The following is a 57,671-nucleotide window of genomic DNA, read 5'->3' on the forward strand; positions in this document are numbered from 1 at the left end:
GGTGTCGAACAGGGCCACGGCGGCGGCCGGATCGCTGCCGAGATCGATTCGCGCGACGTCGCGTGTGGTGGCGGGCCGGTCGGACACCTCGCCGAAGCGGGCGTCGCGGGTGAGCGTGCGCAGCAGTGAGGTCTTGCCCGCGTTCGTGTGGCCGACGACGGCCAGCTGCAACGGATTGCCGGTGATCGGGTTCATGCCGACACCCTGCCAGGTTCGCCTGCCGGCAGGCCGAACACGCCCAGTCCGGCACCCGCGGCAATGGCCGTTTCCTGCCAGGCGCGCAGTCTTGCGGGTGTGGGCGTCGCGCCTACCAGCAGGATCGCGCCATCGGCGCCCGCAGCGGCCAGGGCATCGTTCAGAAAGCGCTCGGCGCCGCGGTCCGGGGTGGTGCGGACGCTGACCATGAGCAGCAGTCGATCGATCCGGATGTCGGGAAGCCGCGTCAGCAGGTTTCGTCGGCTGGTCAGGTCATCCACGCTGCCCAGCCAGTCCCAGGCGGCCTCCTGGGGCGGGGCCGGCGGTTCATCCAGTTCCAGACCCACGGCCTGCCAGGTACCTTCCGGTACCGCCGGTGCGGTCGGATTGCCCGCTTCCGGTACCGCAGGCGACGTTATCTCGGCGGCAGTTGCGCCGGGTGCGGCGGTTGCCGCCATCAACCGCGACCGTAGCCGCGCGAAGCCGGGCCGTTGTTCGTCGCGGGTCGCCCGGGCCAGGGAAAGCCGCGCCAGGCCCAGTGAAACCACGAGGGCGATCAGGCGGGGCAGGGCGCCGTAAATGGCGGTGGCAACCAGCAACCAGGCCGCCCAGTCCTGCCGTGCCGCCCGGGCAGTCTCGCCCTGCAACGGCAGGTCGTTGGCGCCCGCCACGCCGAATAGTGCCGGGCCCAGTGACAGTAGTTCGGCCCAGCGCTGGAGCGCGTTGTCATCCAGCAGGGTGGTTTCCCATACCAGATCGATTTCGCGCAGGCTCAGCAGAGTCGCCAGCGCCAGCAGGGCGCCCAGACTGAAGACCAGCCAGAGGCCGTGAATCCAGCCGGCGAAAAGCCACTTGCCCGGGCGCTCGGTCATCAGCAGCCGCGTGGTGATCAAACCGGCCGGGGGCGGGCCGGCCGGCGGGGTCCGGCGCCATCGGTGCCACCAGTCCCAGAGGCGGCCTCCCAGTCCGCCGCCGGAGCGCGCGGTCAGCGGCAGCAGCAACAGCCAGAGGCCCAGTGACGCGAGATTGAAGCCCACCAGCAATACCAGCACCAGGGGCAGATTCACCGGCGGCGCCGGGGCCAGCGCCGCCGACGCGGCGGACAGGCCGCCCAGTCCGGCGAGCGCGAAACCGATGATGGCCGCGAGGCCCAGTCGCCGGGCGGCCCGGGCAATCGCATCCGCGCGGCCATCGGCCCCGGCGAGTGATCGCGCACGCATCCGAACGCGGGCATGAAACGGCCCGCCGGCCCCCGCCGCCGTGCGGTCCGCCTCGATGACCGCGTCGGGATGGCCGGCAATCTCTTCCTGCCGGCAGATGACCAGCGCGACGAATGCGTCCCGAATCCGGCGGGTAGGTAGTGGCGCGTGCATGGCGCGACTATACAAAACCGACCCCTCTGATCGCGGCCGATTCCGTGGCAAGATACGTCGCTGACATTTCACTACCCGATTCGCCCGATGTCCGAAACCACCGTCATCGTCGGGGCGGGGCATGCCGCCGGCATGCTCACCACGACCCTGATCCAGAAGAAGTATGACGGGAAGATCGTCATCGTTGGGGAGGAGGCGCATCTGCCATACCAGCGCCCGCCGCTTTCCAAGGCCTACCTGTCGGGCGAAGTGGAACTGTCGTCGCTTTACCTGAAGCCGCAGGAGACCTATGACAAGGCCGGCGTTACGCTGTCACTGGATACCCGCGTCGAGGCAATCGACCGCGACAGCCGCGAACTGACGCTGGCCGATGGGTCCGGCCTGACATACGACAACCTGGTGCTGGCCACCGGCTCGCAGGTGCGCCGGATTCCGGTGCCCGGGGCCGATCTGGACGGCATCCACTACCTGCGCACGATTGCGGATGTGGACGCCCTTCGCCCCGCGCTGACCGCCGGGCAGCGGCTGGTGATCGTGGGCGGCGGCTACATCGGGCTGGAAGTGGCGGCGGTCGCCGCGAAACTGGGCGTGTCGGTCACCGTGCTGGAGACCGAGGGGCGCGTGATGGCCCGGGTCACGGGCGAAACCATTTCCCGCTATTTCGAGCGCAAGCACCGCGAGGCCGGGGTGGATCTGCGCACCGGCACCCGCGTGGTCGCGTTTGAAGCCGGCGATGACGGGCAGGTGAGCGGCGTGACCTGCGACGACGGCAGCACCGTGCCCGCCGATCTGGTGCTGGTCTCCATCGGCATCCAGCCGGAAACGACGCTGGCCGAAGCCGCGGGACTGCCCTGTGACGACGGGATTCTGGTGGACGAGTACACGCGAACCGACGACCCGCATATTCTGGCCATCGGCGACTGCACCCGGCATCGCAACCTGTACTTCGATCAGCCGGTACGCCTGGAATCCGTCGCCAACGCGGTGGATCAGGCACGCACGGCCGCAGCCACGCTGACCGGCGGCGACCAGCCCTACAACGCCGCGCCCTGGTTCTGGTCCAACCAGTACGATCTGCGCCTGCAGATGGTGGGCCTGTCAGAAGGGCATGATGCGACCGCCATCCGCGGCAACCCCGATGACGACGCCTTCGCCGTGTTCTACCTCAAGCAAGGCAAGCTCGTCGCCGTTGACGCCGTGAACATGCCGCCCGCCTTCATGGCCGGCAAGAAACTGGTGGGGGCACGGGCCGCCGTCGAACCGGCGACACTGATCGATCTGGATGTCGACCTGAAATCGATCATGTAACATAGTGCATATTCGTCACTATAATGCCGACAATGCCCAGGATTACTTTCATTGACTTCAGCGGCGCCTCACACGACGTGGAGGCAAAGACCGGCGGCACCCTCATGGAAGCGGCCATCGAGGCCATGGTGCCCGGTATCGAGGGGGATTGCGGCGGTAATTGCATCTGCGCCACTTGCCACGTCTACGTGGATCCGGCGTGGCTGGCGCGTCTGCCGGCCCCCGAGGGCGACGAAGAGGCCATGATCGAGTACACCTCCGAACCGGAGGACAACAGCCGTCTGACCTGTCAGCTGACGGTCACCGACGAGCTGGACGGCATGGTCGTCCGGATTCCGGAAACCCAGTACTAACCCGACGGCTGGCCCGCTTCGCCTGCCGACGGCTCGCTACCCGGCAGATTGGCCGGCCCGATGATATGGATATCGCGCTGCGGGAAGGGGATGACGATGCCCCGCTCGGCCAGGGCGGCGGCGATTGACGCCCGCATTTCGTGACCCAGCAGCATGATGTCGAGAATGCTGGTCACGAAGGCGCGGATCTCGAAATCCACGCTGCTGTCGCCGAAATTCACGCAGAAGACCGCCGGCGGTGGATCTGCCACCACCCGCTCATTGGCATTCGCCAGCTCCTGAAGCAGTCCCTGGACCAGATTGATGTCGGAGCCGTAGGCAACGCCCACGCGGATGATCACGCGCGTCACCGAATCCGACAGCGTCCAGTTGGTGACCTCCTGGGTGACGAAGGTCTTGTTGGGGATGATCTGTTCCTTGCGGTCCCAGTCGGTCAGCGTCGTGGCCCGGATACGGATGCGCGAGACGGTACCGGTGTGTTCGCCCACCGTGACCGTATCGCCAACCCGTACCGGCCGCTCGAACAGAAGGATCAGGCCGGAAACGAAGTTCGCCACGATCTCCTGGAGCCCGAAGCCCAGCCCCACGCCCAGCGCGGCGACCAGCCATTGCAGCTTGGACCACTGCGCGCCGATCGCGCCTAGCGACATCACGATGCCGATGATCACGATGCAGTAGGTTGAAATCGTGGTCACCGCGTAACTGGAGCCCGGGGCCAGATTCAGCCGGCTGAGGACTGCCACTTCCAGCATGCCGGGCAGATTGCGGGCCGCAAAGAAGGTGAGGGTGCCGAGCAATAGCGCCAGCAACAGATCCTGCAGGGTGATGGGGGTGGCGCTGCCGCCCTCGGTTACAGCCGGTACCGTCCACAGCGTCAGTTCGTCGAACACCGCAAGCGCCGGGATGAAGTTCGACCACAGCATCCAGAAACCCACCAGTGCCATGCCGGCCACGATCATGCGCAGCAGGGCGTGTGTCTGGTGATTGATCAGGTCCAGATCAAGATCGGGGGTATCCAGATTTTCCGGCATGCCCTCGCCGGAATTGTCCGCGGCCTCGCGCGCTTCGCTCAGGGACCGGTCCAGCTCCCGCTGGGCCAGCAGCCGTTCCAGCGCCAGCCGACGCTCGCGGATACCCAGGGCGCGGACCGCCAGGTAATAAAGCAGGTTCACCCCCACGATCCAGCAGACGGTAATGAACAGCGTCGACTGCAGCGCGACCGCCGTATGCTGATAGCCGATTAGGGCCAGCCCCATGTGCGCGATTGGCGCGGCCACTGTGGCCGCGTAGAAAAGATACAGCCAGCGCCGGGGATTCTCGTCCGTGGTGCCCTCGATGATGGTGCTGACGATGCGGTGGGCGAACCAGGCCAGGGCGATGCTGGCGATAGCGAACAACAGCCGGCCGAGGCTGGGTTGAAACAACTCGCCGATGTCGGCATGCGACATTCGCCCGAATGCCACCACTGGCAGGAGTACCAGCAGCAGCCACACCACGCTCTTGCGCAGCGCCAGCAGCACGTTCTCGCTCCAGCGGAAGTGGTGATGGCCGAGCCCGCCTTCGGTTGCGATGTGCCGCAGGAACCAGAACAGGAAGAACACCAGCGCGGCATCGAAGAGGCCCTGGGCCAGGGCGCGACCGAATGCGCTGCTGTCCCGGACCAGCACACCGGCGAGCAGGAGCGCCAGGGAGCCGGGCAGGGCGCGCAGAACCGTGTAGAGCAGGGCGGCCAGGGTCAGTCCGAAGTGGTCATGACGGACATGCCCGACGTTGTTCGCGGTGGCGAGCAGTCGCCTGCGCAGGACGTCACGGGCCGCCAGCAGGCCGGCAAGCGCCACCGTCAGCAGCCAGGCCAGCGGCTGTCCCGCCATGGACGGGCCGATATTCAGCATCAGGGTCTGCCAGTGCTGCCGTTGCGCCAGCCACTGAAAACCGGCCGCGGTGTCGCGCACCGTCTGCAGGCTCATCGGGTCGGTACTGGGCAGCCAGAACAGGCGTTCCGACAGCAGGTTGCTGTAGTTCCGGATCAATGCCTGCAGCTCGCGGACCTGCTCGAACAGCGCATTGAGTGCGTCGATATGTTCGGCCGTTGCGTCCCGCAACGCCTTGATCAGTACGCGGCGGTCCGCGGCAAGTGCTTCCGCCGACGCCGATGAGGGGGCATCGGTCGTCGCGGCATCAAGCTCTTCCACGGCAAACAATGCGATGCGCGCGTCTTCCAGCGAGTTCTTGATCCCGGCGATCACCTTGCCGTCCAGATGCTGGGCCTCCATCCGGTTCAGCCGCGTGCGCAGCAGCGCGGCATATTCGCCCGACACATCCAGGCCCGCCGTCTGCAGGCGGGTCTGCAGTTCCTCGAATTCCTGCTGGAGGTCGGTAACCCGAGTCTCAACCAGGTCGACCCGTTCCTCAGTGCTGGCAAGCGCGGCCTGGCGCTCGTCCAGCGATGTCCGGAGCGCGGACAATTCCTCACGCAGCCCCGGTTCGCCCTGGGAGGGAGACGAGATGTCGATCTGTTCCAGCAGACTCGACGGCTCATCACCGGCCGGAGCCTCGAGAACCTCGGAAGCCGACTGCGCCAACGCGCCACCGCTGGAAACCACACCCAGCGCCAGCAGCGCCGTCCTCAGATGGCGAGAGAGAAAACGAGTTTTATTATTTGAATCAGGGTGATCGAGCACGAATCTTAGGCGCCGGGTTAGCGTGGAATGGACGTCGATTCCGGATAATCGCACGCCACTGCCTTGGACGCGATATTGATTGCGTCATTCGCTGGGAAGACTCAACGAAGAGGGCAAGGGCCGAGCCCAAAGGCGGGCAAGACAATCGGTTTATCTATCATTTAACATAATATACATTATGCGTATTATAGGGTGGGTATGGGTCAGCATAGCGTCAGGCCTGCTGGACGAACAACTTAATCGTTTTAGGCGCAGTTCAAAGTCGCCCATCCGTCCGTTGGCGAGCTCGCTGACCCGCGGGCCCATCAGGTACAGCATCTAAGTGTCTTTAGATCAGCGTCTCGTCTAGCGCGTACACGTTATGCTCGAACCACCACCGTGGCTCGCCAACTATCTTCAAGAACAAGTATCGGCCGGCCGTGCTCGGCACGCAGGTTCATTATCGTCTCAATCGTACGACCAAAGCTTTGTGGTCACCCGGTGCGTGCTACCAACGGCGCCAAGCACTAGGTAATCCACCCTGCTACACACACTTTTGGCGATACTCGCGCCGCAGGCTGCGCTAGCGTCGCTGCATTTGCGCCGCCTGCCGTAGAAAAATTGGCCGGCTAGCTCGTGGATCTCGTGGGCGAGGTGTTCGACCATTTCGACGGGTAGATGCAGCGACGAAACGCCAGTCTCGAAAAATTACCACCGACCAGTTTGCTCAGCGCGTGCTGAAGTGTTACGCGCTCATCCTCGGCGATGCGGCCGTCCGCGAAGATGCTATCGAGGCGGTACTCGATGGGCTGATCAGAGAAAAAACACGCTGAGGCGCGGCGCAATCCACTATCAAATGAGGGAGCGAAGGCCGGTGACAGGGCCGCGCCGGTCGCCGTTGTCCTCAGCCACGGCGCGAGCGAACCCGGCCTGGGTCGGCCGAGATGCAACATGGCTCTGGCCATCGGTGGTCAGTTCCGCAATTTGAGAATACGCCGGGCGCCGTCGAGCACCACGAAGCCGATGATAGTGCCGATAATCAGGTCCGGATAACGCGAGCCGGTCCAGGCCACCAGGACCGCGGCCAGGATCAGACCGACATTAGCGATCACGTCGTTGGCGGAAAATATCCAGCTCGCCTTCATGTGGGAGCCGCCGTGACGGTGGCGGTAAATGAGAAACAGGCAGGTGACGTTTGCGGCCAGTGCGACCGAACCCACGGTAATCATCAACATGGAAACAGGATCACTGCCGAATATGAAGCGCCGGGCGACCTCGAAAAGCACGCCCAGTGCCATCAGCAATTGCAGCCAGCCGGCCAGTTGCGCGGCGCGGGTTTTCAGTTGCAGGCTGCGGCCCACCGCATACAGGGCCACACCGTAGACGGCCGCGTCGGCGAACATGTCCAGCGAATCGGCCAGCAGGCCGGTGGATTGCGCCAGCCAGCCGAGCGTGAATTCGGCGAAGAACATGAAGCCGTTGATGGCCAGCAGTATTTTCAGCGTGCCGGACTCTTGCGCATCCGCCTCGTCGCTTTGTTGCAGCGCTTGCAGATCATCGTCGTCCGCACCTCGAGTGCGCAGCAAGCATGCCCCCAGACCCAAGGATTCGAGCTTGGGCGTGATTTCGTCCACGTCCCGATCGTGTAACACCTGGACCTGACGCTCGCCCAGATCGAATACCAGGCCATGCACGCCGGTCACACCCTCCAGGATCATGCGGATCACGCCCTCTTCCGAGGGGCAATCCATCTTGGGTACGGAAAATTCGCTGATCCGAGCTTTAGGATTCGTCTTGCTCATGGGCGTTCGTCTGTGTTGTTCGTGCCGCAATCCGGGTGGGCGTCGCAGGCCCTCCGAATCGCGGCGTCCTCGGGCTGCAAGGTGCTGTGCGCGATGCCGAAACGTTCGCGCAGGATGGCCTGCAATCGCGGCAGCGTTTGTTCCCAGCGGCCCATGCGGTCCAGGTCCACGTGCGCGGCCAGGGCATAGTTATTTGAGGACAGGCTCCAGATATGCATGTCGTGCACGGCGCGAACCCCCTCGACTTCGGCGAGGGCGCCGCCGACCTCGCGCGCATCTACGTCCCTCGGCACACCCTCCATTAGCACCCGTGTGACTTCGCGCAGCAGCCGCCCGGCGGAGACCAGAATCAGCAGGCTGACGAACAGCGACAGCAGCGGGTCGGCGATCAGCGGGCCGCCCAGATAGATGATGGTGCCCGCGGCCAAGGCGGCCACCGAGCCGAGCAGATCGCCCATCACATGCAGCAGCGCGCCGCGCACGTTCATGGTCTGCTCGCCACGCATCAGCACCCAGGCCACGGTGATGTTCACCAGCAGACCAAGGCCGCCGATCAGCAATACCGCGCCGCCGATGACTTCGGGCGGATCGGCCATGCGGCGAATGGCCTCGTAGACGATGTAGGCGATGACCGCGAACATGAAGATGACGTTGAACAAGGCGCCGAGCACCTCGGCCCGCTGCAAGCCGAAGGAGTGCTTGCGCGAGGCCGGCTTGGCCGCCAGCCAAGCGGCGAAGGCGCCCACGCCCAGCGACAGCGAATCGGTGAGCATATGGCCGGCGTCGGACAGCAGCGCCAGGGAGCCGGACCACAGGCCGCCCACCACTTCGACAAGGGCGAAGCCGGTGGTGAATACCAATGCGAACAAGAGCGTCTTGCCGCTGCCGTGGCTATGATCGTGATCGGACATGATTAACTCCCAGGCACTGTGCCCGAACAAATGATCCCGGCGCCGAAATAGACCTCGCGGGCCTCGACCTCCACGAAGTACCGCGCGACGGCGTCGGCGGGCCGGCGATGCACGATATCCGGCGTTACTCCGGCCGGCCGGTTAAGCCAGGCGGCGAATCGCGCCAGCCACGTCGGCCAGCGTTCGGGCCATTGCAGCTCGAAATCGGCGATGCGCGCGCCGGCGGGCAGCTCCGATGCCGCCCGGGCCAGGATGTCGTCGTAGTCCGGCACGGTCGCCAGCGCGAGGGTGGCCAGCAGACCGTCCGTATCGGCCGGAAACCGGTACCCGGACATATCCGCTTCCACCAGCTCCACGTTTGCCCAGCCGGCCTTGCGTGCGCGGCGCTCGGCCTGTTCCAGCATCGCGGGTGTGAGATCGACGCCGATGATGCGACCGGATTCGCGCGCTGCCGCATGCAGATACGGAAAATTCAGGCCGGTCCCGCAGCCCAGATCGACCACGGTATCGCCCGGCCTAAGCAGCAGGACATCGACGGCCGCTTGCCGGTAGGCTTCGATATCCATGCCGATGGCCCGGTACAGCCACATCCCGGGGTCGTAAATGTTAGCCAGCTTGCTGTATTGCTCGCGGAATTCGGCATTGCTCCATGCCATGTCAGCCCTCCTCGGGTTCCTCGATATGCTCGGTCATATCCCGCAGAACGCAGCGCACGTGCTCGTCAGCGGCCTGGTAGAACACTTGGCGGCCGCGTTTTTCCTTGCGTACGAGCCGGGCGGCGCGCAACAGCCGCAAATGATGGCTGACCAGCGAGGACGAAACGCCTAGCTGCTGCGCCAGGTCATGCACGCTTACCGGCTTGTCCAGACAGGCGTAGACGAGGCGCAGCCGGTTGGCGTCGCCGAGCAAGTGAAATGTTTCCGCCAGTTGCGTGGCTTGGTCTGCGTCAAGCATTTTATTAAGCCTTTGAATATATGTTCATATATTAGTTAATTAACTCAATCCGCTTGTCAACCGGACGATGTATTCACGCCCATGCCTATCGAACGTATTTCTCCCGCCGAGTTGGCTGGCCGTCTGGCCGATGATGTGCCGCCGCTGATTCTGGATGTGCGCCGCCGGACGGCATTTGCAGAGACGCCGAACAACAACGCCGGTAGCGACTACCGGCCAGCGACGCCGATCATCGCCGCACCGCCACGTCGCCGCGCGTGCCGTCGGCAATGCGCACAGCCTCGCGCAGCTCGGAGACGAATACCTTGCCGTCGCCGGGGTGGCCCTCGCCGGTACGGGCGTGCTCGATGATGGTGTCGACTACTTGTTCGACCAGCTCATCGGGCACGTCGATTTCCAGCTTAGCCATCTCGGTCTTGATCAGGCGGCCGTTCTGGACCGCATGACCGAATTCCCGAACCTGCACGATGGCGATGCCGGGCAACTCCGGCACCGCCGCCAGCGCATCGATCACGTGGTCGAGCATGTGTTCGCGTACGTAAGCCTTGATTTCTCTCATGGTGTCCTCCTAGATTTCGAATTCGCGCCGTGGCTCGGCGAACCACTTATAAACCGCCGGCAATACCAGCAACGTGAGGAATGTCGAAGTAATCAGCCCGCCGACCACGACGGCGGCCAAGGGTCGCTGCACGTTGGCGCCGATACCGTTTGCAAGCAGCAGAGGAATGAGGCCCAGAATGGCCACCGAGGCGGTCATCAGTACCGGGCGCAGACGATGCTCGGCGCCGGTTGCCACGGCTTCGTCCATGTCCATGCCCTGTTCGCGGAGCTGGTTGATGTAGGACACCAGCACCACGCCGTTGAGCACGGCCACGCCGAACACGGCGATGAAGCCCACCGCGGCGGGTACGGACACGTACAGCCCGGTGATCCACAACGTGAAAATGCCGCCGGTGATGGCGAAGGGCACGTTGAGGAAGATCAGCGCCGCGTAGCGCAGACTGTTGAACGCCGTGAACAGCAGCAAGAAGATCAGCGCCAGGGTGACCGGCACCACCAGATACAGCCGGGCCATGGCCCGCTGCTGGTTCTCGAACTGGCCGCCGAACTCGACGAAATAGCCCGGCGGCATGTCGATTTCCTCTTTGATGCGCTGGCGCAGGTCGTTGACCACGCCGCCCATGTCCCGCCCGCGCACGTTCATCTGCACATAGATGCGGCGGCTGGCATTGGAGCGGGAGATTTTCTTGGGGCCGGTGTAGATCGACACGTCGGCCACCCTGGATAAGGGAATCGTGGCGCCCTGGGTGGTCTGTAACGGCAGTTGCCGGATCACGTCCAGGCGTTCGCGCTGGTCTTCCTGCAAGCGCAGGAAAATATCGAAGCGGCGGATGCCGTCGAATACCAGGCCGACGCTGTCGCCGCCGACACCAACCGCCAAGGTGTCCAGCACCTTGTCCACGGAAATGCCGTAGCGCGACAGGGCGTCGCGGTCCGGCTTGACCACGATCTGGCGCTTGCCGCCCTGCTGCTGTTTGCGCACGTCGGTGGCGCCGGGCACGTTCTTGGCCAGGGCTTCGACCTGGTCACCCACCTCGGAGAGCTTGTCCAGATCGTCGCCGAAGATGGACGCCACGAGCTGGGCCTGCACGCCGGACAGCAGCTCGTCGGTACGCAACTGGATGGGCTGGGAGAAGTTGCTGGCCAGGCCCGGAATCTGGTCGGAGACCCGTTTGGCCATGGCCGATTGCAGTTCCTCGTAATCGCGGCCGGATTGCCATTTGCCCAGCGGTTTCAGGGTGATGACCGTGGCGACCACGTTGACCGGTTCGGGGTCGCCGCCGACCTCGGCGCGGCCAACGCGCGAATAGGTACCGACCACCTCCGGGAATTCGTTGAATACCGACTGGACGCGCTTGCCGTATTGAATGGCCGATTCCAGGCTGGCGCCGGCCGGCAGTGTGGAGCGGACCATGATGGTGCCCTCGCGCAGGGTCGGCACGAATTCCGTACCCAGGCTGGGGAAGGTCAGCAGGCTGGCGCCGAACAGCACGACGGCGATACCGAGCACCAGGGCCGGGGCCTTCAGGGCGGCATCCCGGATCGGCCGGTAACCGGCCTTGATCCAGCCGATCAGGCGCGGCTCGCCGTGCACGCTGTCCTTCTTGAACACCAGCGACACCATTACCGGCACCAGGGTCAGCGCCAGGATCAGCGCGCCCAGCAGGGCGAAGCTGATGGTGTAAGCCATGGGCGAGAACAGCTTGCCTTCGACGCCTTGCAGCGTGAACAGCGGCAGGAACACGATAATGATGATGCCGATGGCGAACACGATCGGCTGCGCCACCTCGCGCGCGGCCTCACTGACAATGCGCAGCAGGGAGACATCCTCCTCCGCGCCGCGCTCCTCCATGTGTCGGAAGATGTTCTCGATCATCACCACCGAGCCGTCCACCATCATGCCGATGCCGATGGCCAGGCCACCCAGGCTCATCAGGTTGGCGGACAGGCCGACGTAGTTCATGGCGATGAAGGCCACCAGCACGGACAGCGGCAGGCTGGCGACCACGATCAGGGTCGAGCGCAAGTTACCCAGGAACAGGTACAGCAGAATCAGCACCAGCACCGAGCCTTCCAGCAAGGCCTTCTCGACCGTGCCGATGGCCTCTTCGACCAGACCGCCCTGGGAATAGAATGGTGAGACTTTCAAGCCGTCCGGCAGCGACTCGTTGATTTCGGCGATCTTGGCCTCGGTATCTTCCAACACCTTCTGGGTGTTGGTGTCGATCAGCTTGAACACATAGCCGCCGGCGGATTCTTCGCCGTTGGCTACCTGGGCCCCGCGGCGGATGGCCGCGCCTAAGCCGACCTCGGCGATGTCGCCGATATAGACCGGATTGCCGTTACGCTCGGCCACGATGATGTCGCGCAGGTCGTCCAGCCCCGCCTCGCCGGAATCGACCCAGCCATAGCCGCGGATGATGTACTCCTCGCCGCCGCGGTTGATGAACGACGCGCCCACGTTGCGATTGTTGGCAGCCAGCGCTGCACGCACGTCGGCCACGGTCAGGTCGCGCGCCAGCAGCGCGTTCTGGTCCAGCTTGACCTGGTATTGCTTCTCGTAGCCGCCGATGGACAGCACGCCGGTGACGCCCGGCACCGTGCGCAGCTGCGGTTTGACGATCCAGTCCTGGAAGGTGCGCTTTTCCATCAGCGAGTAGTCGTCGCCTTCCATCGTGTAGAACAGGATGCGTCCCAGGCCGGTGGTAATCGGCCCGAGCTGGGGTTCGCCCAGCCCCGGCGGGATGCCGCGCCGCGCCTGGGCCAGGCGTTCGTTGACCAGCCGCCTGGCGAAGTAGATATCGGTGCCGTCCTCGAAGTAGACGTCCACCCGGGACAGCCCGAAGATGGAAGTGGACTGCACCTTTTCCAGTTGCGGCAGGCCGTACATGCTGATCTCGATGGGATAGGAGATCAGCGTCTCCACATCCACCGGGGACAGGCCCTCGCTGGCGGTATAGACCTGTACCAGCGTGGGAGTGGCATCGGGGAAGGCATCCACCGGCAGTTGCTTGAGCGATAAATAGCCGCCCAGCGCGAGGCCGGTGACGGCTACCAGTACCAGCAGGCGGTTGTTGAGGGCGTAGCGGACGAGTGCGTCGATCATGGGCTTATCCGAGTGTTTTCAAGAAGAAAAATTAACCACAGAGGACACAGAGACACGCAGAGGAAGAAAAATCGGATTAGAAAAGCTTTGTGTCCTTTACGTAAGCTTGTCTTGCTCTTCTTGCCTCTGTGTTCTCTGTGCTCTCTGTGGTTAAACATTTTTAGTGGCTGTGCGCCGCGCTGCGACCCGACGCCGTAAGCGCGGACTTGAGGTCGAAGGCGCCGACGGTGACCACCTTGTTGCCGGGCGCCAGGCCGCTGCGGATCTCGACTTGGCCGCCGCCCTCGTCGCCGGTGGTCACCGTGACGGCCCGGAAGGCGCCGTCCTCGTCACCCGGCACGAACACTACCTCGTCGTCCTCGACGGTCTGGACCGCATCCACGGGTACCAACGCGAAGCGCTGCTCGGCGTCGGTTTGGACGCGGGCGGTGCCGAACATGCCGGCGCGCAGGGCGCCGTCGGCGTTGGGGAATACGGCCCGCACCCGCACCGTGCGCGACTGCTCGTCCAGCTCGCGCGAGACCCAGTCGGTTTTGCCGGTGAAGGTCTGATCCGGCAAGGCACGAACCTGGAGCTGCACCTGTTGGTCCACGCTCAAGCGCGGCAGGTCTCTCTCGAAGGCCTCGATCATCACCCACATCCGCTCGTTGTTGACGATGTGGATGGGTGTCTGCTGTGCGGACACGGTTTGTCCCGGCACCAGATCGCGGCGCTGGATGGTGCCCGCAACCGGAGCGGTGAGTTGATAACGCGACAGCGGCTGTTCGCCGCCCACGGCGACCGATTCAATGTCGTCGTCGTCCAGACCGTACAGCCGCAGCTCAGCGCGCGTGGCGTCGCGTTCGGCCTTGGCCTGCAGATAGGCCGCCCGCGATTCCAGCAGCTCGGCCTCGCTGGTGATTTCCTGCCTGGCCAGCTTCTGGTCGCGCTGGTATTCGGCCAACGCCGCGCTAAAGCGGGCCTGGGTGGTCAGGTAGCGTGCCTTGGCCCGGCCCAGCTCGACACTGTCCAGTACCGCCACGGTTTCGCCGGCCTCGACTGTCTCGCCCAAATCCCTGGTGACCTCGACCACCTTGGCCTCCAATCTTGGGCCGACCTTGGCCACCCGGTCGCCATCGAAACGCACCGTGGCCGGGGCCTGCACCACGGCTGTGGCGGAGCCGGCTTCGGCCGTGCCGATTTTCAAACTCAACTGCTTGCGCTGGGCTTCGGTAAGGTGGATTCGGCGCTTGTCGGCGGCGTGCTCGTCGTGTTCGCCGCCTTCTTCGTCATGCGAATCACCGGATGATTGTCCGGCGTGTTCGCCTTCATGCTCGCCCTTGTGCTTAAAGCCGCTGTGGTCCTCGCCTTCATCCTGGTGACCGGATGTCGACTGCTTGCCGGTTTCGGCGGCACTCGCCGAGTCACCACCGGATAGTTGATTACAGGCCGCAAGCGGTGCCAGCACCGCGAGCAGACAGAAAACCTTTAATCCATCAATATTAAGCATCTAAATCTCCGTAAGCTGTCTATTGGCTCGGGGCGGGACTGGCCGCGCTCGCGTTGCCCATCACCACCAGCCCGCCGGTGGCGCGCTCCAGATCGGTGCCGGCGGCGACCAGCGCGTCCAGTGCGTCGAGATAGTCGCGGCGGGTGTTGATCAGGGTGTCTTGGGCGGCGGTCAGCGCCGGGGCGCCGAGTTCACCGGCCTCGAAGGCACGCTGGGTCAGCTCGAAGTTCTGGCGGGCGGCGTCGACCACCTCGTCGGACAGGGCGGCCACCCGCTGGCGCGCGGCCTCGTAATCGGCCAGGGCGGAAAGCACCTGGCTGCGTACCGTCAATTGCAGGACATCGCGCTCCAGCAGCGCCGCATCCAATTCGGCTTGCGCCTGCTTGCGCTCGCCGCCGAAGCGGTGCAGCAGCGGCAGCTCGAAGGCCACACCGCCGCCGGTAATCTCGTTGCCTCCCTCTTCGCCATAGCGGCCGAATACCTTGAGGTTGGGCACGATCTGGCGGCGCGCGAGCTTGAGATCTTCCCGCGAGGCGCTGACCTCTTTGGCCGCGGCGGCCAGATCGCCCCGCCGCGCAATGGAGCGCCGCAGCAATTGCGCCTGACCAGGCAGCTTCAGCGCCGCCGGGTCGAGCCGGCCTTGCAAGGGAATAGCCGTGGCGGGATCGACGGCTAACAGTTCTGCCAGCCGGAGACGGGCCTGGTCGCGCCGCTTCTCGGCTTGCGCCAGCAGCGCCTGGGCGCGGCCCAGGCCGATGCGCGCGGTATTGGCCTCCAGGCGGTTGGCCTTGCCGGCCTCCAGCCGGCGTTTGGCATAGTCCTCCAGATCACGGTTGACCTGGAGCACGTCCTTGGCGGTGGCCACGGCCCGCTCGGCGACCAGGGCCTGCAGGAAGGTGGCGCGCACCCGGGCGCGGATGGCGCTGCCCAGGAAATCCAGTTGCGAGCGCGCCCCGGACAGACGGGATTGTGCCGCGTTCTCGCGCAGACCACTTTGGCCTGCGATCCAGAATTCCTGGGACAGGCGGACATCGATATCGGTGGTGGTCGAACCGTCCGGCGCCTCGCGCTCGGCGGTGCCCAGCTCCAGCTCGGGGTTGGACGGCACCGCCACGTCGGCGTGTTCGAGCACGCCTTCGCTGCGGCGCAGCTCGATGCGCGCGCCGCGCAGGGTGGGGTTGTACTGTTCGGCCCAGGACAGGGCCTGGTCTAAGGTCAAAGGCTGCGGCAGTTGCGCTCGTTCAGCCGCATGGCCCACGGCGGCCAGACAGAGTCCGGCTACGCCGATCAATAGGGAAAATCGCATTGCGAGTCCTCATCGCTTGGAAAGGCGCGCAGGCATCAGCCCGCGCGGGTAACGCGAAGGGACTCAGGCTATAGGCGGTATGAAGGGCGGGGAGGTTTGGGGCGGCGTCAGCGCTGGGGCCGTTGCCAGCGTATAAGTCGAGGTCGACTCAAAGGCCGCGGTAATGTGGGACGGCGTCAGCGCCACCAGATGTGCACCGGCGTGGCAGCAGTGATCACAGCGATCCACTAGATCGCCGCTGTCGCTATGCGCATGACTGTCGGCTACCTGCACGGTTTCATCGGCCGGAACCGGCATATCCACATGCCAGGCCCAGGCGAGGGCGCTCACGCCCAGCATGATTGCCACCAGCCAGTGGACGGCGTTCGCCTGTCGCGGGAATTGGCGTATGAACTGACGCATTGCGCGAATAGACTACGTAGATACCTTTGAATTCACAAATGATCCGATACCGCTTGACTCCGTACCCAGGTAAAGGCTTTAGGCTTGCCGCAATCGATTTGCCGTGGGTCAGGTCTGAATTCATCACAACCCTCACAAATGCTAGCTGGCAACTCCATCGGGATTTAACCTAAACTAAGCTTGTTAATGACACTGCTACGCGCCATTCTGATCGCCTTCCTGGCGATTTCCATACCGCTGCCGGCCACGGCGGCGGCTTTTGGCGCGCCCCCCTGCCTGGAAATGTCTGCCGATGAAATGGCCGAGGCGGAAGCGGCTACTAGCCACGAGCAGGTAAGCGACGCCGGACAGCAGAACGACTGCGGTTGCGAACAATGCGACGACTGCCACGCGCCCTGCGCCACGGGTGGCACGGCGACGTTTAACAATACACCCATGGCTTTTGCCTTACCGCCGCTGCAGGGTCCACGCGCAACCACGTTGACAACCAGAGCCCTGCCCGCGCACCCCGAAGACCTCATCCGACCCCCCTCCCCGATCCAAAGCTAGACGTTCGTTCGTCGGCGCGCCCGCGCGTCGATCTGTTCAACTGCTTTGGAGATGGGGCATGTCCCATTCGTATTTCGCGCAGCGTAATACTGCGAAACTAAAACGCCACCGCAATTTTTGCTCGGCCGCGGGCAAGCGCTTCGCGCTGCCAGCACTGCTGCTGTTGCTCGGTGCCACCGCAAACGGCGCTGCAGCCGCCACCAGTCTGAATGACGAGCGCCTGGACGCCGATCAGCTGGTCGACCGGGTGCTGTCCGCAAACGCCGGCCTGGCGGCCATGCGTTCGGCCGTGGACGCCGCCGAGGCGCGCATCGAACCGGCCGGGGCGCTGCCTGATCCGCGGCTGCGGGTAACCACCGCACCCCGCACGTTTGACGGCTTTACCACGCCGGCCGGCCGCGAACGCGGCATCAGCGGCATTGTCGAGCTGAGCCAGGAAGTGCCGTGGCCCGGCACTCTCGGCCTGCGCGCGGATGCGGCGCAGCGCGAAGCCGCTGCCGCCGACGACAGCGTCGAGGTTATGCGCCTGCGCCTGGAAGCCAGAACGCTGGAGCATTACGCCCAGTGGGCCTACGTGCACCGGGCACTGGAGATCAATGCCGCCAACCAGGACCTGGTGGACGAGCTGCGGCGTATCGCCGAGAACCGCTACGCCGCCGGCCTGGCCAGCCAGCAGGACGTGCTCCAGGCCGAGGTCGAACTGCAGCGCCTGAAAAAACAGGCCCTGGCATTCGCGCGGCTGCAGGACGCCGTATGCGCGCGCCTCAATGCGCTGCTGAATCGAGACGCCGACCGGCGCCTGCCGCCGCCCGCGGGTCTGCCGCGGCCGCGCGCCTTGCCCGCCTATGCCGCGCTGCGGGATGCAGCCCTGCGCCGCCACCCGGAACTGGCGCGCATGGACGAGTTGCTGGCTGCGAACCGGGCACGCGAAGGCCTGGCGGAAAAAGCCTTCTACCCGGATCTGAACCTGATCGTGCGCAACAACGATTATCGCCCCGCCAGCGAGACGCGCTCCGAATTCGGCCTGAGCATCAACCTGCCGCTGGATCGCAGCAAACGCCGCGCGGCCCTGGATGCCGCCAAGGCGGATTCGATGCGCCTGCATTACCAGCGGGAGGATACCCGCGCCCGCCTGCTGGCGGATTTGAGACAGGCCAGCACCAACGCCCGCAAGGCGGCCGAGACCATTGCCCTCTACGAGACCGAACTGATCCCGCGAACGCTGGAAAACCTGAGCGCCGCCCGCTCGGAATACGGCGCCGGCGGCGGCGCCTTCCTGGACGTGATCACCGCCGAACAACTCAAGCTCGAAGCCGAACTGGAACTGGAAAGCGCCCGCGCGGACCACTTCGCCGCGCTGGCCGAGTTGCAACGCTGGACCGGCGGCGAACTGCCGCAACCCGGCGCCGCCCCGGCGAGCGCGGACCCCATACAGGTGCACCATGAAAAACCTTAAATTCACGCTGCTGATCGCGCTGCCGGTGGTTTTGATCGCCGGCGCCGTTGGCTTTTTCGGCTTCCGTTATGTTGCCGGCGCCGGCATGGCGCCGATGAACATGGCTGACGCCACCACTTATGAGTCCGGTCCGTTCCGAGTCACAGTGGACATCAATCCGGAGGCGCCCCAAGTCGGGGATAACCAATTCATGGTGAAGGTCGCGGATGCCCAGGGTAATCCGATAACCGGGGCCTCCATCAAGGCCTACGGCGAGATGCCGGCCATGGGCGCGATGGCCTCCATGCGCGCGCCGGCCGACCTGGACGAGGTGGAACCGGGGCTGTACGCCGGACCGCTGAACCTGGAAATGCGCGGCGAATGGCCGTTGTCTCTTTACATCCAGAAGGACGGCGTCGGCGAGACCCGCCTGGGCTTCGACATGGCCACCGGTCGCCAGGGACTGTCCATTACCTCCGGCGGTACGCCGGTGGCCGGCTCCATGAGCCAAAAAGACGGCATGGGCGGCGATCAGATGGCCGCCAGCCAATCTCCGGAGAAAAACGACCGCGGCTTTTACACCGTGGGCCAATACCAGGTGAAGGTCGAGGTGCTGGGCAGCGGCGGAATGGTGCCTGGCGACGCCATGTCGGGCGACAAGATGGAGCCCGGCGCCAGGTCCAAGGACGGCGCCATCATGCGAGACGACGGCATGCGCGGCGAGGACACCATGATGGCCGACTCGGGTATGTCCGGCGACGATCGCATGATGCGGGACGACGCCATGTCCGGTGAAAAAAGCATGCGGCAACGCGAGTCCATGTCGCCGACTATGTCGGACCGCGATGACCAGATAGAAAAAGACCGCATGGCCATGGATGGCGACGATGGCATGTCGGGCGACACGCCCGAGGCCATGGAGGCCATGAAAAAGGGCACCGCCATGATGGCCGGGCGAAACCTGCTGCAGGTCACCGTGCTGGATGAAAACGACCGCCCCGTAAACGGTGCCACCGTGCGCGTCGCCGCCCAGCTTGAGAAGGGCGCGGGCATGCAGGATCAGGGCGCCATGATGGGTAACGAAGCCTCCTCCGGCGACCGCATGATGCAGGACGACGCCATGTCGTCGAATGTGCCGGACCGCGGCGACAAGATGGAAAAAGACCGCATGGCCATGGACGGCGGCGACCGCATGCGCGGCGATGACGCCATGATGGCTAACCAGGGCATGTCCGGTAGCGATTCGATGATGCGCGACGATGCGATGTCCAAAGGCATGTCCGGAAAGGGCATGCAAGGCCAACGCAACTCCGAGGTCGTGCAACTGGAAGCCGGCGGCGACGGCGTCTACCGCGGGGTGCTCGAACTCCCCACGGAGGGTGACTACGTCCTGGCGGTGGACGTGACCACCGAGGAACAAGGCCACGGCGACCTGGTGCTGGCCTTCACCACTGGCGAATACGGCCTGCGCGCGGCCACCGCCACGCCCGAGGGCATCGCCTATTACACCTGCTCCATGCATACCTCGGTGCGCAAGTCCGAGCCGGGCCAGTGCCCGATTTGCAGCATGGACCTGGTGCCAGTGACCAACGAACAGGTCCAGTCCGGCGTGGTCACGGTCGATGCCCGGCGTCGGCAGTTGATTGGCGTGCGAACCGGAAAGGCGCAGATGCGCGAGGTGAGCAAGACCATCCGTGCGGTCGGGCAAGTCGACTACGACGAGCGCCGCATAAGCAATATCAGCCTCAAGTTCGACGCTTGGATCGGCGAGCTCAAGGCCGACTACGTGGGCACCCGGGTGGAAAAAGGCCAGGTGCTGTTCACGGTTTACAGCCCGGAATTGTTGTCCGCGCAGCAGGAGTATCTGGAAGCCCGCCAGCGTCTGGCCAGCCGCGGGCCGGACGACAGCCTGGTACGTGCGGCCCGCAAGCGCCTGATGCTGTGGGACATATCCCCGGCCCAGGTGCGCGCCATCGAGCGCCGTGGCGAGGCCTACGAATACCTGCCCATCCACGCGCCCAAGAGCGGCACCGTGGTCGAGAAGATGATCAACGAGGGCAGTCACATGAAAACCGGCGACATGCTGCTGCGCATCGCCGACCTGTCCACCGTGTGGATCGATGCGGAAGTCTACGAGGCCGACCTGCCGCTGATCGACAAGGGCATGACCGCCGAGGTCAACCTGCCCTACGGCCCGGACAAGCAATACCGGGCGAAAGTGGATTACATCTACCCCTATCTGGAAGGCAAGACCCGCACTGCCCGCATCCGCCTGGTGCTGGACAACCCTAACGGCGCACTCAAGCCGGATATGTATGCGGAGGTGAAGTTACAGGCCGACCTGGGCCGCCGCCTGATGGTGCCGGAAGGCGCGGTGCTGGTGGCGGGCGAGTCGCGGGTGGTGTTCAAGGACCTGGGCGAAGACGGCAAGCTCAAACCCGTGCGCGTAAAGACCGGCCAGCGCGTGGACGGCTGGGTCGAAATCCGTCAGGGCCTTGACCCCGGCGACGACGTTATCACCTCCGGCAACTTCCTGATTGCCGCCGAGGCCAAGCTCAAGACGGGGATTGAACAATGGTAGATCACACGCATAACCATGCTTCAGAGACAAGCACCCCCGATGCCGGCGGGCATGGCCACGGCGACTACCGTCGCGGTCCGCTCGCCGGCCTGATCGCTTTTTCCGCCCGCAACTGGCTGCTGACCCTCATGGTGGTGGCGGCGGCCACCTTCTGGGGTTATCGCTCCCTGGTGGGCGCGCCGCTGGACGCGATTCCCGATCTGTCCGACGTGCAGGTGATCGTGTTCACCGACTGGCCCGGGCGCAGCCCGGACCTGGTCGAGGACCAGATCACCTATCCGCTGACCACCACCTTGCTGGCCGCACCCGGGGTGGAATTCGTGCGCGGCCAGTCCTTCATGGGCCTGTCCTTCGTCTACGTGATCTTCGAGGAAGGCACGGATATCTACTGGGCCCGTTCGCGGGTGCTGGAGTATCTGAACTCGGCCACCGCCGACTTGCCCGACGGGGTGAACCCTACCCTGGGTCCGGACGCCACCGGCGTGGGCTGGGTGTATCAGTACGCGCTGGTGGACAAGTCCGGCCAGCACAGCCTGGCCGACCTGCGCAGCATTCAGGATTTCAACCTGAAATACGCGCTGGAATCGGTGGACGGCGTGGCCGAGGTGGCCTCGGTGGGCGGCTACGAGAAGGAATACCAGATCAATATCGACCCCAACCGGCTGGCCTCCTACGACATCCCGCTGCAAAAGGTGATCGAGTCGGTACGCCGTTCCAACAACGACGTGGGCGGCCGGGTGCTGGAGGTCTCCGGCCACGAGCAGTTCATCCGCGGCCGCGGCTACGTGAAGTCCACCGCCGACCTGGAAAAAGTGGTATTGGGCACCAACGACAACGGCGTGCCCATCCGCGTCTCGGACGTGGCCAACGTCAGCCTGGGCCCGGCCCTGCAACGCGGCAGTTCCGAACTCAACGGCGAGGGCCTGACCGTGGGCGGCATCGTGGTCATGCGCTACGGCGAGAACGCGCTGAACGTGATCGAGCGCGTCAAGCAGCGCCTGGATGAGGCCAAGAAGAGCCTGCCGGACGGCGTGGAGGTAACCCCGGTTTACGACCGCTCGTCGCTGATCGAGCGCGCCATCGAGACGCTGCAGCACACGTTGGCCGAGGAAATGATTATCGTCTCGGTGGTCATCATCGTGTTCCTGCTGCACCTGCGCTCGGCGCTGGTGGCCATCGTGACGCTGCCCATCGCTATTCTGTTGGCCTTCATTCCCATGTACTACCAGGGGCTGACCGCCAATATCATGTCGCTGGGCGGCATCGCGGTGGCCATCGGCGCGATGGTGGACGCGGCGATCGTGATTATCGACAACATCCACAAGCGGCTGGCGGGCTGGCAAGACGCCGGTGACGACGGTCCGGATGCGCAGAAATCCCGAAGCGCAATCATCATCGAGGCCATGCAGGAAGTCGGCCCCTCGATCTTCTTCTCGCTGCTGATCATCGCGGTGTCCTTCCTGCCGGTGTTCGCGCTCACCGGCACCGAGGGCCGGCTGTTCAAGCCGTTGGCCTGGACCAAGACCTACTCCATGTTCTTTGCCGCCCTGCTGTCGGTGACGCTGATTCCGGCGCTGGCGGTTTTGGTCATCCGCGGCAAGATTCACGGCGAAAAAAGCTGGCTTAACCGCAAGCTGGCCACCGGCTACGCGCCGGTGGCGCGTTGGGCTGTACGGCTGCGCTGGCCGGTAATCGGCGGCGCGGCGCTGATGCTGATCAGTACCGTGCCGGTGTATCAGCAACTCGGCAGCGAGTTCATGCCACCGCTTAACGAGGGCAGTATTTTGTACATGCCCACCGCGCTGCCCGGCATGTCCATCGCCGAGGCCCAGCAGACGCTGCAGACCATGGACAAGCAGCTCATGCAGTTCCCGGAGGTCAAGCGGGTGTTCGGCAAGGCCGGACGCTCGACCAGTGCCACCGACCCCGCGCCGCTGTCGATGATGGAAATCAACGTCATGCTCGAACCCAAGAGCGAATGGCGCGAGGGCATGACCTGGGACAAGCTGATCGAGGAAATGGACCAGAAGATGCGCTTCCCCGGCATGCCCAACATCTGGTGGATGCCGATCCAGACGCGCACGCAAATGCTGGCCACCGGCATCCGCTCCTCATTAGGCATCAAGGTGTTCGGCCCGGATCTGGGCAAGATCGAATCCACCGCTACCGCTATCGAAGAGGCGCTGCTGGCCGACGAGCGTACCGCGCCGTTTACCCGCAGCGCCTTCGCCGAGCGCACCACCGGCGGCTATTTCCTGGACTTCGATATCGACCGCGAGGCCGCCGCCCGGCATGGCCTGAACGTGGGCGACGTGCAGGATGTCATCGTTGCCGCCATGGGCGGAAAAGTGGTCTCGGAGACGGTCGAGGGCCGCGAGCGCTACAACATCCTGGTGCGTTACAACCGCGATTATCGCAGCGACCTGGATGCGCTGGAGCGCACCTACGTCACCACCCAAACCGGAGCAGAGATCCCCATCAGCCAGGTGGCCGACGCGCAGTTCCGCACCGGCCCGCCCATGATCCGCAACGAGGACGGCCAGCTCGTCGGCTTCGTATTCGTGGACGTGGGCGACGGGCTCGGCATACCCGACTACGTGGAACGCGCCAAGCAGGTGGTGGCCGACAGTGTGGATGTGCCCGATGGCTACCGCATCGCCTGGGCCGGCCAGTTCAAGAGCTTCGAGCGGGCCAAGGCGCGGCTGCAGATTCTGGTACCGCTGACCCTCGGCCTGATCTTTTTCATGCTGTTCATGCACCGGGCTTCGTTCACGGAAACCCTGATCGTGATGCTGACCATCCCGTTCTCGCTGGTGGGCAGCATCTGGCTGCTGTGGTTTCTGGGCTACAAGCTGTCGGTGGCGGTGGCCGTGGGCATGATCGCGGTCGCCGGGCTGGCGGTGGAACTGGGCCTGTTGATGATGCTGTATCTCGACCTGGCCTGGCGCCAGCGCATGGCAGAAGGTCAACTCAACAGCCACGCCGACCTGCGCGAAGCCATCGCCGCTGGCGCCGGCCAGCGCATCCGCCCCATGCTGATGACCGGCCTGGCCCTGTTCATGGGCCTGATCCCGCTCATGCTCACCTCCGGCACCGGCGCCGACGTGATGAAGCGCGTCGCCGCGCCCATGCTCGGCGGCGTGGGCACGGCCCTGCTCATGGTGTTGATCGTGTTTCCGGCGATCTTTGCGTTTTGGCGGGGTCGTAGATTGCCTGCCAATACAATCAAGTGAACTCGACCCACGCAAACCCTAAAAGGTCATGGCTGGCGCTTGCATCCGTACCAGGGTTCGGACTTATACTCAAAAAATGCTAATGATAGACTGCCCATACTCACGCGCATGACCCGCCTGCTGCTGATCGCACTCTGCGTTCAACTGGCCGCGGCTAATACCGTGACCGCGGCACCGTTTTGCGTGCATGCTCAAAGCGCATCGGAGACCATGCAGTCGAACACGGCAGATGGCCCCCACCACCATCTCCAAGCGCAGGCAGGCCCAATGGAAGCAGACGACGATTGCCCCTGTCATTGCGACGTGGCCGGTCACTGCGCGGCCAGTGCCGCCGGCGTCCTGAATTCAACTGGTCCTTCGCCCGCTGATTACGAGCGTGAACACAGCGTTCCGCCCCAATCGCGCGCCGATCTATTGCACGCCCACAAAAACCCCCTATTCCGGCCGCCCTCTATCACCTGAAGTAACGCCCTGCGGAGCGGGGCACGGTCAGCCGTGCCCAGTCCTGTTCTCTTACTTCGGAGTGATACATGTCTACCCAAAAGACTCGCCCATCGGGCGGTGCGTATTCGTCGAATAGGCGGGTATTCCAGGCACTAATCCTACTGACCTTCGGCCTGTTCGCTCAGGCTTCTGGGGCACATGCCCCCAGCCATGCCGACAAGCCTCGCTATGGTGGTGAAGTGCGCCGTGCAGGCGATCTGTTCCTGGAATTGGTTGCTCAGCCAGACAGACTCTCGGTTTATGCCCGTGACCAACGGGGCCGCCCAGTTTTGCTGGCGGATATGCGGGCCGAGGCCCTTCTCTGGACGGACCAGGGCTCACGCGCTTTGACCTTGCGTCGCGCGAGCGAGCAACAACTGGTGGCGCCGGCGCAATTGCCGGATGCGGGCGATTTCCGCGTGATCATTTCCCTGACCCCGCCCGCGAGCGAGCGGCGACAAGTGTTGTTCGGACCATTCTCCCTGGCTGCCTCGAAATGAGTCCGGCAGTTACCGAGCTTTACGGAGAATCACCATGAAAACAGTCATCATCACCCTGGTTGTCCTAATCGTCGGTGCCGTAATCGCAGTGCCGACGGTGGTTTATTCCGGTCTGTTCAACGTAGCCGCCACCTGGGAAGACCCCCCTCCGATTGCCTGGCTGCTGCACAGTACCTACGCCAACTCGGTCGCAGTGCGTGCCGATGAAATACAAGTGCCGGAGAACTTGGGCGGCCGCGAGCGAGTGCTGCAAGGCGCCCGCAACTTTATGGCCATGTGCAGCGGCTGTCATACACCGCCCGGGAAGTCGAAGACTCCGGTAAGTACCGGCCTTAATCCGCCTCCACCAGATTTGGCGGAAATCATCCCCCACCGCAGTCCAGAAGAAGCGTTCTGGGTCATCAAGAACGGCGTGCGCATGACCGGCATGCCGGCCTTCGGGCCGACCCACAAGGACGAAGAGCTGTGGGCATTGGTGGCCTTTCTCGACGAAATGTCCGACGCCACGCCCGAGGCCTACAACACGCTGATAGCGCAGGCCAAGCGCAGCGCGCCGGCTGCTGATGGCCACGGCCATCGGCATGGTAATGAGCCTGAACCCGCCGGCCAGAGCGGACATGATGCCGGCGGACACGGCGAACCCGGCCATCATGATACCAAACCGGCTCAAGGGCAAAGCAGCGATATGCAAGGCATGGACATGGGGCAAGAGGACGCCGCGCCGCCGGCCGCCGAATCCGCAAGCCCGAGTCACGGCGCGCCCGGTCATCATGACAAACAGCCGGCACCCCAGCCTGAGTCGGCCGACGACGGCCACGATCATCAGCATTAATCGAAAACCTGCACACAGATCAACCGATTAAGTCACGAGGTAACCATGCGACACGAAAATTACAGCAAAGACCGCCGCCGCCTGTTACAGGCGATGGCCTCCGCCGGCCTGCTGGCCGGGTTCGACAGTCTACTGCCGACCTATGCACGCGCCAGTACGGCGCCCCACGGGCCGCATCTGGACACCACCGCCGCGCGCGTGCCGGGCGGTCCGGCCCGCGACGTGACCATGGACGTGCACATCCGGCGCGAGACCATCGACATCGCTGGCGGCCGCGCTTCCGCCATCACCGTCAATAACTCGGTGCCCGGCCCCATCGTGGAGCTCTGGGAAGGAAAAAACGCCCACCTGCGGGTGCATAACCACCTGGACGAATCCACCTCCATCCACTGGCACGGCATCCTGCTGCCCTTCCAGATGGACGGCGTGCCCGGCGTGGTATTTCCCGGCATCGATCCGGGCGACACCTTCGAGGTGGATTTCCCGGTGCGCCAGTACGGCACCTACTGGTACCACAGCCATACCGGGCTACAGGAGCAGCTGGGCCAGTACGGGCCGTTGGTCATCCATCCGCAGAGCCGCGAGGACCATATCGACGCCGACCGCGAATACGTCGTGGTCCTGAGCGACTGGACCTTCGAAGATCCGCACCGGCTGATGGCCAAGCTGAAGAAGATGAGCGACTACTACAACTTCAGCGAGCGCACGGCCGCCGACTTTGCCGAGGACGTCTCCAAGGCCGGCTGGGGCGCGACCCTGCAGGACCGCATGGCCTGGGGCAATATGCGCATGAGCCCGCGCGACATCGCCGATGTCACCGGCTACACCTATACCTATTTGATGAACGGCATGCATCCAGGCGCCAACTGGACGGCGTTGTTCAAGCCCGGCGAGCGCATCCGCCTGCGCGTGATCAACGCCTCGGCCATGAGCTATTTCAATGTTCGCATCCCGGGGCTGCCCATGAGTGTGGTGGCCTCCGACGGCCAGAACGTCGAGCCGGTGGAAACCGACGAGTTCCAGATCGGCGTGGCCGAGCGTTTCGACGTCGTGGTCGAGCCAAAAGCGGATCAGGCCTACACACTCATGGCCGAGTCTATGGACCGCAGCGGCTACGCGCGCGGCACACTAGCCCCGCGGCCGGGCATGGATGCGTCCGTGCCGCCCCTGCGCGCCCAGCCAACGCGCACCATGGTCGACATGGGCATGGATATGGACATGATGAACATGGGCGGCGGGAGCATGTCGCACTCGGGCCATGCCATGCCCGGCGGCGATAGTCCCAAATCCGGCATGGGCGCGGACAATAGCATCGCCATGATGGAGCCGGCCGGGCCGGTGATCGCTCGCCACGGGCCTGATGGCCACGGTCCCGGCAATATCACCACAGCGACCGTCCAGCGCTACCGCCTGGCCGAACGCGGGACCGGCCTCAAGGATGTGCCGCACCGGGTGCTGACCTACAGCCAATTACGCAACACCAAGCCAATGGCCGACAAACGCGAGCCGGCCAAGACCATCGAGCTGCACCTGACCGGCAACATGGATCGCTATATGTGGTCGTTTGACGGGGTGAAGTACAGCGATACCGACAGCCCGATCGACTTCCCCTACAACGAGCGCGTGCGGCTGATCATGATCAACGACACCATGATGGAGCACCCCATTCACCTGCACGGCATGTTCATGGAGTTGGAGAACAAGCAGGGCGAGCATCTCCCGTTCAAGGACACCATCAGCGTGCTGCCCGGCTCGCGCGTGTCGCTGCTGGTCACCGCCAACGAACCGGGCCGCTGGTTCTTCCATTGTCACTTTCTCTATCACATGGAAATGGGCATGGCCCGCGTCGTGCGAGTCGGCCCCCGCAGCAAAAAGGAGAACACCGATGTTTAACACCCGTCTGCCCCTTCTATCGGGCCTGGTGCTGTTCATTCTGGCCCTGCCCGGCTTGGCGCCGGCGGCCGACGAAAGGGAATTGCCAGGCCAGAATGCCGATCCCGATGCCATCTATCCGCCGGGTGAACGTAATCCCCAGAGCGGTGCGCCTGCTGAATGGCCCAAGATAACGAAGGACCAGAAATTGTTCGGCTTCGCCCTGATCGACCGCCTGGAGTACGGCGACCCCGAGGGCACCAACAACTATCTCTGGGACGCCCAGGGCTGGCTCGGCGGCGATACCAACAAGTTCTGGTGGAAAACCGAGGGCGAGGGACCCACCCACGGCGGCGGTCCGGAGGACACCGAGTTCCAGGCGCTGTATAACCGCATGATCAGCCCTTTCTTCGGCGCCCAGGCAGGCATTCGCTACGACACCAATCCCGGTACCGACCGCGCCTTCGGCGTGCTTGGCATACAGGGTCTGGCACCCTACTGGTTCGAGTCCGATACCGCGTTTTTCGTCAGCGAGGACGGTGACGTGAGTTTCCGCGGCGAGTTCGAGTACGAGTTGCCGCTCACCCAACGCCTAATCCTGCAACCACGCCTGGAACTCAACGCCAGCGCCAACGACGTGCCCGAGTACGGTCTGGGCCAAGGCCTGAACGACACCGAAATGGGCCTGCGCCTGCGCTACGAGATCAAGCGCGAGTTCGCGCCCTACATCGGCGTGCGCTATGAGAGCCTGTACGGCGAGACCGAGGACATCGCCGAACGCGCAGGCGAAGCGACCTCGTCCACTAACTTCGTGATCGGCGTCCGGGCATGGTATTGATGCGCGAAGCCGGCCGGCGAGTAGCGCTGCTGATGTTGGCCGCCGGTCTCGCCGCCTGCGACAGCTAGGGGCCGCCCGCCGGTCAAGCCGACTTGCCCACCGCCGTCGTCTACAAGAGCCCCACCTGTGGCTGTGCGAGAAATGGGTGGCGCATCTCAGGGCCAATGGGTTCGCCGTGCAAACGCGTGATACCGCGCAGATGAGCCTGGTAAAGGCTCGGCATAATCTCCCCCGCGACATGCGTTCCTGTCACACGGCGGAAATCGACGGCTATGTCGTGGAAGGCCACGTGCCGGCTGCCGACATCAAGCGGCTGCTGCATGAGCAACCGGATGCCGAAGGTCTAGCCGTGCCCGGCATGCCCCTGGGCTCCCCCGGTATGGAAGTGGATGATCGGCGCCAGGCCTATACGGTCTGGCTACTGGACCCTGAGGGCAACCGAGATTTCAATCGCTATCCCGCGCGCAATCTGGAGTAACCAGCGTGCCGTCGTCCCGATAGCAGCCTCTTGACTCTGTAGTCGGGTGCGGGAATAGGCTGCTTTAACTTACTACTGGAGCAGTCAGTCATGAGTCTATCCATCGGCCAACTTGCCAAATCCACCGATACCGGCGTGGAGACCATCCGCTTTTACGAGCGGCGCGGTCTAATGCCCGACCCGCCGCGTGCCCCCAGCGGTTACCGCCGCTACCCGACCGACGCGGTGGGCCGTCTGCAGTTCATTCGCCGCGCCAAGCGCCTGGGTTTCACCCTGGACGAGATCGGCACGCTGCTGCGCCTCCAGGACGGCGGCGACCGCAGCGAAGTCAAAGCCATCGCTCAGGCCAAGCTGGCCCAGATCGAGGCCCGCATCGACGACCTGCGACGCATGCGCAAGACCCTGGCCGAACTGGAAAAGCAGTGTTCCGGTCATGGTCCCGTGCCCGGCTGCCCCATCATCGAAGCCTTGAGCGACGGGAGCGAGGCATGAACGACATGACCACCACGGATCCAGTTTGCGGCATGACTGTGGACCCCGAGCAGGCGCTCAGCCACGAGCACGCCGGCGAGACCTATCATTTCTGCAGCGAGCATTGCCGGGACAAGTTCGCCGCGGACCCCGAGACGATCCTGAATCCGGAGGCGTCGGCACAGCCAACCGCCGAAGCCAAGGCGGACAAGTACGTCTGTCCGATGTGCCCCGGCGTCGAGAGTGATCAGCCGGACGACTGCCCGAAATGCGGTATGGCGCTGGAGCCCGCGTCGCCACCCAAGCGGCGCACCCAATATACCTGTCCCATGCACCCGGAGATCGTGCGCGACGAGCCCGGTGACTGCCCCAAGTGCGGTATGGCGCTGGAGCCCACGACCGTGTCCAGCGACGAGGACGACGGCGAACTCAAGATCATGAGCCGGCGCTTCTGGGTCAGTGTGCCGTTGTCGGCGGCCGTGCTGGTGCTGGCCATGGGCGAGATGGTGCCCGGATTGGGTATCCGCGAATTTTTCGGTGCAACGTTTGGTTGGCTTCAGTTCGCACTGGCCACCCCGGTCGTGCTGTGGTGCGGCGGTTTCGCCTTTCAGCGGGGCTGGAAATCCGTGCTCAACGTCAGCCCCAACATGTGGACGCTGATTGCACTGGGTGTGGGCGCGGCCTACGGATTTTCCATCTTCGCGCTGCTGCTGCCCGATTTATTGCCCGCCGCCTTCAAGAGCGAGGCCGGCCACGCGCCGATCTATTTCGAGGCCGCGGCGGTCATCATCACCCTGGTCCTGCTTGGCCAGGTCATGGAGGCGCGCGCCCGCGGGCAGACCTCGCAGGCGCTCAAGTCGTTGTTGGACCTGGCGCCGCCCACGGCCAACCGAATCAAGGACGACGGCGAGGAAGAAGAAGTCTCGCTGGACGCGCTAAAGGCCGGCGACAGACTGCGCGTACGACCCGGCGAGAAAGTGCCGGTGGACGGCGAGATTATCGAGGGCCGCTCGACCCTGGACGAATCCATGATTACCGGCGAACCGATCCCGCAGGAAAAGCAAGTGGGGGATACCGTCACCGGCGGCACCGTCAACCAGACCGGCGGTTTCGTCATGCGTGCCGGCCAAGTCGGCGAGGATACCGTGTTGGCCCGCATCGTCGACATGGTGGCGCAAGCCCAACGCTCGCGCGCGCCCATCCAGGGCCTGGCGGACAAGGTCGCCAGCGTGTTCGTGCCCGCCGTGGTGGCGGTCGCCATCCTCGCCTTCGCCGCCTGGGCCTGGGCCGGTCCCGCGCCGGCCTTGTCCTATGCCCTGGTGGCGGCGGTCTCGGTGCTGATCATCGCCTGTCCCTGTGCGCTCGGCCTGGCCACGCCCATGTCGGTGATGGTCGGCGTGGGCCGGGGCGCGGGCGACGGCGTGCTCATCCGCGATGCCGAGGCGCTGGAGCTGATGGAGCAGGTCGATACCCTGCTGGTGGACAAGACCGGCACCCTGACCGAGGGCAAGCCAAAGCTGGTCGCCGTGGAAACGGCCGAAGGCGTCGATGAACAGGAGTTATTGAAGTTCATCGCCTCGCTGGAAAATGCCAGCGAGCACCCGCTGGCGCGTTCGATTGTCGAGGGCGCCGCCGCGCGCGGCGTGCAGCCGGTCGACGCCGACGACTTCGACTCGATCACCGGCAAAGGCGTGCGCGGCACGATCGACGGCCGCGCGGTGCTGATCGGCAACAGCCGGCTGATGCAGGATAACGATATTGATCCGGGCCCTCTGGCCGATGCCGCGGACAAACGCCGAAGCGAGGGCGAGACGGTCATGCTCGCCGCCGTGGACGGCGAGATCGCCGGCCTGATCGCGGTGGCCGACCCCATCAAGGGCTCCACCCGCGAGGCCGTGCGCATTCTGCATGAAGCCGGACTGCGCATCATCATGCTTACCGGCGACAACGAAACAACCGCGCAGGCCGTCGCCGATCAACTGGGCATCGACGAGGTGCAGGCCAACGCCCTGCCCGAGGACAAGTACGCGTTAGTGGAAAAACTGCAAGGCGAGGGCCGCAAGGTGGCCATGGCCGGCGACGGCGTCAACGACGCCCCGGCGCTGGCCAAGGCCGAGGTCGGCATCGCCATGGGTACCGGCACTGACGTAGCCATGGAGAGCGCGCGCATCACCCTGGTCAAGGGCGATCTGCGCGGTATCGCCAAGGCTCGGCGCCTGTCCGAGCAGTCCATGCGCAACATCCGCCAGAACCTGTTCTTTGCGTTCATCTACAACGGCGCCGGGGTGCCCGTGGCTGCCGGCGTGTTATATCCCATCTTTGGCATGTTGCTCTCGCCCATGCTGGCCGCAGCCGCCATGAGTTTTTCCTCGGTATCGGTCATCACCAACGCACTGCGCCTGCGGCGCGCCGAACTTTAATCGAAAGATCGGGGGCCAAGTCACATGATAGAGACGATTAGGCAATTTCTCGGCAACCCCGTCGTATTGGGTATATGGATAGCGGTAGTCGTCGCCTGCGTGCTCTGGACCCTCCGCGACTTGCGCCAAAACAACGCCCACCTGCCCACACTAATGCGATGGGTATGGGTATTAACGGTGGCCTACTCGGGACCGTTGGGTGTCGCTGTTTATTATTTCTCCGGACGTGCCCAAATCGATCACGATTCATTTCTACGCCGTGGTTTCCGATCCGTCGCGCATTGCTATTCTGGCTGCGGCGCGGGCGAGATTGCCGGTCTCATGATCGCGGTGGGGCTGCTTGCGCTGAGTACCGGCTGGGTGGTGGCCATCACTTTTTCCCTGGCCTACGTCGCCGGCTTCGCCATGACCGTCGGCCCGCTCATGCAGGGCGGAATGGATTTCAAACAGGCCTTCAACGACGCGCTATGGGCCGAAACCGCCAGCATCACCGTGATGGAAATCGTGGCCATCGGCACCGACCTGTGGCTGGCCGGCGATGCCACCATGGGTGAGCCGTTGTTCTGGATGTCTCTGTTCGTATCGCTGTCCTGCGGCCTGTTAGCAGCCTATCCCGTGAACTTGCTGCTAATCCACTACGGCGTTAAAGAGGGGATGCATAGCCCGAAGATGGCACATCACTAAAACAGACAAAGCCACATCTCGCGGCGTAGCCGGGACCGCATTTTCTAAATACGACTATAAAACCGATTGACAATCGGTTTTGGGTTGCCCAAACTCCTTTCGCATCATGTACAGCCGGAATCCATGCGGTTATGCGCAATAAAGAGATACACCTGCCCCTGGGCGAGCTTGAAATCGAGGTGATGGAACAGCTCTGGGATGCCGGCCCAGCGGATGTTAAGTCTGTCCACGAGGTGCTCGGCAAAGCCAAACAGCGCAGCCTGAATACCGTGCAATCGACCCTGGAGCGGTTGTATCGCAAGGGATTGCTCGCCCGCGAGAAGCAAAGTCGGGCTTATGTCTACAGTCCCGAAGTCGGGCGCGAGGCGCTGCTGGTGCAGACCATGGGCCAGATCGCAAACTCATTGGGCGCCCAAGATAGCGGCACGCTGATGGCTTCTTTTGTGGAGCTGGCCGAACGCGATGACCCGGCTAACCTGGAGCGCCTGCAACAGCTTATAGACGCGCAGCGTCGCCGGCGTGACTCGGAGGCTGGACAAGATGAATAATCCGGCGATTCCGGGCAGCGTCGAAGGCGTTGCGATATACGCCGCACTCGGCTTTGCCGGCATGGCGATCGGGGCTGTGTTGGCCGCTCTGCTTTATTTTGGCGGCCGGCGTTGGATTGATGCCTGCCCGCCCGCGGCGCGGCAGCGCTGGTTGACCGCGTTACTGCTTTGTCCCGTCATTGCCGCGCTGGCACTGATGTTGTCCATGTCAGCGCCGATTTCGCTGTTTTCGGGTAACGACCTGCTGGCCCATTGCAGCGCCCACCCCGAGACCCACGGCGCGCTATGTCAGTGGCACGCACCGCAGATTGCACTGCCGGCCTGGCTGACGTTGACAGTTTTGCTGTTGCTCGGTTCAGTGCTGCTTGCCGGCGGCTACAAGATCGCTCGCCTGATTGCCGCGAAGCGCCGATTGCGTTTAATGCAGCACTTGGCCGACGAGCAGCCCGACGGCCGTTATTTTCTACTGCCCATGAGCGAGCCGTTGGCTTTTGCGGCAGGTCTGTTCCGCGGGCACACGTACATCAGCAAGGGGCTCAAACGGCAACTAGACGAATCCAGTTTGGCTATCGTCCTGGCCCATGAAGACGCCCATGTGCGGCGTCACGATATGCTCGCCACGGCGCTGATCAACAGCTTGTCCAGACTGCATATCCCGATGATCGGAAAGGCTTTGCGTCAGACCTGGCAGCTTGCGGCAGAACAAAGCTGCGACGCGTCGGTGGCGAAGCAGACAGGCGACCGGCTGGCGGTGGCCGATTGCCTGATTTGCGTTGCGCGTCTGCAAAATCAGCACCGGCGAGAAATGAAGATATCGGCCTGCCATCTCATCGACAGTCAACTGGATGCGCGAATAAGCGCCTTGCTCAATTCGCCCGCCCCACGGGGACCTGCGCCGGCGTTTTCCCTGTTGGGGGTATTCAGCGTTGCTTTGGCTGCTCTGACGTTGGCCGGCCCGACCGTGCATCACTGGATGGAGCATCTGCTCCCCGCCACCGGTTTATGATTTTTACCACACCCATTCACGTCAGCGCACGGCGGCTGGCGATAGCCGCTTTCGCGCTGAGTATGGCGACGCCGGTCGTCGCGGCCGGGACGCTGAGCCTCGAACAAGCCGAAAAACGCGCGCTGGAACGCGATAATGTGGCCCGGCTGCTCGACAGCCGCCGGCAGCAAGCCGAGGGCGAGCTAACTACGGCGGGCCTCTGGCCGAATCCGACGATCGACCTGTCCCAGGAAAGCACTGATCTGGCCGAAACCACTTCGCGCGAGCGTTTTTTCTGGCTGTACCAGGAATTCGATATATCCGGCGAGCGGGGCCTGCGCCGCGAGGCGGCCCGTGCCCGGTTGGCGGCCACCGGCTTTGCCGCTGGCGCCACCCGACTGGACATCCGCACCCGCGTGCGCCGGCTGTTCTTCGACAGTCTGTACCGCCAGCGCCAAGTCGAGGCCATCACCGCCCGTCGCGAGCGTCTGGCCGAGCTGGTCGACCGGGTCCGCCGGCAGGAGCAAGCCGGCCAGGCGGCGCAATACGACGTGGTTCGGCTGGAACGGGCCGCCGACGCGCTCGGCGCCCGCGCGGCCGGGCTGAAGGCCGAGTATGAGCGTGCGCTCGCGCGCCTGTTTGCGTTACTGGGCGAGCCGGGCGACAACGCGTCGCGGCCGCAACCGGCAGGCAAGCTGGTACCGGCCCCGCCACCGCCGTTGGATCGGTTACTCCGCGACATCGACGCCCTGCCCCGCTTGCAGCAACTGCAAGCCCAGGCCCGCGCCAGCAGGTTGACGGCCAAGGCCGAGGGGCGCGCCGCGATCCCGGACATCACGCTCGGCGTGGGCTACAAGGAGCAAGAGGAATTCGGTCGCAGCTTCGACGGCACCCTGATCAGCCTGGGCGTGAGCATTCCACTGTTCGACCGCAATCAGGGCAAGCGCGCCAGCGCCCGGGCCGCGGCCCGGGCCAGCGAGGCCGAGTATCGGCTGGCCCTGGCCGAGCTGCGCGGCGACATCCGCGGGCGCTGGCTGCAACTGCGGGCGTTGCTGGAAAACGTGGAGGACTACCGGCAAAGCAACGCCGCCTCCACCCGAAAACTGCTGCGCGCCGCCGAATCCGGCTATCGGGGCGCCGAGGTCGGCGTGCTGGAAGTGGTCGACGCCTACGAAAGCGCCCTGGAGGCCACGCTGCGCGTGCTGGAACTGCAAAAGCAGGCGCGCGACGCCCATATCGATTTGCAAGCACTAACCCACGGAGTACCGCAACCATGATCCCTACCCATAAGTTAGTACCAATCGCGCTGACCACCACACTGCTGGCGCTATCCGCCTGCGGCAGCGACGCCCAAAGCGCGCAGGGCGAAGACCAAGGCCACGACCACGCGGAGGGTTCATCGCACGAGCCCCACGGCGAGCAGCAGCCCGCGCCCGAAACCAAGGCCTACTACGGCGACGAAGACAGCCCGGCGGCAACCAAGGACGAAGAAAACCCGAGCGCCGGCGCGGCCGACAAAACCCCGTCCGACCACCAGCACGGCGGCGGCCATGGCCACAGCCATTAAGTCCGCTGCCATCAACCCCGTCATCAGCATGGCCCTGCTGCTGGCGCTAACCGCCTGCGGCCCCGCGCCACAAGACAATGGCGAGCACGCCCAAGATGGCAAGCATGGCGACGAGCGGCCCACGCGCGTGTTTACCCACTTCACCGAGCAAAGCGAATTGTTCGTGGAGTTTCCCGCGCTGGCCGCCGGCCAGGACTCGCGCTTTGCCGCGCATGTGACCCGGCTGGCCGATTACCGCCCGGTGCGCGAAGGCAGGCTCAGCGTGCTATTGACCCAGGGCGGCAAAAGCCGCGCCCGCTTCGTGGTTGAGGCCCCGGCGCGGCCGGGCATTTTTACCCCGGTCGTGCGTCCACGCGAGCCCGGCGTTTACCGGCTGAGCCTGCGGGTCGATGCCCCCGACCTTCAGGCCACGCACGAGCTCGGCGAAGTCACGGTGTACGCCGACGCCCACGCCGCAAAGCCGGCCCCGGAAGAAGCCGGCGGCGCAATCAGCTATTTGAAAGAACAGCAATGGCAGGCCGAATTCGGCACCGAGGCGGTGACCGAACGCCGGCTGCGCGCCTCGGTGTACGCCACCGCCGAGCTGCGCCCGCCGGGTGATCGGACCGCCCGCGTGCGCGCCCCGGCGGAAGGGCTGTTCGCCGCCTATGGCGAGCAATTCCCCGTAATCGGTGCCGAGGTGGACAAAGGCCAGCGGCTGGGCACATTGCGCGCGCGCCTGGCCGGCGGCGTGGACTTGTCCAGTCTGCGCCTGGCGGTGGAGCGCACCCGGGCCGAATACCGCCTGGCCCGCGAAAACCTCGAACGCCTGCGCGGCTTGCTGGACGACGGCGCGGTGGCCGCACATCGGGTACGTGAGGCGGAAAACGCGGCGGCCGTGGCCCGCGCCGAATACAACGCTGCAAAAGCGCGCCTGGACCAATACCAGGGCGGCGACGAGGATACCGGCGTGCCCGTCATCGCGCCGATCGCCGGGCGCATCGTCGCGGTTTCCGTGGCACCGGGCGCATTCGTCTCCCCCGACCAGGAGCTGATGCAAATCGCCGGCGGCGACAAGCGCTGGCTGGAAGCGCGCATCCCGGAGGCCGACGCCGACCGGCTGCGCCAGCCCACCGGCGCGTGGTTCAAGTTGGGCGGTCAGCGACGGGTGCTGCGCGTGGGCGAAAACGCCCGGTTGATTACGGCGGGCGGGGTGATCGACCCGGTCAGCCGCACCGTGCCGGTAATCTTCGAGTTCACCGAGACCGATACCACCCCACTGCTCAACCAGGGCCTGGATGCGCGCGTCTACACCGGCGAGACGGTCGAGGCGCTGGCGGTGCCGCGCTCCGCAATCATCGACGATAGCGGCCAGCCGGTGGTGTACGTGCAAACCGGCGGCGAGACCTTCGCCCGCCGGCCGGTGCAACTCGGCCTGCGCGGCGCCGACTACGTGGCCGTGACGTCCGGCCTGCAAGCCGGCGATCGGGTGGTCACCCGCGGCGCCTATCAGGTGCGCCTGGCGGCCGCCGCGCCAGCCGAGGCCGGTCACGGTCACGCCCATTAACGGAGCCACATTTCCATGATCGACCGGATAATTGGCGCCTCGCTGGGCAACCGCGTGCTGGTGCTGGCCGCCGCGGCCCTGCTGCTGGCCTGGGGCGGCTGGCAGGCGCTGCGCACCCCTGTGGACGTCTTCCCCGACCTGACGGCGCCGGCGGTGACCATCGTCGCCGAAGTCCACGGTATGGCGCCGCAGGAAGTCGAAAAGCTGGTGACTTTTCCCATCGAAACCGCCATGAACGGCGCCGCCGGCGTGCGCCGGGTGCGCTCCAACACCACCGTAGGCCTGGCCGTGATTACGGTGGAGTTTGACTGGGATACGGACATCTACAAGGCGCGGCAAATCGTCACCGAGAAGCTGCAAACCGCGCGCAGCCAGTTGCCGCCGGACGTGCCGCCGCCGGTGCTCGCCCCCATTACCTCGGTGATGGGCGAGGTGATGTTCATTGCCTTGCGCTCGGACCAGCACGACCCGATGGCGCTCAAGACCGCCGCCGACTGGGTGGTGCGCCGGCGCCTGCTGGCGGTACGGGGCGTGGCCCAGGTGATCCCCACCGGCGGGTTGACCAAGCAATACCAGGTGCAGCTCCGCCCCGAGCGTTTATCCGCCTATGGAATCGCTGTCCAAAAAGTGATCGACGCCGTGGGTGCGACCAACCAGAGCGCCGGCGGCGGCTTTTACGCCGAAAACGATCAGGAATTCCTGATCCACGGCCGCGGCCGTGTGGACAACGTGGAGGACATCGAGCAAACCGTGGTGGCCCGACGGGACGGTGTCCCGGTCAAGGTCAGCGATCTGGGCGCGGTGAAAATCGGTCCGGCGCCGCGGCGCGGCACCGGTAGCTACCGCGGCCAGGATGCGGTCATCCTGGGCATCCAGAAGCAGCCGGAGGCCAATACCCTGGAACTGACCGAGCGGCTGGATACGACCATCGAGGAAATCCAGGCCTCGCTGCCCGCGGGCATGCGCATAGAAACGGATGCCTTCCGCCAGGCGGATTTCATTGGCCTGGCTATCGAAAACCTGTCGGCGGCGATCCGCGACGGTGCGATCCTGGTGGTCGCCATCGTATTCATCTTTTTGCTCAGCGGCCGGGCCACCGCGATAACCCTGCTGGCACTGCCGCTATCGATCATCGCCACCCTGCTGGTGCTGCGCGCGACGGGCTCGACCATCAACACCATGACCCTGGGCGGCATCGCCATCGCCCTGGGCGCGCTGGTGGACGACGCCATCATCGTGGTGGAAAACATCGTGCGCCGCCTGCGCGAAAACCAGGCCCTGGCGGCAGGCGAGCGCCAAGCCAACCACCGCGTGGTATTCGACGCCACGCGCGAGATCGAATCCTCCATCGTGTTCGCCACGCTCATCATCGTCCTGGTGTTCGTACCGCTGTTTTTCCTGACCGGCGTGCAGGGCCGGCTGCTGGCCCCACTTGGCCTAGCCTATGTGCTGGCCCTGGGCGCCTCCTTGTTAGTAGCGCTAACCGTCACGCCGGTACTCAGCCTGAGTCTGCTGCCGGGCTCGAAGACCGTCGCCGGCGCCCACGACACCCGGCTAATCGCGGCCTTGAAGCGCGGCTACCGACCGTTGCTGGAGGCAGCGCTGCGTTTCTGGTGGCTAGTGGCGGCCGCCGCAGCCGCACTGTTGGTGGTCGCGGCCATCGCGCTCGGGCTGGCCGGACGCTCCTTTCTGCCCGAATTCAACGAGGGCAGCTTGACGCTGTCGGTCGTCACCCTGCCGGGCACCTCGCTCGAAAAATCCGATGCCATCGCACAACGGGTGGAAAAGGCGCTGCTCGACACCCCGGAGGTGGTCGCCACCGCGCGTCGCACCGGCCGGGCCGAACTCGACCCGCATGCGCAAGCCGTCTATGCCTCTGAGATCGACGTCAGCCTGGAGCTGTCCGAGCGCGGCAAGGCCGCCATGCTGGCCGAATTGCGCGACGAGCTGGGCGCCATCGCCGGGGCCAACATCATCATCGGCCAGCCGATCTCGCACCGAATCAACCACATGCTCTCGGGTACGCGCACCGATATCGCCATCAAGATCTTCGGCGAAGATCTGGCCGAGCTCGACCAGTTGGCCAAGCGCGCCGAGACTCTGACCGCACAAGTGCCGGGCGCGGTCGACGTCAGCCTGGCCAGCCGCGCCGAGGTGCCGTTCTTGAACGTGGATTGGAATCGTCAGGCGTTAGCGCGCTACGGCCTGACCGTGGCCGAGGCCGGCGAATTTCTGGAGACGGCTTATACCGGTAGCGAGGTCTCGCAAATCCTGGAAGGCCAGGCCGCGTTCGACTTGGTAGTACGGTACCCGCCGCGCTTCAAACAGAATCTGGACGCCATCCGCGGCACGCTGCTGACGACGGAGTCCGGCGCCCGGGTGCCGCTGCACGCGTTGGCCGATGTCCAAAAGGCGAGCGGACCCAACAATATCAGCCGGGAAAACGTGCAGCGCAAGCGGGTGGTCGCGGCCAACGTGGCCGGGCGCGACCTGGTGGGCGTGGTCGAGGATATCCGCACCAAACTGAACGGCGAACTCGACCTGCCAACCGGCTATCACATCGAGTATGGCGGTCAGTTCGAAAGCGCGGCAGAGGCCACGCGCACCCTGCTCATCCTGAGCGCGGTGGTCATCGCCGGCATCTTCCTGCTGCTGATGGTGGCCCTCGCCTCGGCGCGCGACGCCCTGCTGGTGATGCTCAACTTACCGCTGGCGCTGATCGGCGGCGTAGTCGGTGTCTACCTGGCCGGCGGCGTGCTCTCAATCGCCGCCATCATCGGCTTTATTACGCTATTCGGCATCGCCACCCGCAACGGCGTAATCATGATCGATCATATCCAACGGCTATACGCCACGGGCGAAGAAACCGCCCCGCTGGACGCTATCCGACGCGGCGCCCACGAGCGGCTCGCCCCCATCCTGATGACCGCCCTGGCCACGGGCCTGGCGCTGGTGCCGCTGGCGCTGAGCCTGGGCAAGCCCGGCAGCGAGATCCAGGCGCCCATGGCCCTGGTGATCCTGTTCGGACTGCTGTCTTCCACGGCATTGAACATGCTCGTGGTCCCGGCCCTGTATTCGCGCTTCGGCTCTATTCTGCAGGCGGTGCCCGCCGTTAGCGCGCGGCGCCGAATACCAGGGTGAAGGCTGCGCCGCCGCCCGGCGCCTTGCCGACGTCAACGCGGCCACCATGGGCGCGCATGATCTCGGCCACGATGGCCAGCCCCAGACCGGCACCGCCGGCCGGCGAGTCGCGTCCGCGCCAAAATCGATCGAACAGGTGCGCCCGCTCGGCCTCGGCAATGCCGCGGCCCCGGTCCGCCACGCTCACCCTGCCTGGCCGGTCCACGGTGACCGTGACCTCGGTATTGGCCGGGGTATGCGCGAGGGCGTTCTCGATCAGGTTGCGCATGGCGTTCTCGATGGCATCCTCGTTCCCGGTCACGAACACAGCCGCCTCAGCACCGACAAGCACCAACTCGCGCTCCTGCCGGATTGCCAAGGCCGCCAACGCGCCCACCACCCGGCGGGCGATGGACACCAAGTCCACGCGTGCGGACGTGTCCAGCGGCTCCGCCTCCAGCCGCGCGACCCGCAATAGCTGGTCAACCAATCGATTCATGCGCGCGGTATCGGCGCGCAGCGCGGCTATTTGGCCATCGCCCTCGGAGGCCTCGATATTGGCGCTCAGAATCGCCAGCGGGGTGCGCAGTTGATGCGCGGCATCCGCGGTGAAGCGCCGCTGCTGGGCGAAGGCGGTGTCGAGCCGCTCCAGCGCCCGATTGACGGCGCCGACCAGGGGCTTGAGCTCAGAGGGCAACTCGGCTTCCGGCAAGCGGATATCGGTGTGCGCCGGCCCGATGCGGGCGGCCAGCGCGGAGGTCTCCCGCAGCGGCCGCAGGCTGCGGCGCACGGTGATCACGGCCATAGCAAGCGCCGCCAGCGCGATCACCGGTATCAGCCACGCCATGTCGGTAACGAACTCGGCCAGCAGCTCATGGGCGAGCGCCTCGCGGCCGAGCGCGGCCGCGGTCTCGCGCGACTCCCATACCACGGCCGCGGTAATCGCCACGGCTGCGAGCGCGAACACCAGCGCAAGCCAGGCCACGAGGCGAAACTGCAGTGCATTCCGGTCCAGGCGCATGCCTATGGCTCGATCAGCAGATACCCGACGCCGCGCACGGTATGAATGCGCGCCGCTGCGCCGGTTGCCTGCAGGCGTTTGCGCAGGTTGTGCACGTGCACCGGGACCGGATTCGACTCCGGTTCCCGGCCGAATCCGTAGAGCTTGTCCTCCAGCACGGTACGCGGAACCACTTGGCCCAGGCGGCGCAGCAACAACTCCAACACGGCGATTTGCTGACGCGGCAGCGCCAGCATGCGGCCGTCGACCGAAGCCTGGCGGGCTACGGTGTCCAGCGCCAGGTTGCCGGCGGTCAGCACGGTACCGAGGGCGCCGCCGGGACGGCGCAGCAAGGCCTTGATCCGTGCCACCAGTTCTGACATGGCAAAAGGCTTGATCAGGTAGTCGTCGGCGCCGGCGTCCAGCCCATCGACCCGGTTGGCGACGGCGTCTCGCGCGGTGAGTACCAGCGTGGGGATGGCGTCGCCCCGCCGGCGCAGGCCGCGGATAAGCTCCAGCCCGTCGCCGTCCGGCAAGCCCAGGTCGATGATGGCGGCGTCGTACGGGAAGTCTTCCAGCGCCGAGTCGGCTTCACCCACGCCGGTGACCGCATCCACGGCAAACCCGTCACGCGCGAGTCGTGTCTTGAGCGTCGCGACCAGCCGGTCTTCGTCTTCGACAATTAACAGGCGCATGCCAATCACTTTAACCCATAGGCGGTCTGTCAAGGCCGAGCTACAACGCTTAAATGTGCCTTAAAGTTGGCCAGGTATAGTAAGCGCTCCATATACTCCCCAAACTGCAACTTAGGAGGCATAGCATGTTCTTGTTCAACTCCCTGCCCAAAACCGTGTCCGCGGGCGCTTCCGCGGCTGCGGCCGGTCTCGCGCTAAGCTTGAGCACGGCCGCCTTCGCCAACGGCGGCGTCTCGGAGCGCAACATCGAAATGAGCGAGCTGCCCTCGGCGGTGGCCTCGACCTTCAAGACCGAGCTGGATGGCAAATCCGCTGCCGAGGTCGAGGAAATCAGCTACGAGGGTATCGTGGTGCTCTACGAAGTCGAGTATAAAAAGAACGGCGAAGAGCGCGAGATCTACGCCTACCCAAGCGGCAAGGTGGCGGCCCGCCACAGCCACGAGGAAGGCGAATAGCCCAGCCATCGTCGCGGGTCCGGCCGCCGCGCGCACCGGCGGCCGGATTTTTACGTAAACCGGAGAACCTCATGCGTACCCATACCATCGCCGCGCTAACCCTGATGACCGTAACCCTGGCCATGACTGCCTGTAGCGGCGCCGATGCGGCCGGCCTGGATAAGCAAGCCATTGCCAAGGCCGCCGATGCCGAGGTCCAGACCAAGGGCGAGGTCTTGCGTATCGGCTGGATGCGCGACGATGTCCCGGTCGAGGTCGACGGCGCGCCCCTGCCGGCCGCTGCCGGACTGGGCTCCTGGGCGGCATTCAAGCCGGTGGCGGAAGGCGACGGCGCGATCGTCATGGGCGATACCGTCGTCTTTCAGGATGAGGTGGACGCCGCCATGGACGCGGCTTTCGCCAATGGCCTGAAGGTCACCGCGCTGCACAACCACTTCTTCTACGATCGGCCGAAGGCCTACTTCATGCACATCGGCGGCCGTGGCCCGGCCCCCAAGCTGGCCGCCGGCGTCAAGGCGGTGTGGGACGCGATCAAGCAGGTACGCGCCGAAAACCCAGAGCCCGCCAAGACCTTTCCGGGCGGCGCGCCAGCGCGCGGTGGCGACATCGACGCCAACCTGATCGCCGACATCACCGGCCTCGAACCCAGCGAAAAGCCGGGCGGCGTGGTCAAGGTCAGCACCGGGCGCAAGGGGCGCATGGGCGAGACCGCCATTGGCGGCAGCATGGGCCTGGGCACCTGGGCGGCCTTCGCCGGCAACATGAAATCCGCCAGCGTGGACGGCGATTTCATCATGACTGCGGACGAAGTCCAGCCGGTCCTCAAGGCGCTGCGGGACGCCGATTTTCACGTGGTGGCCCTGCACAATCACATGATCGGCGAGCAGCCGGCCTTCTACTTTACCCATTACTGGGCCAAGGGGCCGGTTGAGCAGCTCGCCAAGGGCTTCAAGGCGGTGCTAGAGGCGCAGGCTAACGCTCATTAACGGGTGAGCGCGTCGTCCATCCCTTTCCCCCAGGCGCTGCGCGTCTGGGTAAAGATCGCCCTGCTCAGCTTCGGCGGGCCTGCCGGTCAGATCGTGGTGATGCACCGCATCCTGGTGGAGGAGAAACGCTGGGTCAGCGAGCAACGTTTCCTGCACGCGCTGAACTAAGGTCCTGAGCACGGCTTTATCCGGGATCACCGCCGCTATGGTGGGGGTCATTCTCAACCTAGCTGTGTAAACCCAGCAGGTTATTCACGGGCAGCCGGAGTCGGGTGACGGGTGGTTGGTAGTTCAAGCTGGCATGGGGCCGATGCCAGTTGTAGTGGTGCAGCCAGTACGGTAGATGGGCGGCGCGTTGGTCAGAGTGCGCGTAAGAGCGTGCGTAAGCCCACTCGCGTAGCGCGGACTGGATTAGCCGCTCGGCCTTGCCGTTGGTGCGCGGTCGATAAGCGTGCGTGCGGCGATGCTGGATGCCCAGGCGCCGGCAAGCCTTGGCAAATACCCGCGATCGATAGCAGGCCCCGTTATCGGTCAGCACGCGCCGGATCGACACGCTCAGGCCGCGGTAATAGCGCACGGCCGCCATCAGGGCGCGCCAGGCGCTGGCGCCGGTTTCGTCCGGCTTGATCGTCGCCCAGCTCACACGGCTGTGATCATCGATGGCGATATGCACATAGTCCCAGCCCGCACGATACGAGCGTCCTGCCTGGCGATCGCCGGTCACGCGATGCCCCGGGCGCTGGAACCGGCCGAGTTTCTTGATATCCAGATGCAGCAGATCGCCGGGCGCGTCGTGCTCATAACGCGTGACCGGCGGCGCGGGATCAAGTGTCGACAGCCGATTCAGCCCGGCACGCTGGAGCACGCGGGCCACCGTGGCAACCGGCACCTCGACTGCGATGCTGATCTCACGATAGATGCGACGCGCCCGCCGCAAGGCAACGATCCGTGCTCGGGTGGCTTCGGACAGGCGATGCGGGCAATGCCGAGGCCGTGAGCTGCGTTCGTGCAGCCCGGGCCAACCTTCCTCCTGATAGCGACGCAGCCACTTGTACGCGGTGCGGGTGCTCACGCCCGCTGCCTGGGCGGCCTCGACCGGTCGCAGGCCATGCTCGACGATGCGACGTACCAACAGGGCTCGACCGTGAACGGTCAGACGCGCATTCTTGTGCGTGTTCATCCGGGCTGCTCCTTATGCTGACGGACGTTGACACCCATCAGCGTCGGGCCAGCGGCCCGGATGAACAACCTACTGAGAGATCACAGCTAGTGCCCGGCATCGTCTCGCTGGCTGCTTTTGCCTATCTTCTGACCCGCATCGACGTGGCCTTCGCCGGGCGGGCGTATGCCGCTTACGGCGGCGTCTATATCGTCGCCTCGCTGGCTTGGCTGTGGCTGGCCGAAGGGCTACGGCCGAATAACTGGGACCTGGCCGGCGCCGGCCTAGCCATGATTGGGGCGCTAGTGATCCTTGCCGGCGCCCAGTTCTCTCGGTGAGAGGTCGGTCAGCTACTAAATATGCCAATCTACGCGGCGGCTAATAATTACAGCAGACGATTTCATGTTTAGCTAGGAAATACTATTTAAGAATATCCTAACTTTCTGATTATATTGTTTTTTATTATATAATGCGTTTCAATCCCAGATTGACCTGCACGAAAGACGCAAGTGTCCTTTACCACCTCACTGTCGTTAGGCCTCAGCCTGTCCATAGACGCCTTCGCGGCCTCGGTTGCGCAAGGCGCGCGCAGCCACAGCGACCGCTTACGTCAGGCTGTCCGCACAGCTTTCTACTTCGGCCTATTCGAGGCGATCTTTCCCATTATCGGCTGGGGCCTGGGACTAATGCTGGGCAAGGTGATGGCGCAGGTGGATCACTGGGTCGCATTTCTCCTGCTTCTCGGCATCGGCTTGAAGATGATCCACGACGGGTTACGTCCGCGAGTCGTGCCGGTCATGGTCCGCCCGCACTCGACGGGTCGGATTGCGCTACTGGCATTGGGCACCAGCGTCGATGCGGCAGCGGTGGGCGTCACTTTGGTGGTACTGGGGATTCCTGTTGTGCAAGCAGCATTGGTCATAGGCATTACCACCTTCATGATGACCTGCGCCGGCTTCCTGCTCGGCGGATTGGCTGGCCCGCGCCTGCCGCGTTTCGCCGAGGCCTTGGGCGGACTGCTGCTGATCGCCATCGGTGCGAAGATACTGTTGGAGCACACGGTTCTCTCTGGTTAGCCGGCACAGCAAGACAATTGGGCCACATCCTTGGTGAAGGTCTGGGCGCAGAGCTTGAGCGCCTCCACGTGCACCAGATACGGAAACAGCAGGTCGCCCAAGGCCTCGACCGTCATGCCTTGATGCACCGCCAGCGCCGCCGTCTGGATCATCTCCCCGGCCTCGGCAGCGAGGATTTGCGCGCCCAGCAGGCGATGGGTGTCGGCCTCGGCGATCAGCTTGACGAAACCGCGGGTCTCGAAGTTGGCCAGTGCGCGCGGCACATTCTCCAGTTCCAGAGTGCGGGTCTCGGTCTCGATGCTGCGTGAGCGCGCCTGGCCTTCGTCCAGGCCCACGGTGGCTACCTGCGGCTCGGTGAAGATGACCGCCGGCATGGCGGACAGATCCAGCTCGGCCTCGCCGCCGGTCATGTTCACCGCCGCGCGCGTGCCGCCGGCGGCGGCCACGTAGACGAGCTGCGGCAAGTCGGTGCAGTCGCCGGTGGCGTAGATGTGCTCGACGCTGGTGCGCAGATGCTCATCCACTTTGATGCCGCCGCACTTGTCGGTCTCGACGCCAACCTTGTCCAGGCCCAGATCGCGTGTGTTCGGCGCGCGGCCGGTGGCAATGAGCAGCCGGTCGCCACGGATCAGGCCGTCCTGGGTCTCCAGGACGAATTGGCCCGACTCGTAACCGACCGCGCTGGCCTCGGTGTGCTCGCGCACGTCGATGCCTTCGGCCCGGAAGGCGTCGGTGAGACCCGTGCCCAGGTCCGGGTCATCGCGCGACAGCAGGGTGCTACGGGCCAGGATCGTCACCTTCGATCCCAGCCGGCGAAACGCCTGGGCCTGCTCGACCGCCACCACCGAGGCGCCGATGACCAGCAGGTGCTCGGGCGTCTCGTCGCTGAATACCGCCTCGTCCGAGGTCCAGTAGGGCGTGTCCGCCAGTCCCGGGATCGGCGGGAGCATGGGCGAGGCGCCGGTGGCGATCAGCACGCGATCGGCGGTGATTCGCTCCTGTCCGCCGCCCTGCAAGTCGATGAGCAGGGTATGGGCGTCCTCGAAGCGGGCGCGACCGCGGAGCATGTCGATTCTCGGGTTGTCGTCCAGAATTTTTTGATACTTGGCCTGGCGCAGCTCGGCGACCCGGCTCTGCTGCTGGGCCGCGATCTGTGGCCGGTCGATGGCTGGCGCGTGGTCGGCCAGGCCCGCGAAGGGGTTTTCCCGCTGATATTGGGCGAGCTGGGCCGCGCGGATCTGGATCTTGGAGGGCACGCAGCCGACGTTGACGCAGGTGCCGCCGATCACCGCGCCCGACTCGATCATGGTCACGCGGGCGCCGGCTTCCGATGCGCGGATGGCGGCCGCGAAAGCGCCGCCGCCGCTGCCGATGATGGCGATGTGCATAGAGATACTCCTAAAGACGGAAATTCAGCAGTTGTCCGTTGTCTGGCGGCGCCAGACGGCGTAGATCGTCAAGCCGATGAAGAAGACCAGGGCCGGCAGCAGCACGTAGTCGAGATAGTCCACCAGCGCCAACAGGCCGACCACGCCGAACAGGATCACCAGCAACGGCGTGAAGCAGCACAGGGCGGCGATGATCGTGCCGACGATGCCGGCGCCGAGCAGCTTGTTATTGCGTGTCATGATGTCCTAGCCTGCATTATTCACGAGGCATCGCGAGTGATTGCGGAATTCGCAGCAAGCCAGGCGCCGGGCTGGAGCGAAAAGCATAGCCGTAGCTATGGTTTTCGCGAAGTCCAAGCGTGGCGCCGCGAGAAACCGCAAGCGCCGCGAGAAACCGCAAGCACCGCGATAGACTGGCACGGGCCGCAGCCTGCAATCGCGGATATCGTCGCGAAACTCGGAAATACTTCATGGTGATCGAAACCTTGCGTCGTAGTGTCAGGCGGCCTCGTGAATAATGCAGGCTGCTATTCCTTGCGTTGCGAGGGATAGCCGGCGTTGGTCGTGGCCTCGGTCAGGTCCGATACCGTCGCCGCCTGCGGGTCGTAGGTCACGGTGGCGGCCTTGGTCTCGAAGTCGACCTGGGCGGATTGCACGCCATCGACCCTTTCCAAGGCCTTGCGCACCGCGATGGGACAGGTCGCGCAGGTCATGTTCTCGACGTTGAGCGATACGGTCTCGGTGACGCCCGATGCCGTCTTGGCCTCGGCGCCGGCATGGTCTCCACAAGCAGTGAGGGACACCGCAAACAGGGCTAGCAAAGCAATGAAAACGGTTTTGTGCAGCATGTTATTTGTCCTTTACAGCAAAGCCGGGGCGTACCAGGGGAAGGCCAGAAGGGCCAATACGGGCAAGGCCACCAGCCAGAAGATCAGGCGCTGGCGGCGCTTGACCGCCGGGTTGGCGCAGGCTTCATCGGGCGCGCAATCGTCCTCGCGGCGATATAGCCGCCAGCCGGTGAATCCCAGCAGCGCCACGGTGGCAATGATAAAGATTGGTCGATAGGGTTCCAGCGCGGTGAGCGAGCTAACCCAGGCGCCGCCCACGCCAATGGAAAGCAACACCAGCGGCGCGACACAGCACAGGGAAGCGCCGATCGCCGCCAGCACGGCGCCGATCTGGGCCCACGCGGTGCGGCCGGAAGTGGATGGGGTGTCGGTCATGGTTTGCCTCCGTCGTTTCTGACAGGGGCAAGCCTACAGGCGGTACCTCGGTACCGTGTCAAGTGTTTGAGTCGTAATCTTTAGCCGTTGCGGGACAGGCTCTCGATCAGCGGGCAATGGCCGGGGTGTCGCTCGTGCCGACAGCGTTCGATCAATGCATCCAGGGTGTCCTGCATTGCAGCCAAGTCGGCGATGCGCCTGGCGACCAGCGCGCGCTGGCCCTCGGCTACTTGCCGGACGTCATCACAACGGCCGTCGCCGAGTTCCAGCAACTCGCCGATCTCCGCCAGGCTGAAACCCAGTTCCTGCGCACGTTTGACAAAGCGAATGCGCTCCACCACGTCGCTGTTGTAGCGGCGATAGCCGGACGGCGGTTTGGACGGCTGTTCGATCAAGCCGCGCCGCTGATAGTAACGCACGGTTTGCAGATTGACGCCGGCCCGCCGGGCCACGGTTCCGATTGTCATGCCCGCAGAGTTTTCGGCGCGGCTGGTCATGGCATACCTTCCAGTATCTTTTACTAGCGCATGGATAACGTGATTTTAGCGTGCAGCAAATTTCCTTATATCGCTATTGACCTGGAGTGCGCTCCAAGTAATAGGCTCGCCTTGAATGCACAGACAGGAGTTGAGTCGTGTTTAAACAGCTATTGCTTTTGTTGGCCGGCCTGATGTTCGGTATGTCGGCCTCGGCCGCCGGCAACCAATACACCCTGGGCGTGAAGGGCGTGGCCTGCCCCTACTGTGCCTACGGCGTGGAAAAACGACTGAACAAGGTCGACGGCGTCGAAAACGTCTCGGTCGACATCGGCGACAATGTGGTGCGCGTGACCATGGCCGAGGGCGCCACGCTGACCAAGGCCAAGGCGCGCACGGCGGTCGACGAGGCCGGCTTTACCTTGCATTCCTTCTCCCAGGCCCAGGCGAAGCAAGGAAAAAGCGATGAGCAATAAATGGTACGCCATGATCGCGCCGGTCATCACGACCGGCGCGCTTGTGTTTTCAGCCGCGCCCGTAACCCACGCCGCACCCAACACCTTCAACACCGCCCTGCCCGTAGCGCAGGGGGAATTCATCTGGCGCGAGCAGGCGGTGTTCCGCGAGCGCTCCAGTGGCGGCCCGCGGGATCGCGACGTCTCGATTGCGGCCCTGGCCAGCGTGCTTGGCTATGGCGTCAACAGCCGCCTGGCGGTGTTCGGGGCGGTGCCGTATTTTTTCAACAAGGATCTGGACGTAACCACACCCATGGGCCGCATCAACCGTGACACCGACGGCTTCGGCGATGTCACCGCGTTTGCCCGCTACACCTTGTACAAGAATGACTTTACCGGCGGTACATTCCGCATCGCGCCGGTGGCCGGCGTGACCGCGCCCACCGGCGACGACGACGAGACCGACCGCTTCGGCCGACTGCCGCGCATGCTGCAGACCGGCGACGGTGCCTGGGAGGGCTTCGGCGGTGTGGTGACCACCTATCAAACCCTGCAATACCAGGTCGACGCACAGGTGCTCTACCGCGAGAACGGCCGCCACGACGGTTTCGCCCGCGGCGACGAGACGCGTTTCGACACTTCACTGCAGTACCGCGTCTGGCCGGCAAGTCTGGAGAACGTCTCCGGCACCCCCGGTTTCGTCTACGCCCTGCTGGAATCCAACCTGGTGCACCGGGACCGCAACGATGTCGGCAGCGGTGTTGATCAAAACTCCGGCGGTACCCAGTGGCTGGTCGCGCCGGGGCTGCAATACATCGGTCGGCGCTGGATCTTCGAGGGCACGGTGCAGTTGCCGGCGGCGAGCAATCCGCATGGCGATGCCCTGGAGGACGACGCCATCGTGCGGGTGGGCTTCCGGCGCAATTTCTAGCGAAGGAGAAGCAGCCATGATCAAACTCGCCAAATGGTTGGCCTACAGCGCTATTGCCCTGGTGGCGGCGCTGATCGTACTCGCTTGGGCCGGCGGTGCCATTAACTGGAATCAGGAGCCGCCCTACGAACTGGTGCAAAGTTGGGGCACGAAGGGCGATGCACCGAGTCAGTTCAATGACCCCACCGGCATCGCAGTGACCGCCGGCGAGGTATTCGTCTCGGATGCCCGCAACAGCCGTATCCAGGCGTTCGATAAACAGGGCAACTTCAAGCGTGCCTTCGGTCAGGACCGACTGGGGCGGCCCATGAACCTGGACATCGCCGACGGCAAGCTCTACGTGCCCGATTATTTTAAGGACGCGGTATTCGTGTTCAGCCTGGCCGGCGATTATCAGCGGACAATTAAAGCCGAGGACGGTTTCAACAGCCCCGGCGGCGTGGCGGTGCGCGCCGACGGCACGCTGCTGGTCGCAGACACCTACGCCAGCCGGATCGTCCACATCGCGTCTGACGGCCGGTTGCTGAAAACTTGGGGCCAAAATGGCCGGACTACTTTCAGTTACCCCACCGATGTCACGCTTGCGCCCGGCGGCGACTTCTATGTCGCCGACGGCTACCACGACCGGATCCAGCAATTCGGCCCCGACGGCGCGTTCGTGCGCAAGTGGGGCGGGCCGTTCGGCCTGAATATCCACGGGCCGTTCAAGGGCTGGTTCACCACCGTAACGTCGTTGGCGATCGGGCCGGAAGGCAGCGTTTTCGCCGCGGATTTCTACAACGACCGCATCCAGAAATTCAGCGCCGACGGCACCTTCCTGACTGCATTTGCGCCGCCACGGCAACCCGGCCCCGGGCACAGTGAAATCGGACTCGCCATCGCCGGCGACGGTACGGTCTACTCAGCCAACTTCAAAGCCAACCGGATCGAGCGGTGGGAGTCCACACGGCGGCCGTGATCGCTGCTTCAGCAACAATGCTCGCCGCGCCAGGGCCTGCTGCCTTCAATCACGATGATGGACAGCATAACCAGACCCGCTACCGGATCGGCCCAGCACCCCAGGATCGCGTTCAAGGCCAGGTCAACGAGCAGTATCGCCGCGCAGATCGGTCTGACGGGCCATGCTCGGCGTCGTGGGCGGCGAGCTGGTGCTGGTACTCCTGGTGTTTCCGGCCTTGTTCGCGATCTGGCGCCGGTCCGGGTTTCCGACGTCCCGTTGCTGATAGCTGTTTGTTGCCCGGCCGCAAACACGGCATACTTGCGCCATGACCATGCTTTCCCGCCTGCGCAGTTTCTGGCGTCCGGTAGCAGTTCTGGCGCTTGCCGCAGCGCTGCTGAGCGGAACGTGGCCGGCGCTGGAAATCCACAGTCATGCGGATACCGGCAAAAGCATGGTCGCCACTGCCGATCACCACCACGAGCAGGCCGATACCTGGGGTGATCGCGATGGCCTGCACATCCATGCCTGTGCCTGTGCCGCCCATTGCTCCGCCCTGCCGGCAGCCCGGACCGTCATCGGTGCGCGAGCCAGCTGCGTCGGCATGACGAATCACCGCGAGGATCTTGCCAGCGGCGTTTCCTAGCCGCCATTCCGGCCACCCATCGCCTGACATCTCCATCGCGCCCGGTGCGCCTGAGCGTGCCGGACTCTTTCGCCTTGCATGGAGATGCCCATGGCGTTACGCCATTTGCTGGGCGCGTGCCTGCTGGTTGCCACGGTTTTGCCGTCGGCCGCCGCGGATGACGCCCTGACCCTAGGAAAGGCTGTCGCGAAAGCGATTGCCGACAACCCCGAACTGGCGCTCGGCCGGTACCGAGACCGCGCAGCTGATGCGCTAAGTCGTGAAGCGGCCCAGCCGCCGCCGCTGGACCTGGGCCTGGAACTGGAGAACGTTGGCGGCACCGGTCAGACCCGCGGCCTTAGCGGTGCCGAAACCACGTTGCTGCTGTCACGCATCCTGGAGCGTGGCAACAAGGCAGCTCGCCGGCGTGGCCTGGCTGAAGGCCGCGGCGCCCTGGTGCGCACGGAAGCGGATATCCGTCGTCTGGATTTGCTCGCCCGCGTGGCCCGCCGCTTCGTGCATGTGGTCCGTGATCAAAACCTGCTAGCGGTCGCCGAAAAGGCGGTCGCGCTGGCCCGTCGGGCTCGCACACAGGCGCAACGGCGCGTCGAAGCCGGTGCCGCTCCCGCCAGCGAGGCCGCCCGGGCCGATATCGCCCTGGCGGACGCGGAACTCGAACTGGAACATGCCGAGCACGAGCTCAAGGCGACCCGGGTCAGTCTGGCCAGCCTGTGGGGCGAGCGACAGCCCGGTTTCCGCCAGGCTGCCGGTGACATTTATACGCTCCCGCAGCCGGATGAGCTGGAAACGCTGGTGGCCGCGCTCGAGCAGAATCCACAACTCCGGAGGCTGGCGGACAAGCAACGTATCGCCAATGCCCGACATCGTCTGGCGAACGCACAACGATATACCGACATCACCGTGTCTGGCGGCATCCGCCGTCGCGAATTTACCGACGACAATGCTTTCATTATCGGTCTGTCGGTCCCCCTGGGCAGTGACCAGCGGGCCCGACCCGGCATCGAGGCCGCAAGGGCCGATGCCGCCGCCAACCGCCATGAGCGCGAAGCCGCACGGCGAGAACTCTACGCCGTGCTTTACGGACGCTATCAGGAACTGAAGCACGCCCGCACCGAGCTGGACACATTGCGCCAGCGCATTCTGCCGGCCGCGGACACTGCCCTGGCGGACATTCGCAACGGCTATACCCGCGGACGCTACAGCTACCTGGCTCTGGCCGACGCGCAGCGCGGCCTGATCGAACATCGTCGTCGTGCGATCCGCGCGGCGGAACGTTATCACCGCCATTTAATCGAGATCGAGCGGCTCACGGGTTCGTCCGCAGCCGCCGTGGACAAGGATTACACGCCATGATGACCCCGCATTCTCCCCTGCTTCGCCTACTGGCACTGCTGCTGGTAGCCATCTGGTTGCCGCCCCTGCAGGCCGCCGGCGGCCATGACCACGGAAACGGCACGGCCGAACAGCGCGAGGTTACCGGCCCGCACGGCGGCAGGCTGCTGGAAGACGGCAGCTTCCGCCTGGAACTGGCCATCGTCGAAGATGGCGTGCCGCCGGAATTCCGTGCCTGGGCCACCCGCGACGGCCAGACCGTGGACCCGGCGGCGGTTGACCTGGAGGTCCGCCTGGAACGTCTTGGCGGACGCACCGACGTGATCGAGTTCCGGCCGATGGACGACTTCCTGCGCGGTCGCCAGACCGTGGTCGAGCCGCATTCCTTCGATATCGTGGTCCGTGCCCGGTACGACGGACGCGACTATCGCTGGCGCTACGCCAGTCACGAGGGTCGCACGCGCATCCCCGAGCAGATCGCCGACGATGGCGGCCTGACCATCGGCACGGTCGGTCCTGCCACGCTGCGCCGGACCCTGTCGCTCACCGGTCGTGTCCGGCCCGATCCGGACCGTGTGGCCCGCGTGGCCGCGCGCTATCCCGGTGCGGTCGAGCGCATCAACGCAGCTCTCTACCAGGAGGTGGAGAAAGGCGAGGCACTGGCGACGGTCGTCGCCCGTGACAGCCTGCAGACTACCGGCCTGCGCGCCCCCTTCGATGGGGTGGTCATCGAGCGCCGTGCGGCCGTGGGTCAGCAATCAGGCGACGAACCCCTGTTCGTCATTGCCGACCTCCGCCAGGTATGGGTTGAACTGGATGCCTTCAGCCAGGACCTGGCGGAAATCGAGGTTGGCCAGTCGGTTACGGTGCGCGACCTCGAGGGCGCGGCACTGGCCAGCGGCGAGATCACCCATGTCGCCCCCACAAGCGGCGTACGCCAGAACGTCCATCTGCGGGTACCGGTGGATAACCCGGACGGCAGCCTGCGTCCCGGCCGTTTCGTGCGAGGCGAGGTGATCGTCGAACAGCGCGAGGTGCCGCGTGCGGTGCGCCGAAGCGCCCTGCAGCGCTTTCGTGATTTCGACGTGGTCTACGCGCGCTTCGGCGAGACCTACGAGGTGCGCATGCTGGATCTGGGCGCCCGCGACGACACCTGGGTGGAGGTGCTCGACGGCATCGAGACCGGCACCGAATACGTCACCGGCAACAGCTTCCTGATCCGCGCGGACATCGAGAAGTCCGGCGCCAGCCACGATCACTGACAGGGAACGTCTCATGCTCGACCGCATCATTGCCGCGGCCATCGCCCAGCGCTGGCTGGTACTGCTAGCCATGGTCGGCATTGCCGGCCTCGGCGTCTACAGCTACCAGGCGCTGCCCATCGATGCCGTGCCCGATATCACCAACGTCCAGGTGCAGATCAACACCGAGGCCCCCGGCTATACCCCGCTGGAGACAGAGCAACGCATCACCTATCCGATGGAAACGCTGCTCGCCGGGCTCCCCAGACTGGACTACACCCGCTCACTGTCCCGCTACGGGTTGTCCCAGATCACGGTGGTGTTCGAGGAAGGTACCGACATCTACTTCGCCCGCCAGGTGATCAGCGAGCGTCTGGCCGAAGCCCGCGACGTCATCCCCTCCGGCATCACGCCCAGCCTCGGGCCGATCGCCACGGGCCTGGGCGAAATCTTCATGTACACGGTCACCGCCGAACCCGGCAGCGGCTATGACGCCACCGACCTGCGCACGATCCAGGACTGGATCATCCGCCCGCAGATGCGCCTCACCGAGGGCGCTACCGAGGTCAACACCGTCGGCGGCTACCGCAAGCAGTACCAGGTGGCCCCGGACCCCAAGAAGCTGGCCGCCCACGGTCTGGGCATGGACGCGCTGATCCGCGCGCTGGAGACCGGCAACGACAACGTCGGCGCCGGCTACATCGAACGTCGGGGCGAACAGAATCTGGTGCGCGTGCCAGGCCGGCTCGACACGCGCGAGGAAATCGGCAACGTGATCATCGACGATGTCCACGGTGCGCCGGTACGGGTACGCGATGTGGCCCGGGTGGTGGAATCCAGCGCGCTGCGCACGGGTGCGGCCACCCAGGACGGCGAGGAAGTCGTGCTGGGCACGGTGATGATGCTGATGGGCGAAAACAGCCGGGTGGTGGCCGAGAACGCCGGCCGGCGTCTGGCGCGGGTGCAGGATTCCCTGCCCGAGGGCATCCGGGTCAACCCCATCTACGACCGCACTTCGCTGGTGGACAAGACCATCGCCACGGTGCAGAAGAACCTGGCCGAGGGCGCCCTGCTGGTGATTGCCGTGCTGTTCCTGCTGCTGGGCAATATCCGGGCAGCACTGATTACGGCGGCGGTGATCCCGCTGGCCATGCTCGCCACCATGACCGGCATGGTCCGGGCCGGCGTCAGCGGCAATCTGATGAGTCTGGGCGCATTGGATTTCGGCCTGATCGTGGACGGGGCGGTGATCATCGTCGAGAACTGCCTGCGCCGGCTGGGCGAGGCCCAGCGCCAGGCCGGCGCCGCCCTGAAGCGCGGCGAGCGGCTCGAGATTCTCCGATCGGCGGCCACCGAGGTGATCCGGCCGGCCACCTTCGGGGTGCTCATCATCCTGGTGGTGTACGTGCCGATTCTCACCCTGACCGGGGTCGAAGGAAAGATGTTTCGGCCCATGGCCCTGACCGTGATCATGGCGCTGACCGCCGCCCTGGTGCTGGCCCTGACCTTCGTGCCCGCCAGCCTGGCGGTGTGCCTGCAGGGGCGGGTTGCCGAGCGCGAGAATCCGATCATGCGGGCTGCGCGATTCGGCTATCAGCCGCTGCTGCGATTCGCGTTGGCAGCGCGCATTCCCGTCGTCCTAGCGGCGCTGCTGCTGGTGCTGGGCGCCGGCTGGCTGGCCACCCGTCTGGGTACAGAGTTCGTGCCGCAACTCGACGAGGGCGACATCGCCATGCACGCCCTGCGCATTCCCGGCACCAGCCTGACCCAGGCCGTCGACATGCAGAACGAGCTGGAGGCGCGGCTCAAGCAGTTCGACGAGGTCTCGCACGTGTTCAGCAAGATCGGCACGCCCGAGGTGGCCACCGACCCCATGCCGCCGTCGGTAGCGGATACCTTCATCATGCTCAGGGACCGCGCCGACTGGCCCGATCCGGATCGTTCCAAGGCCGATCTGGAGGCCGAGATCCAGGCTGCCATGGCCGAAATCCCGGGCAACAAGTACGAGTTCACCCAGCCCATCGAGATGCGCTTCAACGAGCTGATTTCCGGAGTGCGTGCGGACGTGGCGGTCAAGATATTTGGTGACGATCTCGACCGTCTGCTGGAGGCCGGCACAACAGTCACCGGTGTGGTCAGCGGTATCGAGGGCGCGGCCGATACCCGGATGGAGCAGGTCAGCGGCCTGCCGGTACTCGGCATCCGACCGGACCGCACTGCCCTGGGCCGCCACGGACTCGATGTGAAGCACCTGCAGGACACGGTGCGCACCGCGCTGGGCGGCGCGGTGGCCGGCGAAATCTACCAGGGCGATCGCCGCTTCGACCTGGTCGTGCGTCTGGCCGAGGATCGACGCAGCAACGTCGACGCGCTGGCGCGATTACCGGTCAGCGTACCCGGCGGGGACCCCGGCTATGTGCCCTTGCGGGAGGTCGCCGATATCGAGCTGGCCATCGGCCCCAACCAGATCAGCCGCGAGAATGCCAAGCGTTTCGTGACGGTTACCAGCAACGTCGCCGGCCGCGACCTCGGCTCCTTCATCGAAGACATCCGGACAGCGGTGAAATCGGATGCGGATCTGCCCGCCGGCTACTGGGTCGAATACGGCGGCACCTTCGAACAGCTGCAGTCCGCCAGCCAGCGCCTGAGCATCGCGGTGCCGGCGACCCTTGCCCTGATCCTGGCCCTGCTGTTCGCCGCCTTCGGCTCCCTGCGCGACGCCCTGCTGGTGTTCACCGGGGTGCCGCTGGCCCTGACCGGCGGCGTGGCCGCGCTGTGGCTGCGCGGCATGCCGTTGTCGATCTCGGCGGCGGTGGGCTTCATCGCCCTGTCCGGCATCGCGGTGCTCAATGGCGTCGTGATGCTTTCCTTCATTCGTCAGCGACGCCAGGAGGGCCAGGCCCTGGTCGAGGCCATCATGGACGGCGCCCTGACCCGGCTGCGACCGGTGCTGATGACCGCCCTGGTGGCCAGCCTCGGCTTCGTGCCCATGGCGCTGAACGTCGGTACCGGCGCGGAGGTGCAGCGCCCGCTGGCGACGGTCGTGATCGGCGGCATCCTCTCCAGCACGTTGCTCACGCTACTGGTATTGCCGGCGCTGTATCGACTC

51 protein-coding genes and 1 pseudogene (2 of these 52 running past the window's edge) are annotated in these 57,671 nt (G+C 65.0%); 32 read left to right on the forward strand and 20 right to left on the reverse strand.

All coding sequences use genetic code 11. From position 1 onward, the window contains the following. Both RM531_RS03080 and RM531_RS03085 read right to left on the reverse strand, forming a co-directional pair. On the reverse strand, positions 1-195 hold the beginning of the coding sequence (locus tag RM531_RS03080; RefSeq protein ID WP_311657219.1) for a DUF3482 domain-containing protein. It extends 1,215 nt beyond the left edge of the window; 195 of the gene's 1,410 nt are visible here — the first part of the coding sequence; its start codon is at positions 193-195; its stop codon lies beyond the left edge, outside the window. Beyond that, positions 192-1,568 (reverse strand): DUF2868 domain-containing protein, encoded by a 1,377-nt coding sequence (locus tag RM531_RS03085; RefSeq protein WP_311657220.1) that lies wholly within the window; start codon positions 1,566-1,568, stop codon positions 192-194. The genes RM531_RS03080 and RM531_RS03085 overlap by 4 nt, the downstream gene beginning before the upstream one ends. 87 nt (positions 1,569-1,655) lie before the next feature. Here RM531_RS03085 and RM531_RS03090 point away from each other — a divergent pair, with 87 nt between their 5' ends. Then, complete coding sequence (locus tag RM531_RS03090) at positions 1,656-2,876, forward strand: NAD(P)/FAD-dependent oxidoreductase (RefSeq protein WP_311657221.1); 1,221 nt, start codon at positions 1,656-1,658, stop codon at positions 2,874-2,876. Between the two features lie 32 nt (positions 2,877-2,908). Next, a complete protein-coding gene (locus tag RM531_RS03095; RefSeq protein ID WP_311657223.1) occupies positions 2,909-3,229 on the forward strand; it encodes a 2Fe-2S iron-sulfur cluster-binding protein in 321 nt (106 codons plus the stop codon). Here RM531_RS03095 and RM531_RS03100 read toward each other — a convergent pair. From RM531_RS03100 to RM531_RS03145, 10 genes are all read right to left on the reverse strand, one after another. Then, positions 3,226-5,811: a mechanosensitive ion channel domain-containing protein gene (locus tag RM531_RS03100; protein WP_311657225.1), complete on the reverse strand. Its 2,586-nt coding sequence runs from the start codon at positions 5,809-5,811 to the stop codon at positions 3,226-3,228. The two genes, RM531_RS03095 and RM531_RS03100, sit on opposite strands and share 4 nt — an antisense overlap. A gap of 1,049 nt (positions 5,812-6,860) precedes the next feature. Continuing rightward, positions 6,861-7,691 (reverse strand): cation efflux transmembrane domain-containing protein, encoded by an 831-nt coding sequence (locus tag RM531_RS03105; RefSeq protein WP_311657226.1) that lies wholly within the window; start codon positions 7,689-7,691, stop codon positions 6,861-6,863. Next, positions 7,688-8,602, reverse strand: coding sequence for a cation diffusion facilitator family transporter (locus RM531_RS03110; protein ID WP_311657228.1), 915 nt, complete (start codon positions 8,600-8,602; stop codon positions 7,688-7,690). Before RM531_RS03110 ends, RM531_RS03105 begins: the two co-directional genes overlap by 4 nt. A gap of 2 nt (positions 8,603-8,604) precedes the next feature. Further along, on the reverse strand, positions 8,605-9,258 hold the full coding sequence (locus tag RM531_RS03115) for a class I SAM-dependent methyltransferase (protein WP_311657229.1): 654 nt from the start codon (positions 9,256-9,258) through the stop codon (positions 8,605-8,607). A gap of 1 nt (position 9,259) precedes the next feature. After that, entirely contained in the window at positions 9,260-9,556 is a 297-nt protein-coding gene (locus RM531_RS03120; protein WP_311657230.1) for an ArsR/SmtB family transcription factor, read from the reverse strand. A 229-nt stretch (positions 9,557-9,785) separates the two neighbouring features. Next, the gene (locus tag RM531_RS03125) at positions 9,786-10,115 is read right to left on the reverse strand and encodes a P-II family nitrogen regulator (RefSeq protein WP_311657231.1); all 330 of its coding nucleotides are present in this window, start codon (positions 10,113-10,115) and stop codon (positions 9,786-9,788) included. A 9-nt stretch (positions 10,116-10,124) separates the two neighbouring features. Next, positions 10,125-13,223: an efflux RND transporter permease subunit gene (locus RM531_RS03130; protein WP_311657233.1), complete on the reverse strand. Its 3,099-nt coding sequence runs from the start codon at positions 13,221-13,223 to the stop codon at positions 10,125-10,127. A gap of 160 nt (positions 13,224-13,383) precedes the next feature. Beyond that, the gene (locus RM531_RS03135) at positions 13,384-14,712 is read right to left on the reverse strand and encodes an efflux RND transporter periplasmic adaptor subunit (protein ID WP_311657234.1); all 1,329 of its coding nucleotides are present in this window, start codon (positions 14,710-14,712) and stop codon (positions 13,384-13,386) included. 19 nt (positions 14,713-14,731) lie between these two features. Next, on the reverse strand, positions 14,732-16,018 hold the full coding sequence (locus tag RM531_RS03140) for a TolC family protein (RefSeq protein ID WP_311657235.1): 1,287 nt from the start codon (positions 16,016-16,018) through the stop codon (positions 14,732-14,734). 63 nt (positions 16,019-16,081) lie between these two features. After that, positions 16,082-16,420: a hypothetical protein gene (locus tag RM531_RS03145; protein ID WP_311657237.1), complete on the reverse strand. Its 339-nt coding sequence runs from the start codon at positions 16,418-16,420 to the stop codon at positions 16,082-16,084. A gap of 607 nt (positions 16,421-17,027) precedes the next feature. Here RM531_RS03145 and RM531_RS03150 point away from each other — a divergent pair. The 18 genes from RM531_RS03150 to RM531_RS03235 all read left to right on the forward strand — a co-directional run bounded on the left by RM531_RS03150 (position 17,028) and on the right by RM531_RS03235 (position 40,583). After that, positions 17,028-18,425: a TolC family protein gene (locus RM531_RS03150; protein ID WP_311657239.1), complete on the forward strand. Its 1,398-nt coding sequence runs from the start codon at positions 17,028-17,030 to the stop codon at positions 18,423-18,425. Beyond that, the gene (locus RM531_RS03155) at positions 18,412-20,985 is read left to right on the forward strand and encodes an efflux RND transporter periplasmic adaptor subunit (protein WP_311657240.1); all 2,574 of its coding nucleotides are present in this window, start codon (positions 18,412-18,414) and stop codon (positions 20,983-20,985) included. Before RM531_RS03150 ends, RM531_RS03155 begins: the two co-directional genes overlap by 14 nt. Further along, positions 20,979-24,218, forward strand: coding sequence for an efflux RND transporter permease subunit (locus RM531_RS03160; RefSeq protein WP_311657241.1), 3,240 nt, complete (start codon positions 20,979-20,981; stop codon positions 24,216-24,218). The genes RM531_RS03155 and RM531_RS03160 overlap by 7 nt, the downstream gene beginning before the upstream one ends. A 108-nt stretch (positions 24,219-24,326) precedes the next feature. Further along, positions 24,327-24,680 carry a hypothetical protein gene (locus RM531_RS03165; protein WP_311657242.1) on the forward strand — a complete coding sequence of 118 codons (354 nt, stop codon included), beginning with the start codon at positions 24,327-24,329 and terminating at the stop codon, positions 24,678-24,680. A 68-nt stretch (positions 24,681-24,748) separates the two neighbouring features. Beyond that, the gene (locus tag RM531_RS03170) at positions 24,749-25,201 is read left to right on the forward strand and encodes a hypothetical protein (protein ID WP_311657244.1); all 453 of its coding nucleotides are present in this window, start codon (positions 24,749-24,751) and stop codon (positions 25,199-25,201) included. Positions 25,202-25,235: 34 nt separating this feature from the next. Continuing rightward, positions 25,236-26,033, forward strand: coding sequence for a c-type cytochrome (locus RM531_RS03175; protein ID WP_311657245.1), 798 nt, complete (start codon positions 25,236-25,238; stop codon positions 26,031-26,033). Between the two features lie 45 nt (positions 26,034-26,078). Next, positions 26,079-27,926 (forward strand): copper resistance system multicopper oxidase, encoded by a 1,848-nt coding sequence (locus RM531_RS03180; protein WP_311657246.1) that lies wholly within the window; start codon positions 26,079-26,081, stop codon positions 27,924-27,926. Then, positions 27,919-28,743, forward strand: a complete 825-nt coding sequence (locus RM531_RS03185; RefSeq protein WP_311657247.1) for a copper resistance protein B — start codon at positions 27,919-27,921, stop codon at positions 28,741-28,743. The genes RM531_RS03180 and RM531_RS03185 overlap by 8 nt, the downstream gene beginning before the upstream one ends. A gap of 199 nt (positions 28,744-28,942) precedes the next feature. Beyond that, positions 28,943-29,221 carry a DUF411 domain-containing protein gene (locus RM531_RS03190; RefSeq protein ID WP_311657248.1) on the forward strand — a complete coding sequence of 93 codons (279 nt, stop codon included), beginning with the start codon at positions 28,943-28,945 and terminating at the stop codon, positions 29,219-29,221. A gap of 90 nt (positions 29,222-29,311) precedes the next feature. Next, positions 29,312-29,713, forward strand: coding sequence for a MerR family transcriptional regulator (locus RM531_RS03195; protein ID WP_311657249.1), 402 nt, complete (start codon positions 29,312-29,314; stop codon positions 29,711-29,713). Then, positions 29,710-32,112, forward strand: coding sequence for a heavy metal translocating P-type ATPase (locus tag RM531_RS03200; RefSeq protein WP_311657250.1), 2,403 nt, complete (start codon positions 29,710-29,712; stop codon positions 32,110-32,112). Before RM531_RS03195 ends, RM531_RS03200 begins: the two co-directional genes overlap by 4 nt. A 24-nt stretch (positions 32,113-32,136) precedes the next feature. Continuing rightward, a complete protein-coding gene (locus tag RM531_RS03205) occupies positions 32,137-32,796 on the forward strand; it encodes a DUF4396 domain-containing protein (RefSeq protein WP_311657251.1) in 660 nt (219 codons plus the stop codon). Positions 32,797-32,927: 131 nt separating this feature from the next. Further along, positions 32,928-33,344, forward strand: a complete 417-nt coding sequence (locus tag RM531_RS03210) for a BlaI/MecI/CopY family transcriptional regulator (RefSeq protein ID WP_311657253.1) — start codon at positions 32,928-32,930, stop codon at positions 33,342-33,344. Continuing rightward, on the forward strand, positions 33,337-34,350 hold the full coding sequence (locus tag RM531_RS03215; RefSeq protein ID WP_311657254.1) for a M56 family metallopeptidase: 1,014 nt from the start codon (positions 33,337-33,339) through the stop codon (positions 34,348-34,350). The genes RM531_RS03210 and RM531_RS03215 overlap by 8 nt, the downstream gene beginning before the upstream one ends. Further along, entirely contained in the window at positions 34,347-35,606 is a 1,260-nt protein-coding gene (locus tag RM531_RS03220; RefSeq protein WP_311657255.1) for a TolC family protein, read from the forward strand. Before RM531_RS03215 ends, RM531_RS03220 begins: the two co-directional genes overlap by 4 nt. Continuing rightward, a complete protein-coding gene (locus RM531_RS03225; RefSeq protein ID WP_311657257.1) occupies positions 35,603-35,896 on the forward strand; it encodes a hypothetical protein in 294 nt (97 codons plus the stop codon). Before RM531_RS03220 ends, RM531_RS03225 begins: the two co-directional genes overlap by 4 nt. Next, complete coding sequence (locus tag RM531_RS03230; protein ID WP_311657258.1) at positions 35,880-37,442, forward strand: efflux RND transporter periplasmic adaptor subunit; 1,563 nt, start codon at positions 35,880-35,882, stop codon at positions 37,440-37,442. Before RM531_RS03225 ends, RM531_RS03230 begins: the two co-directional genes overlap by 17 nt. 15 nt (positions 37,443-37,457) lie before the next feature. Next, complete coding sequence (locus RM531_RS03235; RefSeq protein WP_311657260.1) at positions 37,458-40,583, forward strand: efflux RND transporter permease subunit; 3,126 nt, start codon at positions 37,458-37,460, stop codon at positions 40,581-40,583. On the opposite strand, the gene RM531_RS03240 is transcribed toward RM531_RS03235, so the two are convergent. Continuing rightward, entirely contained in the window at positions 40,555-41,583 is a 1,029-nt protein-coding gene (locus RM531_RS03240; protein ID WP_311657262.1) for a sensor histidine kinase, read from the reverse strand. The genes RM531_RS03235 and RM531_RS03240 overlap by 29 nt on opposite strands. Positions 41,584-41,585: 2 nt before the next feature. After that, positions 41,586-42,257, reverse strand: coding sequence for a response regulator (locus RM531_RS03245; protein ID WP_311657264.1), 672 nt, complete (start codon positions 42,255-42,257; stop codon positions 41,586-41,588). Positions 42,258-42,382: 125 nt separating this feature from the next. Here RM531_RS03245 and RM531_RS03250 point away from each other — a divergent pair, with 125 nt between their 5' ends. The 3 genes and pseudogenes from RM531_RS03250 to RM531_RS03260 form a co-directional block, all read left to right on the forward strand. Further along, complete coding sequence (locus RM531_RS03250; RefSeq protein ID WP_311657266.1) at positions 42,383-42,712, forward strand: hypothetical protein; 330 nt, start codon at positions 42,383-42,385, stop codon at positions 42,710-42,712. 71 nt (positions 42,713-42,783) lie between these two features. Beyond that, positions 42,784-43,698: an LppY/LpqO family protein gene (locus RM531_RS03255; RefSeq protein ID WP_311657268.1), complete on the forward strand. Its 915-nt coding sequence runs from the start codon at positions 42,784-42,786 to the stop codon at positions 43,696-43,698. 3 nt (positions 43,699-43,701) lie between these two features. Then, positions 43,702-43,863 (forward strand): annotated as a pseudogene (locus tag RM531_RS03260) (chromate transporter); the annotation flags it as partial. A 61-nt stretch (positions 43,864-43,924) separates the two neighbouring features. Here the strand turns inward: RM531_RS03260 and RM531_RS03265 are convergent. After that, the gene (locus tag RM531_RS03265; protein WP_311657272.1) at positions 43,925-44,878 is read right to left on the reverse strand and encodes an IS481 family transposase; all 954 of its coding nucleotides are present in this window, start codon (positions 44,876-44,878) and stop codon (positions 43,925-43,927) included. A 14-nt stretch (positions 44,879-44,892) separates the two neighbouring features. Between RM531_RS03265 and RM531_RS03270 the strand changes: the two genes are divergently transcribed. Beyond that, the gene (locus RM531_RS03270) at positions 44,893-45,195 is read left to right on the forward strand and encodes a YnfA family protein (protein WP_311657273.1); all 303 of its coding nucleotides are present in this window, start codon (positions 44,893-44,895) and stop codon (positions 45,193-45,195) included. 171 nt (positions 45,196-45,366) lie between these two features. Continuing rightward, positions 45,367-45,933, forward strand: coding sequence for a manganese efflux pump MntP (locus tag RM531_RS03275; protein ID WP_311657274.1), 567 nt, complete (start codon positions 45,367-45,369; stop codon positions 45,931-45,933). On the opposite strand, the gene merA is transcribed toward RM531_RS03275, so the two are convergent. The 5 genes from merA to RM531_RS03300 form a co-directional block, all read right to left on the reverse strand. Next, complete coding sequence (gene merA / locus RM531_RS03280; protein WP_311657275.1) at positions 45,930-47,321, reverse strand: mercury(II) reductase; 1,392 nt, start codon at positions 47,319-47,321, stop codon at positions 45,930-45,932. The genes RM531_RS03275 and merA overlap by 4 nt on opposite strands. Before the next feature lie 24 nt (positions 47,322-47,345). Further along, the gene (gene merF / locus RM531_RS03285; RefSeq protein ID WP_311657276.1) at positions 47,346-47,561 is read right to left on the reverse strand and encodes a mercury resistance system transport protein MerF; all 216 of its coding nucleotides are present in this window, start codon (positions 47,559-47,561) and stop codon (positions 47,346-47,348) included. A 287-nt stretch (positions 47,562-47,848) separates the two neighbouring features. Next, on the reverse strand, positions 47,849-48,169 hold the full coding sequence (gene merP / locus RM531_RS03290; RefSeq protein WP_311657278.1) for a mercury resistance system periplasmic binding protein MerP: 321 nt from the start codon (positions 48,167-48,169) through the stop codon (positions 47,849-47,851). 12 nt (positions 48,170-48,181) lie between these two features. After that, complete coding sequence (locus RM531_RS03295; RefSeq protein ID WP_311657279.1) at positions 48,182-48,544, reverse strand: mercuric transporter MerT family protein; 363 nt, start codon at positions 48,542-48,544, stop codon at positions 48,182-48,184. A gap of 80 nt (positions 48,545-48,624) precedes the next feature. Next, the gene (locus RM531_RS03300) at positions 48,625-49,011 is read right to left on the reverse strand and encodes a MerR family transcriptional regulator (protein ID WP_311657280.1); all 387 of its coding nucleotides are present in this window, start codon (positions 49,009-49,011) and stop codon (positions 48,625-48,627) included. A 167-nt stretch (positions 49,012-49,178) separates the two neighbouring features. Here RM531_RS03300 and RM531_RS03305 point away from each other — a divergent pair, with 167 nt between their 5' ends. The 7 genes from RM531_RS03305 to RM531_RS03335 all read left to right on the forward strand — a co-directional run. Then, positions 49,179-49,496, forward strand: a complete 318-nt coding sequence (locus RM531_RS03305) for a heavy-metal-associated domain-containing protein (RefSeq protein ID WP_311657282.1) — start codon at positions 49,179-49,181, stop codon at positions 49,494-49,496. Then, positions 49,486-50,406: a transporter family protein gene (locus RM531_RS03310; protein ID WP_311657284.1), complete on the forward strand. Its 921-nt coding sequence runs from the start codon at positions 49,486-49,488 to the stop codon at positions 50,404-50,406. The genes RM531_RS03305 and RM531_RS03310 overlap by 11 nt, the downstream gene beginning before the upstream one ends. Before the next feature lie 16 nt (positions 50,407-50,422). Then, positions 50,423-51,364 (forward strand): NHL repeat-containing protein, encoded by a 942-nt coding sequence (locus RM531_RS03315; RefSeq protein ID WP_311657285.1) that lies wholly within the window; start codon positions 50,423-50,425, stop codon positions 51,362-51,364. A 307-nt stretch (positions 51,365-51,671) separates the two neighbouring features. After that, on the forward strand, positions 51,672-51,989 hold the full coding sequence (locus tag RM531_RS03320; RefSeq protein WP_311657286.1) for a hypothetical protein: 318 nt from the start codon (positions 51,672-51,674) through the stop codon (positions 51,987-51,989). Between the two features lie 90 nt (positions 51,990-52,079). After that, positions 52,080-53,342 (forward strand): TolC family protein, encoded by a 1,263-nt coding sequence (locus RM531_RS03325; RefSeq protein ID WP_311657287.1) that lies wholly within the window; start codon positions 52,080-52,082, stop codon positions 53,340-53,342. Then, complete coding sequence (locus RM531_RS03330) at positions 53,339-54,583, forward strand: efflux RND transporter periplasmic adaptor subunit (protein WP_311657288.1); 1,245 nt, start codon at positions 53,339-53,341, stop codon at positions 54,581-54,583. Before RM531_RS03325 ends, RM531_RS03330 begins: the two co-directional genes overlap by 4 nt. A 13-nt stretch (positions 54,584-54,596) precedes the next feature. Further along, positions 54,597-57,671: the 5' portion of an efflux RND transporter permease subunit gene (locus RM531_RS03335; RefSeq protein WP_311657290.1), read on the forward strand. Its footprint extends 30 nt past the window's final position; 3,075 of the gene's 3,105 nt are visible here — the first part of the coding sequence; the start codon lies at positions 54,597-54,599; its stop codon lies beyond the right edge, outside the window.

This window comes from Spectribacter acetivorans (assembly GCF_031846305.1).
GTDB lineage: Bacteria > Pseudomonadota > Gammaproteobacteria > Nevskiales > Salinisphaeraceae > Spectribacter > Spectribacter acetivorans.

Bases quoted from the DNA above. Each gene is read 5' to 3' on its own strand.
- RM531_RS03085 (WP_311657220.1), bottom strand. From the start codon at position 1,568: ATGCACGCGCCACTACCTACCCGCCGGATTCGGGACGCATTCGTCGCG.
- RM531_RS03090 (WP_311657221.1), top strand. From the start codon at position 1,656: ATGTCCGAAACCACCGTCATCGTCGGGGCGGGGCATGCCGCCGGCATG.
- RM531_RS03095 (WP_311657223.1), top strand. From the start codon at position 2,909: ATGCCCAGGATTACTTTCATTGACTTCAGCGGCGCCTCACACGACGTG.
- RM531_RS03105 (WP_311657226.1), bottom strand. From the start codon at position 7,691: ATGAGCAAGACGAATCCTAAAGCTCGGATCAGCGAATTTTCCGTACCC.
- RM531_RS03110 (WP_311657228.1), bottom strand. From the start codon at position 8,602: ATGTCCGATCACGATCATAGCCACGGCAGCGGCAAGACGCTCTTGTTC.
- RM531_RS03115 (WP_311657229.1), bottom strand. From the start codon at position 9,258: ATGGCATGGAGCAATGCCGAATTCCGCGAGCAATACAGCAAGCTGGCT.
- RM531_RS03120 (WP_311657230.1), bottom strand. From the start codon at position 9,556: ATGCTTGACGCAGACCAAGCCACGCAACTGGCGGAAACATTTCACTTG.
- RM531_RS03125 (WP_311657231.1), bottom strand. From the start codon at position 10,115: ATGAGAGAAATCAAGGCTTACGTACGCGAACACATGCTCGACCACGTG.
- RM531_RS03130 (WP_311657233.1), bottom strand. From the start codon at position 13,223: ATGATCGACGCACTCGTCCGCTACGCCCTCAACAACCGCCTGCTGGTA.
- RM531_RS03135 (WP_311657234.1), bottom strand. From the start codon at position 14,712: ATGCTTAATATTGATGGATTAAAGGTTTTCTGTCTGCTCGCGGTGCTG.
- RM531_RS03140 (WP_311657235.1), bottom strand. From the start codon at position 16,018: ATGCGATTTTCCCTATTGATCGGCGTAGCCGGACTCTGTCTGGCCGCC.
- RM531_RS03145 (WP_311657237.1), bottom strand. From the start codon at position 16,420: ATGCGTCAGTTCATACGCCAATTCCCGCGACAGGCGAACGCCGTCCAC.
- RM531_RS03150 (WP_311657239.1), top strand. From the start codon at position 17,028: ATGTCCCATTCGTATTTCGCGCAGCGTAATACTGCGAAACTAAAACGC.
- RM531_RS03155 (WP_311657240.1), top strand. From the start codon at position 18,412: ATGAAAAACCTTAAATTCACGCTGCTGATCGCGCTGCCGGTGGTTTTG.
- RM531_RS03160 (WP_311657241.1), top strand. From the start codon at position 20,979: ATGGTAGATCACACGCATAACCATGCTTCAGAGACAAGCACCCCCGAT.
- RM531_RS03165 (WP_311657242.1), top strand. From the start codon at position 24,327: ATGACCCGCCTGCTGCTGATCGCACTCTGCGTTCAACTGGCCGCGGCT.
- RM531_RS03170 (WP_311657244.1), top strand. From the start codon at position 24,749: ATGTCTACCCAAAAGACTCGCCCATCGGGCGGTGCGTATTCGTCGAAT.
- RM531_RS03175 (WP_311657245.1), top strand. From the start codon at position 25,236: ATGAAAACAGTCATCATCACCCTGGTTGTCCTAATCGTCGGTGCCGTA.
- RM531_RS03180 (WP_311657246.1), top strand. From the start codon at position 26,079: ATGCGACACGAAAATTACAGCAAAGACCGCCGCCGCCTGTTACAGGCG.
- RM531_RS03185 (WP_311657247.1), top strand. From the start codon at position 27,919: ATGTTTAACACCCGTCTGCCCCTTCTATCGGGCCTGGTGCTGTTCATT.
- RM531_RS03190 (WP_311657248.1), top strand. From the start codon at position 28,943: ATGAGCCTGGTAAAGGCTCGGCATAATCTCCCCCGCGACATGCGTTCC.
- RM531_RS03195 (WP_311657249.1), top strand. From the start codon at position 29,312: ATGAGTCTATCCATCGGCCAACTTGCCAAATCCACCGATACCGGCGTG.
- RM531_RS03200 (WP_311657250.1), top strand. From the start codon at position 29,710: ATGAACGACATGACCACCACGGATCCAGTTTGCGGCATGACTGTGGAC.
- RM531_RS03205 (WP_311657251.1), top strand. From the start codon at position 32,137: ATGATAGAGACGATTAGGCAATTTCTCGGCAACCCCGTCGTATTGGGT.
- RM531_RS03210 (WP_311657253.1), top strand. From the start codon at position 32,928: ATGCGCAATAAAGAGATACACCTGCCCCTGGGCGAGCTTGAAATCGAG.
- RM531_RS03215 (WP_311657254.1), top strand. From the start codon at position 33,337: ATGAATAATCCGGCGATTCCGGGCAGCGTCGAAGGCGTTGCGATATAC.
- RM531_RS03220 (WP_311657255.1), top strand. From the start codon at position 34,347: ATGATTTTTACCACACCCATTCACGTCAGCGCACGGCGGCTGGCGATA.
- RM531_RS03225 (WP_311657257.1), top strand. From the start codon at position 35,603: ATGATCCCTACCCATAAGTTAGTACCAATCGCGCTGACCACCACACTG.
- RM531_RS03230 (WP_311657258.1), top strand. From the start codon at position 35,880: ATGGCCACAGCCATTAAGTCCGCTGCCATCAACCCCGTCATCAGCATG.
- RM531_RS03235 (WP_311657260.1), top strand. From the start codon at position 37,458: ATGATCGACCGGATAATTGGCGCCTCGCTGGGCAACCGCGTGCTGGTG.
- RM531_RS03240 (WP_311657262.1), bottom strand. From the start codon at position 41,583: ATGCGCCTGGACCGGAATGCACTGCAGTTTCGCCTCGTGGCCTGGCTT.
- RM531_RS03245 (WP_311657264.1), bottom strand. From the start codon at position 42,257: ATGCGCCTGTTAATTGTCGAAGACGAAGACCGGCTGGTCGCGACGCTC.
- RM531_RS03250 (WP_311657266.1), top strand. From the start codon at position 42,383: ATGTTCTTGTTCAACTCCCTGCCCAAAACCGTGTCCGCGGGCGCTTCC.
- RM531_RS03255 (WP_311657268.1), top strand. From the start codon at position 42,784: ATGCGTACCCATACCATCGCCGCGCTAACCCTGATGACCGTAACCCTG.
- RM531_RS03265 (WP_311657272.1), bottom strand. From the start codon at position 44,878: ATGAACACGCACAAGAATGCGCGTCTGACCGTTCACGGTCGAGCCCTG.
- RM531_RS03270 (WP_311657273.1), top strand. From the start codon at position 44,893: ATGCTGACGGACGTTGACACCCATCAGCGTCGGGCCAGCGGCCCGGAT.
- merA (WP_311657275.1), bottom strand. From the start codon at position 47,321: ATGCACATCGCCATCATCGGCAGCGGCGGCGGCGCTTTCGCGGCCGCC.
- merF (WP_311657276.1), bottom strand. From the start codon at position 47,561: ATGACACGCAATAACAAGCTGCTCGGCGCCGGCATCGTCGGCACGATC.
- merP (WP_311657278.1), bottom strand. From the start codon at position 48,169: ATGCTGCACAAAACCGTTTTCATTGCTTTGCTAGCCCTGTTTGCGGTG.
- RM531_RS03295 (WP_311657279.1), bottom strand. From the start codon at position 48,544: ATGACCGACACCCCATCCACTTCCGGCCGCACCGCGTGGGCCCAGATC.
- RM531_RS03300 (WP_311657280.1), bottom strand. From the start codon at position 49,011: ATGACAATCGGAACCGTGGCCCGGCGGGCCGGCGTCAATCTGCAAACC.
- RM531_RS03310 (WP_311657284.1), top strand. From the start codon at position 49,486: ATGAGCAATAAATGGTACGCCATGATCGCGCCGGTCATCACGACCGGC.
- RM531_RS03315 (WP_311657285.1), top strand. From the start codon at position 50,423: ATGATCAAACTCGCCAAATGGTTGGCCTACAGCGCTATTGCCCTGGTG.
- RM531_RS03320 (WP_311657286.1), top strand. From the start codon at position 51,672: ATGACCATGCTTTCCCGCCTGCGCAGTTTCTGGCGTCCGGTAGCAGTT.
- RM531_RS03325 (WP_311657287.1), top strand. From the start codon at position 52,080: ATGGCGTTACGCCATTTGCTGGGCGCGTGCCTGCTGGTTGCCACGGTT.
- RM531_RS03330 (WP_311657288.1), top strand. From the start codon at position 53,339: ATGATGACCCCGCATTCTCCCCTGCTTCGCCTACTGGCACTGCTGCTG.